The organism is Aeromonas crassostreae, from assembly GCF_054052445.1.
In genome coordinates, this window is the sequence record NZ_JBSTYM010000007.1 from 112,349 (window position 1) to 169,753 (window position 57,405).

Sequence of the window (57,405 nt, forward strand, 5' to 3'; positions counted from 1 at the left end):
CACCGGTAGCAGCAGCCAGTCACTCTCGAATGACAGCTATGAGTTGAGCTGGGCGGTCAGCGACCAGTATCTGGATGGCGGTGCCTGGACAACCACTAAGCCAGCCACTTATCTTTACGATTATCCTGAGCGTAAGCGGATCGGAGTGACAGTCACCTGGACTGATAATGATGGTTCAGCCCGTACGCTGCAGCTGGCTGGCGCTATTTCCCCCACAGGCTCCTTCACCAGCGAAGAAACTGGAGACGGTCTGGTCAAACCCCGTGAAAGTCCCAAAGTCGACTATACGCAGGGAAGTGTGCCGGATGTGGTTGCGGTTGCGCTGGGGAATGGCAGCAATAAAGAGACGAGCAAGCCTTTACCCCATATATCGGGAGGATCCAGTTCTAGCCGAACCATTCAATTTGATACGGCAACTTACCAGACAATAGGAACCAGCAGTCAGCGGCAATCGGTTCAGGATACTGCCACGGTTTACTGCAGCTGCACTTTTTCCGGTGGCACAGGAACGGCTTATTTGCCCGCACGTCCCTATTATATCGAGTCGGATGACCTGCAATATTGGAAGTCAGGTACACAGTTGAGCAAGTCTGTCGGGGTGCTGAAAGGCAATGCCAATCAGCAGGAAACACTCTGCTCGACCTGTTGCAATGAACATTACGATGTGAGCACCCAAGGATTTGCCGGCTATTACGCCCCACTGAACACGAGCAGGGGCAGATACCAAGCGAGCGGGAGCAGCCTGGTGGCGGCCAGCACAGGTGATTATCTGGATGCCTGCCGGTTTATCCGTATCGATGGTTTCTACCGCCCTGCGCCGGATTGGCGCCTTGCGAGCCTAACCAGTTTTTCCGCCAGCTTTCTTAACGATGCCACCAATCTGGCGAACTATCAGGCCTATGTGGTCTATGTGGTGACAGAGCATGCCAAATGGCAGAAAACGGCCTTTGCTGGCACAACGGACAACAGTTGGTCTGCCCCCAGCTCCTCTCCTGCGATCCAGTCATTCAATAGCTGGCTGGCGGCGAATCGGGCTGGTGACAGTACCACGGCACTGTCGACATCGATAGGTTCGAGGCAATTGATCAGCCGTGGCATCTACGTGGATATCATGCCCCCCAGCTATCTGAACGATGAGGTCTTTGAAGAGGGAGTGAGCGAACCGATTCTGGCCAAAATCCCGTTTCAGGATGTGAACATGACATTGCTGAGTGAATGGAGCAGCAGCGACACCAACAAGGGCACTGTGACCAGTCAGCCGATAGCCACTATCGTCGATCCGGACAACAACTACTACGGCACCTATAGCCGGGGGGTGCTGACGGCCAAGAGTACGACCTTCTCTGGCACTCCACCAGCCGATAGCCCCATCACCATCACGGTGAGCAGTTATCAGGGGAACTCGGGAGTCGTGGGATCGCCTGTATTGCCAGAGGATGTCAATGCCGCCATGACGTCTACCATACTGGTCACTATTCAAGATCAAGCGGTTGCCAGCATTCACGGGATCTTAGAATGCTTGCAACTGAAGTCGACTGGAAGTGGTAATGGTTTGAAAAACATATCGGATTCTTGTGATGCCACCTCCATTGGCCTGACCGTCGGAGTCAATAACGCCAATGTGACCTGTCAGGTGTTGGATCTGGGTAAACCGGCAAAACCAAACTACTCGTGCAGCGGGGTACCTGGCAGCAGCTTTACATTGACTCTCTCCAAGAGCGGTTACCAGATCACGCCGGCCTCCCAGACATTTACCCTGCCGGCCAGCGGCACCTCGGTGGGAGGCTGTGTGATGATGGTTGATAATGCCTTGCTAAACTCGGCACTGACTCCCCCTCCAACACCGACACCGACGACAACTTGCAGTACGGAACCCTAGTCTGGTGCGTCATCACATCGAGTCATTTACTGAAAGGGCTCTGTGTGGGTGAGTAACAAAGTCTGATATTTCCTGTGCTTCGGGCGCGGGCACAGCCAGCGCCTTTTCTTTATCATTCCCCATCATTTTCGAATTCAAGATGCATCGCCATGGCAAAAGCCCTCTCTCTGATGCTTGCCCAGTTGAACCTGACGGTAGGCGCCATCGAAGATAACTGTGACAAGGTACTGGCTGCCGCCGCCGAGGCGGAGCAGCAAGGCGCCGATCTGCTGGTTTGCTCCGAGCTGGCCCTGACCGGTTATCCGCCGGAAGACCTGTTGCTGCGCGCCGATCTCATGATCCGGGTCGACGCTGCCCTGGCCCGGATTGCGGCCTGGCGGGGGCGTTGCGCCATCCTGCTGGGTCACCCCTGGCGCCAGGATGGCAAACTCTACAACACCGCGTCCCTCTATGATAACGGTGCCCTGCTGGCCCGCTATTTCAAGCAGGACTTGCCCAACTACGGAGTGTTCGACGAGAAGCGCTACTTCAGCGCCGGCAAGGAGAGCTGCGTGGTGACGCTGCGCGGTCACCAGCTGGGCTTGCTTATCTGCGAAGACCTCTGGCAGCCGGGCCCGGCCCTGGCCGCCAAGGCGGCGGGCGCCGAGCTGCTGCTCACCATCAATGCCTCCCCCTATGACAAGGACAAGCCCTGGATCCGCCGCGAGCTGATGGCGGAGCGTTGCGGCCAGACCGGGTTGCCCCTGGTCTACCTCAATCAGGTGTGCGGTCAGGACGAGCTGGTGTTCGACGGCTGCTCCAAGGTGTTCAACGGCCAGGGCGAGCTGACCCACAGGCTGGCCCCCTTTGCCGAAGAGCTGGCGCTGGTGCGTTTTGTCGAGGGGCAACCCCGCAAGGAGCGCGAGCCTGCGCAGCCCCTCGCTCCCCTGGCCGAGGTCTATCAGGCCCTGGTGCTGGCGGTGCGTGACTATGTCACCAAGAACGGTTTCCAGGGGGCCGTGCTCGGCCTCTCCGGCGGGATCGATTCGGCCCTGACCCTGGCCATCGCCGGCGATGCCCTCGGCAACGACAAGGTGCAGGCGGTGATGATGCCGTTTCGCTACACCGCCCAGATGAGCGTGGAGGATGCCAAGGAACAGGCCGAGCGCATGGGGGTGGAGTTCAACATCATCTCCATCGAGCCCATGTTCGAGGGGTTCATGACCCAGCTGGCGCCGCTGTTCGAGGGAACCGCCCGCGATACCACCGAAGAGAATCTGCAGGCGCGCTGCCGCGGCGTGCTCTTGATGGCGCTCTCCAACAAGCGTCGCCGCATCGTGCTGACCACGGGCAACAAGAGCGAGATGGCCGTGGGCTACGCCACCCTGTATGGCGACATGGCCGGTGGCTTCGATGTGCTCAAGGATGTGCCCAAGACCCTGGTCTTCCAACTCTGCGAATATCGCAACAGCGTCGATTACGTGATCCCCCAGCGGGTCATCGACCGGCCGCCCTCGGCGGAGCTGGCCCCGGATCAGCTGGATCAGGACAGCCTGCCCCCCTACGTCATCCTGGACGACATCTTGCAGCGCTATGTGGAGCAGGATGCCTCCGTGGCCGACATGGTCGCCGCCGGTTTCGATGAGGCCACGGTACGCAAGGTGATCCGGCTGGTGGACATCAACGAATACAAGCGCCGTCAGGCGGCGGTGGGGCCCCGTATCTCGCCCCGCAACTTTGGTAAGGATCGCCGTTACCCCATCACGTCCGGGTTCGGTAAACAGAACTGGTAAGGAGTCACCATGAAGAAGATTGAAGCCATCATCAAGCCGTTCAAACTGGACGATGTGCGCGAAGCCCTGGCCGAGATCGGCATCAACGGCATGACGGTATCCGAGGTCAAGGGCTTCGGTCGCCAGAAGGGCCACACCGAGCTCTATCGTGGCGCCGAGTACATGGTGGATTTCCTGCCCAAGGTGAAGGTGGAGCTGGTGGTCCAGGATGAAGAGCTCGATGCCTGCATCGAGGTGATCCAGAACACGGCGCGCACCGGCAAGATAGGCGATGGCAAGATCTTCGTGTGTGACGTGGAGCGGGTGATCCGCATCCGGACCGGCGAAGAGAACGAAGACGCCATCTGATGCGCAAGCGCCTCGTGCTGGCAGGCCTCTCGCTGGGGCTTGCCGCCTGCAGCAGCTCGCCGCCGGCCCAGCCGGAAAACCTCTGTCAGATCTTTCGCGAAAAACCCGAGTGGCACGAGGCCGCGCTCGACATGACGGCGCGGTGGGGGACACCGGTGCAGGTGGTGATGGCCATGATGTACCAGGAGTCCTCCTTCGTGCACGATGCCCAGCCGCCCATGGGATACTTCCTGTTTATCCCGACCGGACGTGCCAGTTCGGCCTATGGCTATGCCCAGGTGAAAGACGAGACCTGGGCCGATTACCAGCGGGAAACCGGCAACGGTTGGAGCAGCCGGGACGACTTCGCCGACGCCATCGACTTCATGGGCTGGTACACTCACAAGGCCCAGAAGCTCAATGGCACCTCCAAGTGGGATGCCTACGGCCAGTACCTCAATTATCACGAAGGCTGGGGCGGCTATCGCCGTGGCAGCTACCGCAGCAAGGGGTGGCTGATGAAGGTCTCCCGCAAGGTGGAGGCCCGCGCCCAGCGCTATGGCGCCCAGTATCGACAATGCAAGGATCAGCTCTCCAGCGGGAGCTGGTTCTGGTAACCCAATCAGGAGTCAGAAATGCCGTTATTGGACAGTTTTACCGTTGACCACACCCGTATGGAAGCCCCTGCGGTGCGTGTCGCCAAAACCATGCAGACCCCGAGCAAGGACACCATTACCGTGTTCGATCTGCGTTTTTGCGTGCCGAATCAGGAGATCCTCTCCGAGCGCGGCATTCACACCCTTGAGCACCTGTTTGCCGGCTTCATGCGGGATCACCTGAACGGCAACGGGGTGGAGATCATCGACATCTCCCCCATGGGCTGCCGCACCGGCTTCTACATGAGCCTGATCGGCGCACCGGACGAGGCCCGGGTGGGTCAGGCCTGGCTGGCGGCGATGGAAGACGTGCTCAAGGTGCAGGATCAATCCCAGATCCCCGAGCTGAACCTCTATCAGTGCGGCACCTACGCCATGCACTCTCTGGATGAGGCCCAGGATATCGCCCGCAACGTCCTGGCCCGCGGGGTCGGTGTGAACCACAACGACGAGCTGGCGCTGCCGCAAGAGAAGCTCAACGGCCTCTAAGGCGCGGGCAGCAGAGGCAAAGAAGGCCGGTCAATGACCGGCCTTCTCTTTTTGTTGGTGACTCTGTGTCTTGCAAAGAGGTGCGCTCTGAACAGCAGGGCTTGCCGTGGCTAGCCGCCTCACCCTGGTCGCCGCTCGGCATCCTGGTGTCAGGAGGGGAGGGGCATCACCCGGTTGCGGCCGAGCTCCTTGGCCTTGTAGAGCAGCCTGTCGACACGCTCGACCAAGGGATCCGCCGCCTCTGTGCCATCGTGCTCGCCGACCCCGAAGGAGGAGGTGATGTGGTCGATGCGCCGACCTGACTTGCGATCCAGGATCGACATCTTCTCGATGGCCCGGCGCAGGCTCTCCGCCACCTGGCGGCTCAGGGCCAGGCTGCGGCCCGGCAGCAGCAGGGCAAACTCCTCGCCGCCGAGTCGGTAGGCGGTGACCCCCTCCTTGCAGCACTCCCGCAGCCGCTTGCTGAAGGCGCGCAGCACCTGATCGCCGAGCAGATGACCATATTCGTCATTGAAGTTCTTGAAGCGATCTATGTCGGTCAGGATCAGGGAGAAGGGGTGACGGCTGCGGATCAGGCTATCCATCTCCAGGCTGAAGGCGCGGCGGTTGAGCAGACCGGTCAGGGCATCCTCGTTGGCGAGTTTTCGAGTCTCGTTCAGGGCCTCCTTCAGCACCTTGATCTCCTTCTCGGCGCTGGTCAGCTGGCTGCGAAAGTGCATGGTCGACATCCGAACATCCCGCGACTCGCGCACCAGCTCCCGTAATATCCCCATGGTATCCTCGAGGCTGAGCCCCTCGTCGTCGATCCGGCTCAGCCGATCGAAGCTGCGATCCAGCATGGCCTGAAACGCCCCCGTGTCCGACAGGGCGTCTTGCATGGTGTGGCCCAGCTCGCTGGTCATGGCGGCGAGATTCAGCTTCATGGTCTCGAGCTGCTGGTCGCTCTGGGCCGCCAGATATTGGTGGAATAGCCGTTCACAGGTGGTGAGCGAGCAGGTGCCCTGCAACTTGATGGCCTGATCGATCGCCTGGTTGAGCTCGGGCATGCTGGCCGACACATAGCTGTACCAGAGGGTATAGTTGGCGGGCGTGGTGGGGATCTGATACTTGATCATCAGGGGAACCGCCTGTTTCAGGTAGGCGGCGGACTGGGCGAATGAATCCTTGCTCATGGGTTCCATGTACTATTGGGCGCGCAATTGCGCCCAGTATGACAGAGAGATGCTGGAAAAGGCAGCGGGTGGATGCCATTAGCTCCCCCCTCCGATATACTAGCCGAGTCATTACTTATTCTAAGGCCTGCTTATGTCTCAACAAGATCCTTTCCTCCAACGCGAGGCCGAGAAATATGAGAATCCCATCGCCAGCCGCGAGATGCTGCTGGAACTCATTCGAGGCCATGAAAAACCCATGTCCCGCGAAGAGTTGGCCACCGTCCTCAAGCTGACCGAGGAAGAGCCGCTGGAAGCCCTTCGCCGTCGTCTGCGCGCCATGGAGCGTGACGGACAGCTCGTGTTCACCAGGAACCAGTGTTATGCCCTGCCGGATCGCCTGAATCTGGTCAAAGGCTATGTGCTCGGCCACAAAGATGGATTCGGTTTCCTGCGCCCGGAAGGTGGTGGATCGGATCTGTTCCTGAACAACCGCGAGATGCAGAAGCTGATGCACGGCGACTACGTGCTGGTGCAACCGACCGAGATCGACCGCAAGGGTCGGCAGGAAGCGCGGGTCGTGCGCCTGCTCAAGGCCCGCGAGGCGGACATCGTCGGCCGCTACTTCGTCGAGAACGGCATGGGCTTCGTGGTGCCGGACGACAGCCGCATCGGCCAGGACATCATCATCCCGCAAGGGGAGAACAAGGGCGCCCGTCAGAGCCAGGTGGTGGTGGTGCGCGTCACCCAGCGCGCCACCGCACGGATCAACGCGGTCGGCACAGTGCTGGAAGTGCTGGGCGAGAACATGGCCCCCGGCATGGAGATCGAGATCGCCCTGCGCACCCACGGCATTCCCCACACCTGGCCTGAGGAGGTGACCAAGGAGGTCGCCGGCCTCGGCGAACAGGTACCGGAGCAGGCCAAGGAGGGGCGCATCGATCTGCGCTCCCTGCCGCTGGTCACCATCGACGGGGAAGATGCCCGCGACTTCGATGACGCCGTCTTCTGCCAGGCCAAGAAGAGCGGTGGCTGGCGCCTGTGGGTGGCCATCGCCGACGTCTCCTCCTATGTGCGGCCCGGCACGGCGCTGGATGCCGAGGCGTATCAGCGCGGCAACTCCGTCTACTTCCCCGAATACGTGGTGCCCATGCTGCCGGAGGTGCTCTCCAACGGCCTGTGCTCCCTGAACCCCCAGGTAGACCGCCTCTGCATGGTGTGCGAGATGACCATCTCCGCCGGTGGCCGCATGTCCGGCTACAAGTTCTACGAAGCCGTGATGAACTCCCATGCCCGCCTGACCTACAACAAGGTGGCGGCCATCCTGGACGGGGATGCCAGGCTGCGTCAGCAGTATGACCCTTTGGTGGGCCATATCGAGGAGCTGAACAACCTCTACAAGGCCCTCAAGCATGCCCGTCATCAGCGCGGCGCCGTGGAGTTCGAGAGCGAGGAGACCCGCTTCATCTTCAATGCCCAGCGCAAGATCGATCGCATCGTGCCCCTGGTGCGCAACGATGCCCACAAGATCATCGAAGAGTGCATGATACTGGCGAACGTGGCTGCCGCCCGTTACATCGAGAAGAACGAGGCCGCCGCCCTGTTCCGGGTGCACGACCGCCCGGGCGAGGAGCGTCTGACCGGTTTTCGTGACTTCCTGGCCGAACTGGGTCTGGAGCTCAAGGGGGGCCTCGAGCCCGAGCCGAAGGATTTCGCCGAGCTGGCCGCCAAGTTCGAGGGGCGCCCGGATGCCGAGCTGCTCTCCACCATGTTGCTGCGCTCCATGCGCCAGGCGGTCTACCAGGCCGACAACATAGGCCACTTCGGCCTGGCCCTGAAGTCCTACGCCCACTTCACCTCGCCGATCCGTCGCTATCCGGATCTCATCTTGCACCGCGCCATCAAGTATCAGGCGGCCAAGGAGCAGGCGGCCCAGCGCCACAAGTGGACCCCAAGCGGTGGCTACCACTACCAGCTGGAAGAGGTGGACCCCATGGGCGAGCACTGCTCCATGACGGAGCGCCGTGCCGATGATGCCACTCGCGATGTGGCGGACTGGCTCAAGTGCGAGTACATGCTGGATCACGTGGGTGACGAGTTCGACGGCGTCATCGCCAGCGTCACCGGCTTTGGCTTCTTCGTGCGTTTGGCGGAGATCCACATCGACGGCCTGGTCCACATCAGCTCGCTGGACAACGACTACTACCAGTTCGATCCCCTGCACCAGCAGCTGATCGGCGAGAACTTCCGCCGTCGCTATCGCCTCGGTGACAAGGTGCGGGTCAAGGTGATGGCCGTGAACCTGGACGATCGCAAGATCGACTTCACCATGGTGGAGGAGCCCCTCAAGGCCACCGGCAAGAATGCCAAGGAGATGGCGCGCAAGCAGGCCGAGATCAAGAAAGAGAAGGCCAAGAGCAGCCGTCGCCACGAGCGTCGTCAGGAGGGCAAGCCCCTCAAGACCACGGCCGCCAAACCCAACAACCGCCGTCCGAGCAAGAAGGCTCGTGACAAGGCGAAGGCGAAGGGGTAAGTCCCCCTGCCTATGGGGCTTGGGTCCAGTGACCCAGGCTGAGGTCAGGGTCTGATGACCCAGGGTTATCTCCTCTGGATCCTGATAGTCCCAGAGACGAAAAAATCCGAACCCTGTTACCGGGGTTCGGATTTTTTATGGTCATCGAGGTGAGGGGCTGGGCGGAGATCGGCCAAGCTCTGTGGCTATGGCTATGGCTATGGCTATGGCTAGGGGCACAATTTCTGCGGGATTGCCACTCTATTGGTCGCTATGCGTCGATCGGAGCTTGTATGGTGTCACCGTGTCAACGTAGGATCGATTAGCCGTCAGGCGTAATCGCTCGTTCCATGTGATGGGGGAGTGGTATGGCTTTGCCATGCAAGATGCGAGGGCCTTGCCCTCGAAGGGAGTTCTTCCGCCCTTCGGGCTGTGGCGAGTGACTTTTCTTTGCGTGGCCAAATAAAAGTCACCAATCGAGCGACCACTCCCGGTAAGTCGCCCGCTGTGCGGATACCCTCGGCTCAGTGTTAGGGCCGGACGTTTCGCCGCACACGGCACATCCCTGTGCCGCCTGCGGCTGCACCGTCATCCCTGACGGCGCTACTGATCCACTCAACTTGCCTCGGCGAGTTGCAGGGGGAGCCAATACCGTGCCTGCCTGCGACTGGGTGGGGCAATTGCCGCTCTATTGGCCGCTACGCGGCGCTCAGAAAGGTGGGTGTCCCCTTTTTCATCTTGAGCATTGCATCAATCAATGCTGTTTAAATTTAAAGCGCCAGTTCTGATGCACAGACTGGCCAAAAAAACAAAATGACTGGATCGATATCGATATGACTGATAGCAAGCAGACTGAAAAGCAAAAGAATAACGACATCATCATCGACTTGTTCGCCTCTAATCTTCCTGGCAGTACCAAAGACGGAGATCTGATTCAGAAAGCGTTGCGTGATCAGTTGGTTGAGAGCATTCGAGATTCGGTTATCCCGGCAGACGCTGATAAGCCTACTGATGTAACAAGGGTTATTGATGAGTCTGGCCGTAATGTGTTCTTTGTGGACGGTACTCGTGGTGCAGGTAAAACTACCTTTATCAATAGCGTGGTCAAATCCCTAAATGGTGACACAAGTGGTGCCAGCGTGAGCATCAAGTGTCTGCCGACTATCGATCCTACCAAGCTACCGCGTCATGAACCCATTCTGGTCACGGTGACAGCCCGCTTGAATAGGATGGTATCCGATAAGTTAAAAGAGAGTTGGTCATCTAATGACCATAAAGAGCATAAAGAGCGTTGGCAGAATCATCTGGGGCAACTGAAACGCGGCTTGCATTTGCTGACCGACAAGGAATACAAGCCAGAATATTTCAGTGATGCTTTAAAGCTGGATGCCCAGCTTGATTATTCCATCGGTGGCCAGGATTTGTCAGAGATCTTTGAGCAACTGGTTAAATATGCGTGTGAAATTCTCGGCTGCCAAGCGATTCTGATCTCGTTCGATGATATCGATACCCAGTTTGACACGGGTTGGGATGTGCTCGAATCCATTCGTAGATTTTTTAATAGCCAGAAATTAGTGGTGGTGGCGACCGGCGATTTGCGTCTGTATTCCCAGTTAATTCGCGGTAAGCAATACGAAAATTACAGTAAAACCTTGCTCGACCAAGAGAAAGAGAGCGCCCGTCTGGCCGAGCGGGGATATATGGTGGAGCACCTTGAACAGCAGTACTTGTTGAAATTTTTTCCGGTGCAGAAACGAATGCAGCTCAAAACCATGTTGCAACTGGTTGGCGAAAAAGGGCGAGAAAAAGGCTGCGAAAACATTAGCGTTATATATAGTAAAGATGCTGGCGGAGAAAAGGTTAATTCAGTTCGGAGTGCTTTGGAGAATATTGTTTCGAACGGTCTAAACATACGGATTGGTTCCGATCTTGATATGTATGTTGATGAGCTTTTGAAACAGCCGGTTAGATTGTTAATGCAAGTGATGCAGGATTATTACTCTCGTTTACAAGCTTCGGACATATCTGAAAGCAAGCTGCTGAAGGATTCGTTATATGGTGCCATGCTTAGCAGTATATATCGGGTGGGGTTGAACTACGAACAGCATCGCATTGGGATGGATTCGTTGTGTGATGATATCTTTAGATATTCTCATCAAGATCAGGATGTTAATACTGGGTTTTATCTTCGCCCTCAATCAAGTTCTGAAGCTCTTCGGAACTGCTCTGTTTATTTATCCTCTCAAGTCAGCGCATTGTGTGGCGGAAGTCTTTCAAGAATACTTCAGCTTATGCTGGTTGGATGCGGCAGCGTGAGTCTCTTTGAGCATGTAAAGCAGCGACTTGGAGGTGATGTAGAGAAAACTCGACCAAGTATAGATGCTGAGTTTAAGTCATATATGTCTATTGGTCGTCGAGAAAGCGTTACCAATTGGGCGAATAGAAGTTGTGCTGTTATCTCTGACGATGGGTTACCAACCCAGTCAGCTGGTGTATATCTTGGGATGATACAAGTAAACAAGAAAAATCGCGGTAATAAAGGAGTGTACAAAGCATTAAATATAAATTCAGAAAGTGGATTGGCTAAGCTTTCTGTTGCTGCATCCCTTAGCTCTGTATTAACGCCAGCACCATCAGATTTCCTGTCTATTTTTAACTTGATTGGTGCGATCGCCGATCTGGCAGATATTGATACGGGTAGCCAAGGAGAGGAAGGTGATGTTTCAAATACAGATGTAGGTGTGGAAGTATTCAATAAGGCACTACTCAAAGTCTTGGCGAAGCCCACTTGTGTTGCACCTATATGGTCTAAACATATGGATAAAGGCACAGTCGAGGCTGCGGAAGATCTGGACGTTGTTAATGAAAGTGAAATTAATGGTGCAATGACAGAGCTTCTTGATTGGAATCGTCTTGTTCGTCAAACGTCATCCAAAATTAAGCCTTCCTCTATTCTGATAGGTAAAATATGGACCCGGTTGTTTTTTAATTTATCCTCTATATCTGAAAAGCATAAGGCACTGCTTGGTGATGATGCCGATGCGCACCAAGGAAAATATGCAAAACATACCAATGCTGCAAAAATTATGCGATTTAACGTTTTAGCATTTCTTCATGCTGTGCTTGTTGAAGAGGATACTTATCATCGTGTTGATAAAAACTCATTATCCTGTATTTCTGTTAAATTTAAGCAAAATCCTGTTACATCTGTTGGCCAATTTGTCGCCAAGCTGGATTCAATAGGCGGGATAGATGGACTTATGCAAACTCATCCTATTTTTTGTCTTATTATAAAATGTCCATTAATACATCCGTTCCTTTTCCCTTTGGGTGGTATTAACTCAGCCGACAGCACGCTCCTTCTGCAAGAAAAATCACTTCTTGATAGTTTCAATAAAATAATTGGTGGAGAGTTTATTAAGAACGTTAATTTCGATAAGTTGGAAACCATAGATTCCTCATTTTCAGGTCTTGGATGTAAGAGCTTGCATGTCACAAGTATTGCTGCTGCGCCGTATGATTCAAAATCGGTAAAGAAAGATAAAATATCTTCGCAAGATGATGATGTAGATAAATAATGCTCGCGGCTGTTTAAGGATTAGATATGGAACGGTTTCTTCTTAATTCAACAGAATTGTTGCATCGACTCAGTAACGTCTCGTTGGATGAGGTATCACTTGATGACGGGGTGGAATCATCCGTGTTCCTTGCTCAATACGAGCAGACGCGTAGCTTGCCTGATCATGTAGCCAAATCGGCTTGGTCATACTTGGCACAACGACTCAAACAGCGGAATATGAAACTTGGCCCAATTGCGGCTTTGCGTTTTATTGCTGAAAAATTTGTTAAAAACGAGAAAGATGGCCCCAAAACCGATCTTGCTTTGTTCTCGGAATGGCAAACCTTGATGAGTAGGGTGTCGTGTCTGCCGATTCTGGCGTGCCATCATGTGTTTAATCCTGGTCCTGCCAGTCAGGATTACAACTTTCGCTGGCCTTTGTATCCCTATCATCCGGCGGTTGAGGATTACCTTACCCGTGAGCGGCTGAACGAAACTCATCAACATCTGAATGGCAGTACCAGTGCGGAAGAGTGTTGGCTGGATGCACTCAAACACCCAGAAGTGACAGTCAGAGATTTCGAGAAGGGCTGGGCGGTTCAAGAGATGAAACAACTCTGTGCCCAGATTGATCCCTCCCTGACGCCTGTCATCTTCAGGGATCGTTTGCAGATCGCCTGTAATATTCGCGAAATTCTTTGCCGGGTAGCTCAGGGCATGGTGTTGCCTGATTGGATGGTGTCATTGCAGCACCCGCAGCAGTTGGCGGACAGCACCATTCTGCATAATGACCAGGAGTACGGGTTTACGACGGTTTGGCCAACGGATGACAAATACAGTCAGGAGTCTGAATTTTGCTGGCTAACCGGGCTGTTGGAAAAATGGCGCTATGGTGCGCCAGAAGGATTGGAACGACTGCTTTGGATTTACCTGCTAATTCAGAATCAGTATCTGACCTTACTGGTTCAGCGAGACGATTTTTTCGGGTTTGATCAGTTCCAGAAATACACCATGACTGAGCTGAGGGAAGAGACCGAGAAATCTTATTTGTCTCGTTTCAAACATGCACATGGGGTGGGTGTGTATTCTCAGATCCGTTATCTGGAAGGGCGTTTTGCTCCGAAGAGCGACCCCGAAAAAATGCAAAAACTGATCTTCAGTGTTCTGCGTGGGTATTGGGAATACCTTAAAGGTCACATGACCGTAGACTGGGAACATCCCCAGCCACTCAATATCACCCAAGTGCTCGATAATCTTGAGCAGATTAAGCCTGACAGTATATGTGCCGAGCTAGCGCTGGTGCCGCACTTCATCAAGAAAAAGCCCCAAAAGGATGAAGTCTATCCCTACGCATTGCTGTTCAAGGATGTAAAAAATCAGGCAGCTATCCTGATGGAGATCCTGAATCATGAGCCACGTTTGACCCGCTGGATTCGAGGTGTGGATGCCGCTGCCAATGAGATGCACGCGCCACCGGAATTGTTTGGCCCCTTGTTTCGGGTGCTGGCAAAATCCGGTATTGCTCATTTTACCTATCATGTTGGCGAGGACTTCCCGCATCTGATCAGTGGTATTCGCTCCATTGATGATGCCTTGAGGTTTTTGCCGTTGCGTAATGGCGACCGTCTTGGTCACTGCACCGCCATTGGCATCACGCCTAACATCTGGAAACGCTCTTTGCCATCGTCTCTGTCCATGACCAAAGAGACACGATTGCTCGATTTGGTATTTATCTGGCGGGAACTTCGCAATCATCCACAGCTACTGCGTTACGCCAGTGATGCAGCGATTGAAGCGGTTCGTTTGGCTCACAAGGTGTTTTCGCTGGAAGACGAGATCTCGATTACCACCCTTGAGCAGGTGTTTGATTTGCGAGGCGTGTTGGCTGAATCGGAAGGTCTGCTGGGTGAACTGGATGGGCCATTAAAGCCCGAATCCCTCTGGTTGGAAGAGTACGAGCGCGCTAGAGAGTTGGCTAAAGTGGCTGGCATGAAAAGGCCGCTGAAGCTGTATCAGCAATGGTTGACAGATGACAACGTGCGAAAGCAGCGAAATGAATACATTGATGTGACCCTGGAATATTTGCCGGATGAGGCGTTAGTTTCGTTGCAACAAGCGGTGATGGCAAAAATGTCAGACCGAAACATCGCGATTGAGTGCCCTCCGACCAGCAATACCCGTATCAGCCAGTATCGAGATGTTAGCGAGCATCATATCTTTCGCTGGATGGGGTTGCCGGGTGAGGCAATTGAAGGTGATGTCCCTATGTCTATTTGTCTGGGATCTGATGATCCGGGGATCTTCGCCGCGGATTTGAAATCCGAGTTCTACCATCTGTTCGTTGTGTTAACCCGAAAGTTCGGTTTGTCGCCAGCGGAGGCTTTGAGAAAGGTGGAGGAGGTGAACGAGAATGGGCGGATTTATCGCTTTCACGATGTCAGGTAGTGAAGTTGGGACACCCATCGTTTCGAGCACCGCATAGCGGCTAACAGGTCATGGTTGGCTTACCGCCACGTGCCGCTGAAGGGCTCGAGATAGCTACAGACGTTTGGCCGAGCAGCTTCCTCCTCCCTCGATGCCGGTGTCTCTGGTATGATGCGCCATCATTTAGCGACCGGTGACGACGCCAGCATCATGGTGGTCAGGCTGCCGGTACGGCCATTTTTCTTCGGGGCGCATTCATGCGACCCGACACCACGGATCTTGAACATGAGTACTGAATTGATCTACGGCATCCATGCCGTCAGCGCCCAGCTGGAGCGCACCCCGGAGCGTTTCATCGAGGTGTGGGCCCTGAAGGGTCGCGACGACGAGCGGCTGCTGCCGCTCCTCGCCGAGCTGGAGTCCCTCGGTATCCGGGTGCAGAGCGTCAACCGCAAGGCGCTCGATGACAAGGCCGAGGGCAACAATCACCAGGGCATATTGGCCCGGGTGAAGGAGTCCCCCAAGCTGGCCGAGCACGATCTGGCCAGCCTGCTGGACAACCTGGCCTCACAAGAGGCACAGCCCTTCCTGCTGGTGCTGGACGGCGTGACGGATCCCCACAACCTCGGCGCCTGCCTGCGCAGTGCCGATGCGGCCGGGGTGCACGCCGTCATAGTGCCGCGGGACAAGGCCACCGGCCTGACCCCTGTGGTGCGCAAGGTCGCCTGTGGCGCCGCCGAGGTGGTGCCGCTCATTCAGGTCACCAACCTGGCCCGCAGCCTGCGCGAGCTGCAGGAGCGGGGTGTCTGGATCGTCGGCACCGCCGGCGAGGCGGATCACGACCTCTATCAGGCCAAACTGACCGGCCCCATGGCACTGGTGATGGGCGCCGAGGGCAAGGGGATGCGCCGCCTGACCCGCGAACATTGCGACGAACTGGTGAGCATCCCCATGGCGGGGGCGGTATCCAGCCTCAACGTCTCGGTGGCGACCGGCGTCTGCCTGTTCGAAGTGGTGCGTCAGCGCCGTGGTTGAATGAGCGTGATGGAGCGACCCCCGTTTTGCCGGGATCCCCACATCGATGAGCAGGAGGCCAAGGGCCTCCTCTCTTTTGCCCGGCCCCTCTCGCTGGCGCCGAGGGCGCCATTGTGGCGGGCGGGCGATCACCCGGATCTGCTGGTGCGGGTCGAGCGGGGTCTGCTGCGGGCCCGGGTCGCCCTCGAAGATGGCCGCGAATACATCAAGGAGTTCTACTGGGAGGGGGACGAGTTTCTCGACTTCCACCATCAGCTCAGCGGCCAGCCGGCCCGCTACAGCGTAGAGGCTCTGGAGCCCTGCCACCTGCTGGTGTTTCCCCTCGCCAGCCTGCGCGGGCACCGGCTCTGGCCCGCCTGGTACCAGCATCTGGTCGCGGTCCAGCTGCGCATCAAGGAGGAGAAGGAGCTGCTGCTGCTCACCGGCACGCCCCAGGCTCGCTATCAGCACTTCTTGAGCCATTTCCCCGACCTGGATGCCCGCCTGCCCGACCATCAGGTGGCGGCCTACCTCGGCATCACCCCCATCAGCCTGAGCCGGATCCGCAAGCGCCTGGCCGGACGTTAACGCCCGGCAAGGCGCCACTGCCGCGCGTCGCCTGATTAACCAAGGTTAATGCGAGGCGCCGGTCGCGGCGCTATGCTGGCGGCTTCTTCCCAAGGAGTCAGCTATGGATTGGACCCTCAAGGGCTTCGATGCCCTCTCGTTACATGAACTCTATGATCTGCTGGCCCTGCGCTCCCGGGTGTTCGTGGTGGAGCAGAGCTGCCCCTTCCTCGATCTGGACGGGCTGGACAAACACGGCGAGGTGCTGCACCTGCTGGGATGGCAGGAGGGCGAACTGGTCGCCTATGCCCGCCTGCTGGCGCCGGATCTGGTGAAGCCGGGCTTTGCGGTGATAGGCCGGGTGGTCACGGCGCCAGAGGCCCGCGGCGGCGGCCTGGGCCATCGCTTGATGGAGAGGGCAGGCGCCGAGTGTGCACTGCTCTGGCCCCAGGCTCCCGTTTATCTGGGGGCCCAGGCCCATCTGCAGGATTTTTACGCCCGCCACGGTTTTCGACCCGAGGGGGAAGCCTACCTCGAGGACGAAATACTGCATATCGGCATGGTGCGTCCCTGAGGGCGGGCACAGGGCCATCTAATGCCTTTTAGGCATAACAATGAAATTATTATGTCTTGAGGTAGTAAAAAAATCGGATGCCCAGGGTGGAGTTAGTCCGTATCCTTTGCATGATTAACCGCCAATATCCGATAGAGGCAGTCTAAAGTGGCAAATTTCGCATTGAATGCTGAACAAGATCCGAAAGTCTTGCCGCCAAGCCGAGCCATGGCTGTCCTCTGTCCGGACGGGGAGGGGCGATGGAGCTGATCCGCAAGCGCTTCGCCCTCGACCTGCAAACCTTCGCCATCATCACCCTGATCCTGGGGAACCTGGCCCAGGCCTTCTCCGACGTGCTGGTCAAGCTGATCGGCCCCGGTTTCAGCCCGCTGCAATACATGTTGCTGCGTCAGCTGTTCACCCTGCTACTGCTGCTGCCGCTGATGGCAAGGGTGCCGAGGTCGGCCTGGGGGCTGGGTGCCTGGAAGTGGCACCTGCTGCGGGGCCATCTCTGTCTGCTGGGGGGCGGTGGCATGATGCTGGCTCTGACCCAGTTGCCGCTGGCCACGGCCAATGCCATCTTCTATGTCTCGCCTCTGCTGACGCTGCCGCTGGCGGCCTGGCTGCTGGGGGAGAAGATCCACTCCCGCATCTGGCTGCTGGGGGGGCTTGGGCTGCTGGGGGTGTTGCTGGTGCTCAATCCCGGGGACTTTCATCTGGCCGGGCTCGGCGCCCTGCTCACCGCTTTCACCCTGGCGCTGTTCAACATCACGGGACGCAAGCTGCCGGCGGGCATGTCGGTGGTGGCGGCCCTGTTCTGGGCCAACCTGATGGCGATGCCCCTCACCGCCGGTCTGGCGATCGGTCACTGGCAGCCCCTCGACTGGCGACTGCTGGCCCTGATCGGGGGCAGCGGCCTGATGCAGCTGCTCTATCATGCCAGTTGCTTCTATGCCTATCGCCAGGTGGAGGCGAGCCGCATCGCCGCCACCGAATACTCGGGCCTGATGTTCGTGATGCTGCTGGGGGTCTGGCTGTTTGCCGAGATCCCCAGCTGGAACCTATGGCTCGGGGTGGCGCTGATCCTGCTCGCGATCCACTGGCAGCGTCGGCTGGGTTAGTCGCAGAGGTTCTGCCCGTGGGGGTCAGGGTTCGGCCCGGGTGTGCAGGCTGAACCCCTCTTCGCCGCCGGCAAGGGTCACACTGACCCGACCCAGGGCCGCCAGATGGGTGACATGGGTGCCGCCGCAGGGAATGGTCACCTCTTTACCTTCAAGGGTGCAGTGCCAGTAGCGCGAATCTATGATGGCCTCGCCGTCCCAGGAACGGCGGATCTCGCCGCCCGCCGCCAGCCAGTCGGCAAGTTGCTGGTTGACCCTATCTTCTATCTGCGCCAGCTCCGCCAGCAGGGGCTCGCCGTTGATCCCCTTCTTGCGCAGGCTCTTGCCGATGCGGTACTGCTCCCGTGAACCATGGGGCTCGACCCGCGAGCCCTGGATGGCGAGGCGATCGAAGTCGGGCTGACCGAGGGCGTCGCGCTCGCTCACCGCCTTGCGCCAGTAAGGGATCAGGGCTCGGTTGAGGGCCAGAGCCGCCAGATGGCAGGCGCTGTGCCCCAGGCTGAAGGCATGGCGGGCGGCGGCGTCCACCTCGAGCTCAACCTGGGTGCCGACGGGCAGGGGGTGGGTACCCGCCAGGGGATGCACCACCACGAAGGCCCAGCCTTCTGCTCCCCGCTTGACCGGGATCTCCCTGTCCACGAACAGCTCGCCAGCCGGACTGATGGCCCCCATGCGGCAGGGGCCCACGGCCGCCTCGCCGCCGTTCCAGCGCACGGTGCCCACATCCCCGGGTTGGTCTGGCCAGAGGTGGCTCTGGGGGTGGAAGGGGGTGAGGTCGGTCACCAGCAGGGTCGGCTCGCCCCCCTGGCAATGGCGCACGCTGGCCTGCTCCTGATGATGGCCCAGCACGAAGCTGGCGCGGGTATGTTGCATGGGGCACTCCTGTGAGAGAACAGGAGGGCAGCATAGCGCAAAGGGAGCCCTGGCTCATTAACCCGGGATAATGAGCCAGGGGCGATCAGAGGAGGGAGACCAGCAGATAGGCATTGAGGCCGATCACCAGAGCGACGATGAGGCGCCCCACCGCCTGGGTGAGCGGATGGTTGCGATACTCCCCCATCAGGGCGCCGTCGCCGGTCAGGATCAGCAGGGGGATCAGTGCGAGGGCTATGCCAAAGCTCAGGATCACCTGGCTCAGCACCAGGATCTCCGTGGTGTTGAGCCCCATGGCGATCACCACGAAGGCCGGGAGCATGGTGATGAGCCGCCGCAGCCAGAGGGGGATGGTGAAGCGCACGAATCCCTGCATCACCACCTGGCCCGCCAGGGTGCCGACCACGGTTGAGGAGATGCCCGAGGCGACCAGAGAGAGCCCGAACAGGGTGGCGGCGGCCGGGCCCAGCAAGGGGGTGAGCGTCTGATAGGCGGACTCCAGCTCGGCCACGTCATGATGGCCCGAGGCATGGAAGGCGGCCGCCGCCATGGCGACCATGGCGAGATTGACGAAGCCGGCGATGGTCATGGCGATGGCCACATCGACCCGGGTGGCATGCAGGCGCTGGCGGATCGGCTCCTGCCCCTCGCCATGCTGGGTCAGGGCCGAATGGAGATAGATCACATGGGGCATCACTGTGGCCCCCAGCATGCCGGCGGCAAGGTAGATAGCCTGGTTATTGGGCAGGCCGGGGAAGAGGGCGCCCTCCAGCAGGCTTGGCAGATGGGGGCGGGAGAACACCAGCTCGACGATATAGGCCGCCGCCACGAACAGCAGCAGGCCGCCCACCACGAACTCCAACGGCTTCTGACCCCGGCTCTGCAGCATGAGAATGCCCCAGGTCGCCACGGCCGTGATGCAGGCCCCTTCCAGCAGGGTGACCCCGAGCAGCAGCTTGAAGCCCACGGCGGCGCCGATGAACTCGGCGAGATCCGTGGCCATGGCGATGATCTCCGCCTGTACCCAGTAGGCCCAGACCGCCGGCCTGGGCAGACGGTCGCGGATGTGCTGCGCCAGATTCTTGCCGGTGACGATGCCGAGCTTGGCAGAGAGCGTCTGGACCAGCATGGCCATCAGGTTGGCCCAGACCACCACCCACAGCAGCTGGTAGCCGAAGGTGGATCCGGCTTGGATATTGGTGGCGAAGTTGCCCGGATCGATATAACCGATGGCGGCGATGAAGGCGGGACCCAGCAGGCTGGCTTTGAGTTTGCGTGGGGCCAGCGCGAGGGTGGCAGCGGGTTGCATAACGGCATCCTCCATAGGGATATGGCGTTAGCATAGCTATAAATGATAACTATTATCAATTGTGATTTTAGATGGTGGTCATAGAGAAATCGGGATGGCGGACCGGGTAAATATTTCGCCGCGACAGGGGCAGGTGCCGGTTGCAGTCGGTGTGTCGATTTCGTACAATACGCCGCCCTAGAAAGCAGCGTCTAAACACACCATACGTTCCTTGCCTCCGAGGTCTGGCTGCACCTGGGCGGAGGCTGAATTAATCCGTAAGGAGCTAAAATGCGTCATTACGAAATCGTCTTCATGGTTCATCCGGACCAGAGCGAGCAAGTTCCCGGCATGATCGAGCGTTACACCGGCGCGATCACCGCTGCCGGCGGTACCATTCACCGCCTGGAAGATTGGGGCCGCCGTCAACTGGCTTACCCGATCGACAAACTGCACAAAGCCCACTACGTTCTGCTGAACGTGGAAGCAGAGCAAGCCGTTATCGATGAGCTGGAAACCAACTTCCGCTTCAACGATGCCGTTATCCGCAACATGATCATGCGCACCAAGCACGCCGTGACCGAAGTTTCTCCGATGGCCAAGGCCAAAGAAGAGCGCTTCCCCCGTCGTGACGACGAGCGCCGCGAAGAAGCGACTGAAGCTTCCTCCGAAGAGTAATTCTTAGATCACTGACATAGAGGATAAAGGCCATGGCACGTTATTTCCGTCGTCGTAAGTTCTGCCGCTTCACCGCCGAGAACGTTACCGAGATCGACTACAAAGATATCGTTACTCTGAAAAACTACGTCACTGAATCTGGCAAGATCGTACCGAGCCGTATCACCGGTACCCGCGCCAAGTATCAGCGTCAGCTGGCACGCGCCATCAAGCGTGCTCGTTACCTGGCTCTGCTGCCGTACACCGATCTGCACAACAAGTAAGCATCGGTCCGGCACTTAAGCCTAACTCAACATCATTAGAGGAAAGGTAATGCAAGTTATCCTGCTCGACAAAATCGCCAAACTGGGCGGTCTGGGTGATCAAGTCGCTGTTAAAGCTGGCTACGCCCGTAACTATCTGATCCCGCAAGGCAAAGCCGTCATGGCTACCAAGGCCAACATCGAGACCTTCGATGCTCGCCGTGCTGAACTGGAAGCCAAGCTGGCTGCCGGTAAAGCTGCCGCTGAAGAGCGCGCTGCCAAGCTGGGTGAACTGGCTGCCGTTGTCATCGCCTCCAAGTCTGGCGACGAAGGCAAGCTGTTCGGTTCCATCGGTACCCGTGACGTGGCTGAAGCCATCACTGCTGCCGGCGTCGCCGTTGCCAAGAGCGAGGTCCGCATGGGCAACGTTCTGCGCAACACCGGCGAGTACGAAGTTGTTGTTCAGCTGCACGCTGACGTCAAGGCAACCGTACAGATCCAGGTTGTTGCCCTGTAATAGCGACTCGCTGTTGCAGAAAAACCCGCGCCAAGGCGCGGGTTTTTTATTTTGGGCCGCCAAGTTACAGTAATAGACTGTTTTTGCGCGGGAGGTGCTCATGGCGGCCTGGGTTGAAGGACGTGTCATCGAACGTATCCGCTGGACGGATACCCTGTTTTCCCTGCGGGTGGAGGCGGATCTGGCCCCCTACCAGGCGGGACAATTCACCAAGCTGGCCCTCGAGCAGGGCGATCGCCGCATCCAGCGCGCCTACTCCTTCGTCAATCCGCCATCGACCCCCTATCACGAGTTCTATCTGGTGGAGATCCCGGGCGGTGAACTCACCCCCAGCCTGGGTTCCCTGCAGCCGGGGGATGGCCTGCTGGTGCAATCCCAGGCCACGGGGTTCCTGACCCTGAGCGAGATCCCCCCCGGCCGGGATCTCTGGCTGCTCTCCACCGGCACCGCCATCGGCCCCTTTCTCTCCATCCTGGCGGCGGGGGAGGCGGAGCAAGGCTTCGACAACCTGATCCTGGTGCATGGGGTAAGAAAGGGGGAGGAGCTCAGTTATCAGCCCCTGATCGCCGAGCTTCAGGCCCGGCTGGGCCGCCGGCTGCACTATGTTCCCTTCGTCAGTCGCGAGCCCTGGCCCGGCGCCATGGCGGGCCGGATCCCGGCGGCCATCGACGCAGGCACCCTGCAGGCGCGGGTCGGTCTGACCTTCAGCCCGAAGCACAGCCAGGTGATGATCTGCGGCAATCCCGAGATGGTGAAGGCGACCCAGCAGGCACTCATCGCCCAGGGCCTGGCCAAGAACCTGAGGCGAACCCCGGGCCAGATCAGTTCGGAGAATTATTGGTAGTGCAATGAACGCAGGGGCCCAGGGCCCCTGCGTCATGATGGCGCCTTGCCGGTCATGGCGGATATCAGGGTTTCTTGCCGTTGCCGTGGTTCTTTTGTTTGTTGTGGCCCTGGCCCGGGTTGTTGCCGCTGTGGATGCTGCGGTTGTAGTGATCCCGATACTTGCCATCCACCTGGTCGCAGTTGAACTGTACCCGGCTGTCGCCTATGCCGAGATCCAGACAGTTGTTCTGCCACCAGCGGTACTCCTGCTGATCCCAGTCGATGTCCAGCTTCATGTCACCGCTGGAGAACGTGAAGCCATCGTCGTGCTTGGAGGGCGGCTCAGCAAAGGCCGCGCCATGGGCCAGGAGGAGGGAGAGCAGCAGGCTAGTCTTGTTCATGATGACCTCGAATTCAGGGGAATAACTCTCAGTCTAGAAGGTGGAAGCTTAACCTGAACGGAACCGGTCACCACCCCGACATGCATCGCTCCCATAACAGCCTGTCCCGGTGGAGCGTACCGCTCGCCAGATCGGTCTACCCTGGCTGTGCTGGCAATTTGTCCGATCTGGTCGCGCCCTGTCCAGCCAGGACGGTATCTGATTGAATTCAAGCGATTGGCCTTCATTCTGCCGAGGGGGGGACTATAATCGGCAGCCAACTTTTCCTGCACAGCACACCTCTTCATCATGACCACACAGGCTCCTGCCGTACTGCGCTACCCCAAGGGGTGGTTTGCCCTGACCACGGTATACAGTTTTACCGGGCTGGCTATTCTGGCCTCCATCGTCTTCTCCCTGTTGCTGTTTCTCTCCATCGACGACAACCCTGTGATGAAGTGGTTGTTCGGCGGTCTGGCCATCATCTTCGAACTGGGCAAGTTCTACGTCTGGTACGAATATGGCGAGTGCAAGGCGCGGCGCGATCTCGGCGGCGCCTTCTGGTCCCTGCTGTTTTACAGCGTGCTGGCGGCCATCTCCATCGGCGGCAGCATCGGCGGCATCAACAGCGCCACCAATACGGTGCTGAGCCAGCAGGCGCACCATGAGCGGGAGATAGCCCGCTTCGACGAGCAGATCGCCAGCATAGAGCGCCAGATCCAGCTCAACGAGGAGGCGGCGCGCAAGTACATAGAGATGGCGCGCATCTCCAGCGGGGTCAGCGGCCTGCAGCAGGCCAACACCCGACTCAGGTTGAAGCAGGATGAGCTGCGTCAGGAGCGCGATGCCAAGCCGGTCAACGAGCAATCCTCCATGCTGGGGCTGATGAGCAGCCTGGCGGACGGCATGGGCATCAGCATAGGTCAGGTGCAGTTCCTGCTGGTCTGCTTCCTCTCCATACTGCTCGATGCGTTCGGGGCCTTCTTCGTCAGCCTGATCGGCGAGGAGAACCGCTTCCGTCGCCAATGGTTGTGGCAACAGGCGCGAGAGCAGGCCGAGGCTCGCCAAACCGAATCAGCCGCCGCCGCGCCCATGGTGGCGAGCAGACCCGAGCCAGCACCGGCCGTGGTGGCCCAGGTCCGCTCAGGTCTGGAGAGCGGCGAGCTCAAGTGCAGCAAGCGGGGGGTGGCAGAGGCGCTGTCGCTCTCCCTGGAAGAGGTGGACAGAATATTCCAACATCTGTTGGCAGAGGGGGTGCTGGGGCAGGGCAGCAATCGTCACTACCACCTCAGTGCGCAGGCGGGTTGAGATCCGGGCCACCTCAGGGTGGCCTTTTTGTTGCCGCAGGCGGCGTCAGTGGGTGAGCAGCATCATCAGGCTGAGGAAGGCGGCAAGCCCGCCACCGATGCCGATGATCCAGTAAAACCCCTTGGCCCCCTGCTTGATGGGAATGCGAAAGTAGAGCAGGAAGGCCCACCAGGCCAGCGCCAGCAGCAGGGGGATAAGAAACATTCGAGCCATGGTGTCCTCGCTGTTATTCTGTTGACCCTTGATCAATCAACAGGATGGATTGTGCAATGACGCAGTTACAGATTACCGCATTCGGCGACCCCTCGGTACTCAGCCTCACCCCTTCCCAGGACAAGGTGCCCGCAGAGGGTGAGGTTCGGGTGCGCATCTGTTACGCCGGGGTGAACCCCATCGACGCCAAGACCCGGGCCGGTCTCGGCTGGGCGGCGGCCCAGAACAAGGACAAGCTGCCCTGGACCCCGGGCTATGACATGGCCGGTGTGGTGGCGGCGCTGGGCCCAGGGGTGGATAGCCTCAAGGTGGGGGACAAGGTGTGCGGCATGGTCGGCTTCCCCCTGGAGGGAGGGGCCTACGCCGAGTCCATCCTGGCGCAGGCGGCGCTGCTGGTGCCCCTGGAGGAGGTGAGCCTCAAGCAGGGGGCGGCCTTGCCGCTGGCCGGTCTCACCGCCTGGCAGGGGCTGTTCGAACACGGTGAGCTCAAGCAGGGGCAGCGGGTGCTGATCCTGGCCGGCGCCGGTGGCGTGGGCCACCTGGCGGTGCAGTGGGCCCGCGCCAGTGGCGCACGGGTGACGGCGCTGGCGAGCCCGGACAATCACGGCTTCCTGCACGGCCTGGGTGCAGAGCAGTTGGTGGATTACCACGACCCCGATTGGGTCGCTCAGGTCGGCCGGGTGGCGCTGGTGCTGGATCTGGTGGGTGGCGACAGCGGCAAGGCGGCGCTCGATTGCGTGGCCGAGGGAGGCCGCCTCGTCACAGTGCCCACCATCACGGCGGAGGCGATCAAGCAGGCGGGCAGCGGGCGCGGCATCGAGGTGCGCGGCATGCTGGTGCAGCCCAATCCTGGGCAGCTGGCCCAGATGCTGACCCTGCTGCGCCTCGGCGAGGCGCAGATCTGCATCAACCGCGAGTTCGAGCTGGCCGATGGCGCCCTGGCCCATGCCGCCATCGAGGGGGGGCATACCCGCGGCAAGTTGCTGCTGCGCATGCCGGGCGCGAGCTTGGATGAGTAACGGCCTGGCCCCCGTGCCTGCTCCCCCGGCGCACGCCCCATGGAGATGAGCCTCGGTTGGCTGTTTCTGAGCGCCTTCACCTCCGCCACCCTGCTGCCCGGCAGCTCCGAGGTGCTGCTGGGGGCCATGGCCGCCCAGGGGCAGTGGGGCATGGCCAGCCTGCTCTTCTGGGCGACCCTGGGCAACACCCTGGGCTCCATGACCAGCTGGTGGCTCGGCTGGCTCGCCACCTACAAGAAGAAACCGGAAGATTTTCAAGGTCGTGGGGAACAAAAGGCGCTCGCCTGGCTCAAACATCATGGCCACTGGTGCCTGCTGCTCGCCTGGACGCCCGTGCTCGGCGATGGCCTCTGCCTGCTGGCCGGCTGGCTGCGTCTCTCCTTCTGGCGCTCTCTCATCCTGATCGGGCTCGGCAAATTGCTGCGTTATGCCCTGGTGTTTCTGTTGGCCAGCCAGATTTTCTAGCCCTTTTGTCACTCACGAGGTAAGCGTGAACAAACTCATTCCATTCAGCATTCTCCTGGGGCTCTCCCTGCCGGTACTGGCGGCGCCCACCCTGGTGTCGGAGCAGGTCAGGCAGGAAGGCAAGCTCGGCATTCCCTATCAGCTGTACAGGCTCGACAACGGCCTGACGGTGATCCTGGCGCCGGACAAGTCCGATCCTCTGGTGCACCTGGATGTCACCTACCATGTGGGGTCGTCGCGCGAGACCGTGGGCAAGTCGGGCTTCGCCCACTTCTTCGAGCACATGATGTTCCAGGGCTCCAAGCACGTTGGCGATCAGGAGCACATGCGGATCATCAACGAGGCCGGTGGCGACATGAACGGCACCACCAACAAGGACAGGACCAACTACTACGAGACGGTCCCGGCCAACCAGCTGGAGAAGGTGCTCTGGCTGGAGGCGGATCGCATGGGCTTCCTGCTCGATGCGGTGAGCCAGAAGAAGTTCGAGATCCAGCGCGCCACCGTGAAGAACGAGCGGGGCCAGCGGGTCGACAACCAGCCCTATGGCCTGGTGAGCGAACGGGTCGGCGAGGCGCTCTATCCGCGCAACCACCCCTACTCCTGGCAGCCCATCGGCTATGTGGAGGATCTCGACCGGGTCGACGTGAACGACCTCAAGCAGTTCTTCCTGCGCTGGTATGGCCCGAATAACGCCACCCTGACCCTGGGGGGCGATTTTGACAGCAAGCAGGCCCTTGCCTGGATTGAGCAGTACTTCGGCCCCATCCCCCGCGGCCCCGACGTGGCGGAGCCGACCCCCATGCCGGTCACCCTGCCCGAGACCCGCTACATCACCCTGGAAGACAAGGTGCACCTGCCCCTGCTCTACATCAGCTACCCGACGGTGTCCCTCGGCGATCCCCAGGAGCCGGCGCTGGACATGTTCGCCGACGTGCTCGGCGGTTCGGCCAGCTCCATGCTCTATCAGTCCCTGGTCAAGAGCGGCAAGGCGCTGGACGTGGGCGCCTCCCACTACTGCGAGGAGCTGGCCTGCACCCTGACCGTCTACGCCTACCCGAACCCGGCGGTGGACGGCAGCCTCAAGACCCTCAAGGGGGAGGTGGACAAGGTGATAGGCGAGTTCGCCGGTCGCGGCCTCAAGCCCGAGGATCTGGAGAAGGCCATCAGCAAGTACCGCGCGTCCACCATCTGGGGACTGGACAGCGTTTCGGGCAAGGTGAGCCAGCTCGCCATGGGTCAGGTGCTGGCCCGGGATCCCGATTATGTGTTCAAGAGTCTGGATGCCATCGGCCAGGTGACACCTGAGCAGGTCAAGGCGGCCTACGACAGGTTCATCCTGGGCAAGCCGGCGGTGGTGCTGAGCGTGGTGCCCAGGGGCAAGACGGATTGGCAGGTGACCAAGCCCAACTTCACCCCAGCCAAGCGGGAGCTGCCCGACTATAGCCAGCATGACGCGGCGCTGGCCGAGCGCCCGGTCAAGGACAGCTTCGATCGCAGCGTGCAGCCCAGGACGGCGGACGCGGTGAGCGTCAAGGTGCCCGCCATCTGGCACGGCAAGCTGGGCAAGAACATCGAGATCATCGGCACCAGGAGTGACGAGATCCCGGCTGTCTCCATCATGATCGCCCTGCCGGGTGGCATACGTGCCGAAGGCAAGGGCGAGCTGGGACTGGCCAATCTGACCGCCGCCATGATGGGGCAGGGCACGGTGCGCCTGACCGAGGCCCAGCTCAGCGACGAGCTGCAAAAGCTCGGCTCGGACATCAGTGTCTCCAGCGCCCAGTACAACAACCTCATCACCATCAGCACCCTGGCGGACAAGCTGCCCCAGACCCTGGCGCTGGTGCGCGAGGTGCTGGAGCGTCCCGGCCTGCGGGAGGCGGACTTCGAACGGGTCAAGGCCCAGCTGCTGCAAGGGATGAAGCAGAGCGAGCAGCAGCCGGAATGGCTGGCGGGTCAGGCGTTTCGCGAGCTGGTCTACGGCAAGCAGAGCCGCCTCGGCCAGCCGAGCGATGGAGTGCTGGCGGATGTGGAGAAGCTGACCCTGGCGGACGTGAAGCGTTTCTACCAGCACTACTACAACCCGACCGGTGCCAAGGTGGTGGTGGCCGGTGATGTCAGCCAGCAGCAGGTGGAGGAGCAGCTCGGCTTCCTGACCCAGTGGCAGGGGACGGCGCCCGTGCTGGGCGATCTCAAACCCAGGGGGGAGCAGGCCAGGCCCGGCATCTATCTGGTGGACAAGCCGGGGGCGCCCCAATCGGTGATCCGCATCGGTCGGCGCGCCATGGCGTTCGATACCCTGGGGGATTACTTCACCGCCGGGCTGATGAACTTCAACCTGGGGGGCAACTTCAATAGCCGGATCAACCTCAACCTGCGGGAAGACAAGGGTTACACCTATGGCGCCAGCTCGGGTTTCTCCGCCAATCGGGACGTGGGCGTCTTCGCCACCGGTGCCAATGTGCGCGCCGACGCCACCGTGGATGCCATTCGCCAGTTCCTTAAGGAGATGGATGGCTACCGCGGGAGCGGCCCGACCCCGGTGGAGCTGGCCTATATGCGCAGCGCCGTCTCCCAGCAGGATGCCCTCTCCTACGAGACCCTGGATCAGAAGGCCGGATTCCTGCTGCAGATGATCATGTATGACCTGAAGTCCGACTTCGTGCAGGCCCAGAGCGCGCTTATCAAAACGGTGTCGCCTGAGGTACTGAAAGCCAGTGCGGCCCGCTGGCTCGACCCGGCCGACATGGTGATAGTGGTGGTGGGTGACAAGCAAAAGCTTGAAAAACCCCTGGCCGAGCTTCATCTTCCCATCTATCCGCTGCAACTTCCCTGAGGGAAGCGTGCGGCATGCCTGAGCGCCGCCCCGGCTGGGGCGGCCAACAATGAGCCTTGAATATGACTACATCTAGCTTGTCACTGCGTGAGTTGCTGGCGGCTCTGGGAACCCCGGAGCGTCTGCCTGCCCTCAAGGGGATCCGTCGTGGCCTGGAGCGCGAGACCCTGCGCATCACCCCGGATGGCGGCCTGGCCCAGGGGGATCACCCCCGCAGCCTGGGCTCGGCCCTGACCCATGCCAACATCACCACAGACTACTCGGAGAGCCTGCTGGAGTTCATCACCCCGGCCACCGACTCCATCGAGAGCCTGATGGAGCAGCTCGGTGACATCCATCATCACGTCAGCCAGCACATCGGCGAGGAGCGGCTCTGGCCGCTCTCCATGCCCTGCTTCGTCGGCGACGAGGAGAGCATACGCCTGGCCCAGTACGGCAGCTCCAACATAGGCAAGATGAAGACGCTGTACCGCCAGGGTCTCAAGAATCGCTACGGCAGCCTGATGCAGGTGATCGCCGGCATCCACTTCAACTTCTCCATGCCGGACAGCTTCTGGTGCGAGTGGCAGGATCTGGCGGGGGAGCCCTGCTGCAGCCAGCGTTTCATCTCCGAGAAGTACATGGGGCTCATTCGCAACGTCTACCGCTTCGGCTGGCTGGTGCCCTACCTGTTCGGTGCCTCCCCGGCCATCTGCAGCTCCTTCCTCAAGGGGCGGACCAGTGCGCTGCCGTTCGAGAAACTCGGCAAGGGCACCCTCTACCTGCCCTATGCCACCTCGTTGCGGCTGTCGGATCTCGGCTACACCAGCAGCGCCCAGAGCCGGCTCGACATCAGCCACGACAACCTGCCCGCCTACGTGGCCTCCCTGCGCCGCGCCATCAACACCCATGACCCCGAGTTCGCCAAGATAGGGGTCAAGGTGAACGGCGAGTATCGCCAGCTCAACGACAACGTGTTGCAGCTGGAGAACGAGCTGTACGCCCCGATCCGCCCCAAGCGCACCCCTCGCAGCGGCGAGAAGCCCTCGGACGCACTGGAGCAGCGCGGCATCGAGTACATCGAGCTGCGCACCGTGGATGTGAACCCCTTCACCCCCCTCGGCATAGAGGCGGAGCAGGTGCGCTTCTTCGACGTCTTCCTGGTCTGGTGCCTGCTGCGCCCCTCCGCCCAGCTGACGGAGCAGGAGATAGCCCGCAACCGTCGCAACCAGACCAAGGTGGTGCTGGAGGGACGCCGTCCCGGCCTGGCGCTGGAAGACGAGCAGGGGGCCGCCATCGGCCTCAAGGAGTATGGTCTCCAGCTGTTTGACGAACTGGCGCTGGTGGCGGATCTGCTGGATCGCTGCTGCGGCCGCAATCGCTATCGCGAGACATTGGCCATGCACAGGGAGAAGCTGCTGGATCCCGAGCTCACCTATTCGGCACGCCTGCTCAGGCGCTTGCAGGAGGCTGGCCTGGACAACGGCTGCTTCGGCGACGCCCTGGCGAGCCAATACCGGGAGCAGCTGCTGGCCGGTGAGCTGCAGTACTGGGATGAAGCCTACTTCGCCGGCGAGGCGCGGGACTCCCTGCTCAAGCAGCGGGAGCGGGAGCGGGGGGACAGCCTGTCGTTCGACGACTTCCTGGCGGACTACTTCGGGACTCGCCAGACCACGACCTGACCCCTTGCCCGCCCATGGCAAGGTCGAGAGCCGCTCATTGAGCGGCTCTTTTCATTGGCCGCGGCCCGTCCCCGGCACCGGAAAACGAAGTGTGAGTCAGCCTTCACTTCAGCAAGCCGATCGACGCTTTTATTGTCAAACGGCTCACATTTCCCCCTCTTGTCCCTTGAGTCTGGTGCGTCAGACGCCTAGTTTTCGATCACTGAAACGATTCAGCTTTCACGAAAACCATTCACACGCACAAGAGACACGAGGATAACGCCATGTTGAAGAGACTCTCCATTGCCGTGCTGCTCGCCCTGGGGGCCAGTTCGGGCCAGGCCGCCGAATTCCTGCTGACCGACTCCCAGCAGGGGCTGGATGTGAGGGACTGGAAGATCACCAGCGACAAGCTGGGGATCAAGAGCCCGGTGCCCTTCTCCATCGAGAAGAAGCGCCTGCACGGCGGCCGCCAGGAGGGGGTGGATCTGCTCATCGTCGACAACGGGGTGATGAAGATCACCCTGGTGCCGACCCGTGGCATGGGGATCAAGGAGGTCAAGGGGGCCGATGTGCGCCTCGGCTGGGATTCCCCGGTCAAGGAGGTGGTCAACCCGGCCTTCATCGATCTGGAGAGCCGCGCCGGCCTCGGCTGGCTCGATGGCTTCAACGAGATGCTGGTGCGCTGCGGCTACGAGTGGACCGGTCACCCCGGGGTGGATGACGACGGCCGCCTCAAGAGCCTGCACGGCCGTGTGCAGAACATTCCCGCTTCCGTGGTCAGCGTGACAGTGGACGAGGAGCCGCCCTACGCCATCCATGTGCGGGGCCGGGTGGACGAGCGCACCTTCAAGATGAGCGAACTGGTCACCTGGACCCAGCTGAGCGTAGTGCCCGGTGAGGCGGAATTTGCCCTGCAGGACAAGCTGACCAACCATGCCGACTACGAGAACGAGTACCAGATCATCTATCACGGCAACTTCGGGGCGCCCATCCTGGAGGAGGGGGCCAAAGTCAGCACCCCGGTCAAGCAGATCTCCCCGTTCAACGACTACGCCAAGGCGGGTCTCAAGGGCTGGCAAACCTACCTGGGGCCCACCAAGGGCTTCGACGAGATGGTGTTCAACCTGGTGCCCTACGGCGACGCCGACGGCAATACCCTGGCGGTGCTGAACAACAAGGCAGGCAGTGCCGGGGTGGCGGTGGGCTACAACACCCGCCAGCTGCCGGTGCTGACCCTGTGGAAGAACACAGACACCCTGGCCCAGGGCTATGTGACCGGCATCGAGCCCGGCACCAGCTATGCCTACAGCACCAAGTACCAGCGCCCGCTGGGGCTGGTACCCAAGATCCAGCCCGGCGAAACCAAGACCTTCGATCTGAGCTATCGCCTGCTGCAGAGCGCCGACGAGGTGAAGCAGGCCCTGGCCCAGGTGGACAAGATCCAGGCCGGCCGCCCCACAGAGCTGCGGGAGCAGCCCCTGGTCAAGCTGCCCTGAGTGGCAGGCAGATAGCAACAAGCCGCTCCATGAGCGGCTTGTTGCTTCTTCAGATCGGGGCGCCTCAGCAGCGCCCCTTCTTGGCCTGTCCCGGCGGGCAGAAGGTGCCATAGCCGCCACGATCGCCATCACTGACCCGGATCCGGGTATCGTCCACGCTCACGTCGGCGCCATGCACCCGCACAGGCCCATGGCTACAGCCCGCGAGCAGGGCCCCCAGCAAGATCATCAAGACTCGTTTACCCATATTGCCTCCTGTTCTTTTCCTTATTATGAGGCATGGTGACCCTGTGCCCTATGGCCTCAGGAAAGGATGCGTCACTCGGTGGCGCAAACATGAGAAGGGGCGCCATGGCGCCCCCTCTCATCGAGATGTATTCCCATCACGGCCTGACGTCGTCTGTCGGTCTCACAGCCGGAAGTTGCCCACCAGCTGATCCAGCTCGCCGGAGAGCTGCTGCAGGCTGCGGCTCGAGGCGGTGAGCTGGTGGGCGATGTCCGCCGTCTCCATGGTGAGCTGGTTGATGTCTTCCACGTTGCGGTTGATCTCGCCCACCACGCTGGACTGCTCCTCGGTGGCGGTGGCCACCTGGATGTTCATGTCGCTGATCTGGGTGATGTGGGCGGTGATCTGGCCGAGCGCCCCGTTGGCCTCGTCGGCCTGGCCCACCACGGTCAGGCTCTGGTTGCGGCTCTGGGTCATGGCGCTCACCGCGCGGGCAGACTGGGCCTGGAGGCCGTCGATCATCTTCTGGATCTCCTCGGTGGAGGCGGCGGAGCGGCTGGCGAGGTTGCGTACTTCGTCGGCCACCACGGCGAAGCCGCGCCCCTGCTCGCCGGCCCGGGCCGCCTCGATGGCGGCGTTGAGGGCCAGCAGGTTGGTCTGCTCCGAGATGCTGCGGATGGTGTCGAGTATGCTGCCGATGGCATCGGTCTGACCGGCCAGGGAGCCGATGACCCCGGAGACCGATTCCAGCTCGTCGGAGAGGCCGACGATGCCGTGGCGGGCCTGGGCCACCACGTCGGCCCCGGCGTCGGCCTGGGTGTTGGCCTGGCGGGCGACGTCGGCGGCCAGGGAGGCATTGCCGGCGATCTCGCTGACGGTGGCGCCCATCTCGTGGATGGCGGTGGCGACCTGGACGGTGCGATCCCGCTGGGCGGTGCAGTTGTGCTGGGTGAGCTGGGCCTGCTCGGCGACCTGGGCGGCGGTGCTGGCCAGCTGGCGGGAGTTGCTGGCCACCTGCTCGATGGAGCCATGAATTTTGGCGACGAAGTTGTTGAAGCCTCTGGCGACCTCGCTCAGCTCGTCCCGCCCGTCCACCTTGAGGCGCTGGGTCAGATCGCCGTCACCGCTGCCCAGTGCCCGGAACAGGCGGGCCAGCTCGTTGAGGGGACGGCTGACGGAGCCTGCCAGCACCATGCCGAGCAGACCCATGCCCACGGCGATGGCCAGGCTGACCAGCAGGATATGGAGGCGGGCCTGGTCGAGCTCGGCATAGATCTCGGCCTCGGGCACCTGGACCACCAGGTACCAGTCGAGCAAGGGGATATAGCTGGTGGCCAGGATCACCGACTGACCCTCTACTTCGGCCCGGCTGGCGGCGAACTCCTGCTTGGTGAGCAGGGCGGCGGCGTCCGGTCCCGCCAGCTGGCTCAGGCTGTCGCGGTCGATGCGGGCGGCGTCGGGGTGCAGCTTCACCTTGCCGCTGCCATCCGTCATGAAGACGAAGCCGCTGTCACCGACCCGGAAGTTGGAGAGGGTGGCGACCATGGTATCCAGGGACTTGGCGAGCCCCGCCAGGCCGCGGCCACCCAGCTGCTGGAAGTTGACGAACAGCTTCATCTCGCCGTTGCTCTCGCGAAAGATGCTGAGCATCAGATCCTGGGGGCGCTTGGTGTAGTCGTAGAACCAGGCGTCCTGCTGCGGGGTCAGGTTGCGCAGGAAACCGTCCTGGTTGTAGTAGGCCGCGCTCTGGCGGTCGGCGAAGGAGGCGGTCACCAGGCCATATTGCGCCGTGAGATCCTTGAGCTGGCCGATGAGGATGCCTTCCTGCTCCTTGGGCATGCCCCGCTCGACCCAGTCGAGGGCGAAGCGGTCGCTGGCCAGCTGTCTGGCCGCGTTGGCGACCGAGTTGAGATCCTTCTCTATGTCCTTGCCGATGCGCTGGGTCAGGTTCGGCAGCTCCTGCTCGAACATGCGGCTCTCGATCAGCTGCTGGGCCGAGCGCTGGCTGAAGTAGCCCACCAGCAGACAAGAGAGCACCACGGCCAGGGTGACGGTGGCGAGTATTTTCTGTTTGAGGGTCAGGCTTGCGAGCATGGTGTTGACTCAAGATCCGGTTGCAAGAGGGTCATCATGGTAGCGGCCATCGGGATGAATTCTTGAGTGCCGGGCCGGGTTTTATTCAGGGTTTGCGTTTGCGCTCACGGCGCAATGGGGAGATGGGCATCATCTGGGTTCGATCCCGTGACCCTCCGCGCTCACGGCGGTTCACGGGACGGTTGCGGTTCCCCGTTCGCCCCTTATAGTAGGCTGCAATCATCGCAATGCGCCTGACCCATGGACACTCATATGCACGCTTCTCGCCGGGAATGGACCCGACCCCTTCTTCTGCTGCTCGGCTGCCTGTCGCTGGCCCTGCTCTGCTCCCAGGCCATGGCGGCGGAGCGCCCCAAGGTCGCCCTGGTGCTCAGTGGCGGTGGCGCCAAGGGAGCGGCCCATATCGGCATCCTCAAGGTGCTGGAGCAAAAGCGCATCCCGGTCGATATCGTGGTCGGCACCAGCATGGGATCCTATGTGGCGGGCATGTACGCCATGGGGCTCAGCGCCGAGGAGGTGGAGCGCACGACGCTGGCCATCGACTGGAACCAGGGGTATCAGGACAAGGTGGGACGCAACGAGCTCTCCCTGCGCAAGAAGCAGCAGAACGAGCAGTATCAGTTGCGCACCGACATCGGCGTCAATGGCAATACCACCCAGCTGCCGGACGGTTTCTTCCAGGGCCAATCCATGGCCAGCCTGCTGCGCCACGCCACCTCCAACCTGCCGGTGCAAAAGAGCTTCGACGACCTGCCCATTCCCTATCGCGCCGTGGCCACCGACATGGAGACGGTGACCCCCTATGTGTTGGCGAACGGCAGCCTGGCCAAGGCGATGCAGGCCTCCATGTCGATCCCGGGTGCCCTCAAGCCGGTGGAGTGGGAGGGGCGCATCCTCTCCGATGGCGGTTCGGTCAACAACATGCCGGTGGACGTGGCCAAGGCCATGGGGGCGGACGTGGTGATCGCGGTGGACATCGGCGCCAGGCTGCGCACCCGTGAGGAGCTCAAGTCCGGGCTGGCCATGATAGATCAGCTCACCACCTACATGACCCAGGTCGGGACCGAGAAGCAGAAGGCCCTGCTGGGCCCTAAGGACATTCTGCTGACCCCCGAGTTTGGCAACATGGGCATCGCCGACTTTGCCCTGATGCCGGAGGGGATCAAGCGTGGCGAGCGGGTGGCCGAGGCGGCCTCGCGCCAGCTCGACGCCCTCTCCCTCTCCGAGGCGGACTACGCCGCCTATCGCAACCAGAAGCTGAGCCGCCGTGCCGAGCGCAGCGGCCAGCCCGCCTACTTCATCGACAAGGTGGAGCTGGTCAACAAGTCGCGTCTCTCCGACGAGACCATGATAGCCACCCTCAAGGTGCGTCCCGACAAGGTGCAGACCAACGAGAGCCTGGAGGCGGGGATCCGTCGCCTCTATGCCCTGGAGTCGTTCGACCGCATCACCTATCAGGTCGAGGAGCGGGGTGGCGAGAACGTGCTGGTGGTCGACGCCAGCGAGAAGAACTGGGGCCCGGGCTATCTCAACTTCCAGCTGGGTTTCTCCGACGATTTCCAGAGCGATTCCAACTACAACGTCGGCATGTCCTACACCCTGACCAATGTCAACGAGCTGGGGGCCGAGTGGCTGACCGAAGCGTCGCTGGGCACGGCCAAGCACATCAAGACCGACTTCTACACCCCGCTGGAGGCGTCGCAGACCTTCTATGGCGAGGCGAGCCTGGGCTATGACAAGACCCAGCGCCGCATCTTCTTCTCCACCAGCGATGAGCCCAGCCTGCCGGTCGACTATGTGGAGTCCGAGTACAGCTTCTTCAGCGCGGATCTCTCCCTGGGCTGGAACCAGCAGCCCTGGAGCCGCCTCTCCCTGGGGCTGAACGGCAAGGTGGGCACCATAGATCTGCAGGTGTTCAAGGACGCCTCCGTGGATGCCACCGCCTGGGGCCCCTATGTGCGCTTCGAGCACGATACCCTCGACAGCCGCTACTTCCCCTACGCCGGGGTCTACTGGGACGCCAAGGCGGGCTATACCCGGGTCACCATGGACGATGGGGCCGAGCTCGACAGCCATGAGCGTTCCGCCGGCATCAGCTATCACCTGAGCCTGGTCAAGCCCTGGTCCTGGGACAGGCACAGCGTCAACCTGCTGCTGGAGGGGGGCGGGCTGGACACCGACGAGGCGGTTCCTCTCGACATCCAGGATCTCGGCGGCCTGTTCCGCCTCTCCGGCTTCCAGCGCTATCAGCTCTCCGGGCGCTACACCCTGTTTGGCGGCCTGCGCTACATCTACCGGGTGGCGGACAACGACTTCGGCGCCCTGCGGGCCCCCCTCTACCTTGGTGGCTCAATCGAACGGGGCGGGGTCTGGAACAAGGGGGCGGACATCGATTTCCAGAGCGCCCTCACCGCGGGATCCGTCTACGTGGGGATCGAGAGCTTCCTCGGCCCCGTCTTCCTCGGCTATGGCATGGCCGAGGGGGGCAACGATGTGTTCTACCTGCAGCTCGGCAGCACCTTCGAATAGCATGAAAATGCTGACAACTTGTTAAGTTGAATTTCCTGTTATTTCTGTTAACAGGCAAAACATCAGCAAGTTTAATTGGTTAGCTGTGGCAGATGAATATGTGTGCAGGGATTGGATTTTAATTACTCGTTAAAACTTATATAGTGGGGAGCACCCTAAGGGTGTCCCGCAAGGACGATCGCCGCCAGCCTGGGCGAGCCCCAAAAAAGACCAAAGAGGAATTAGTCGTGCTTGAAACCTACCGTAAACACGTCGAAGAACGTGCCGCCGAGGGCGTGGTTGCCAAACCTCTGGACGCAGAGCAAGTCGCCGCACTGGTTGAACTGTTCAAGAACCCCCCCGCCGGTGAAGAAGACTTTCTGAAAGAGCTGTTGTCCTCCCGCGTCCCGCCGGGCGTCGATGAGGCCGCCTACGTCAAGGCCGGCTTCCTCACCGCCGTCGCCAAGGGCGAAACCCACTCTCCCATCCTGACTGCCGCGCAAGCCGTCGAGCTGCTCGGCACCATGCAGGGGGGCTACAACATCCAGCCGCTGATCGATCTGCTGGACCATGCCGAGCTGGCGCCCCTTGCCGCCAAGGGCCTCTCCCACACTCTGCTGATGTTCGACTCCTTCCACGATGTGCAGGAGAAAGCCGAGGCGGGCAACGCCTTCGCCCAGCAGGTGCTGCAATCCTGGGCCGACGCCGAGTGGTTCCTCTCCCGTCCGGCCCTGGCCGAGAAGATCACCGTCACAGTGTTCAAGGTGACCGGCGAGACCAACACAGACGATCTGTCCCCGGCGCCGGACGCCTGGTCCCGTCCCGACATTCCGCTCCATGCCCTGGCCATGCTGAAAAACGCCCGCCCTGGCATCACCCCGGATCAGGATGGCACCGTCGGCCCCATCAAGACCATCGACTCCCTGAAAGAGCAGGGCTTCCCCCTGGCCTACGTCGGTGACGTGGTCGGCACCGGCTCTTCCCGCAAGTCCGCCACCAACTCGGTGCTCTGGTTCATGGGGGACGACATTCCCTTCGTGCCGAACAAGCGCGCCGGTGGTGTCTGCCTGGGCGGCAAGATAGCCCCCATCTTCTTCAACACCATGGAAGATGCCGGCGCCCTGCCCATCGAGGTGGACGTCGCCAAGCTGAACATGGGCGATGTCATCGACATCTTCCCCTATGAGGGCAAGATCTGCCGCCACGGCACCGACGAGGTGCTGGCACAGTTTGAACTGAAAACCGAGGTGCTGATCGACGAGGTGCGCGCCGGTGGCCGCATTCCGCTCATCATCGGCCGCGGCCTGACCGACAAGGCCCGCGAGGCCCTGGGGCTGCCGTTCTCCACCGTGTTCCGTCGCCCGCAGCCCGTGGCCGACACCGGCAAGGGCTACACCCTGGCCCAGAAGATGGTGGGCAAGGCGTGCGGCGTGCAGGGCATACGCCCGGGCACCTACTGCGAGCCCAAGATGACCACGGTCGGCTCCCAGGACACCACGGGGCCCATGACCCGCGACGAGCTCAAGGATCTCGCCTGCCTCGGCTTCTCCGCCGATCTGACCATGCAGTCCTTCTGCCACACCGCGGCCTATCCCAAGCCCATCGACGTGCAGACCCACCACACCCTGCCGGACTTCATCATGAACCGCGGCGGCGTTTCCCTGCGCCCGGGTGACGGCGTCATCCACTCCTGGCTCAACCGCATGCTGCTGCCCGATACCGTGGGCACGGGCGGTGACTCCCACACCCGCTTCCCCATCGGCATCTCCTTCCCGGCGGGCTCTGGCCTGGTGGCCTTCGCCGCCGCCACCGGCGTCATGCCGCTGGACATGCCTGAATCCGTGCTGGTGCGCTTCAAGGGCGAGCTGCAGCCGGGCATCACATTGCGTGACCTGGTCCATGCCATCCCCTACGCCGCCATCCAGAAGGGGCTGCTGACCGTCGAGAAGGCGGGCAAGAAGAACATCTTCTCCGGCCGCATCCTCGAGATCGAGGGGCTGCCGACCCTGAAGGTGGAGCAGGCGTTCGAGCTGGCGGACGCCAGCGCCGAGCGCAGTGCCGCCGGTTGCACCATCAAGCTGGATCAGGCTCCCATCGCCGAGTACCTGAAGTCCAACATCGTCATGCTCAAATGGATGCTGTCCGAGGGCTATGGCGACGTGCGCACCATCACCCGCCGCATCAAGGGGATGGAGGAGTGGCTGGCCAATCCGGTGCTGATGGAAGCGGACAAGGACGCCGAGTACGCCGAAATCATCGAGATCGATCTCGCCACCATCAAGGAGCCCATCCTGTGCGCGCCGAACGATCCGGACGATGCCCGCCTGCTGAGCGACGTGGCCGGTGACAAGATCGACGAGGTGTTCATCGGTTCCTGCATGACCAACATCGGCCACTTCCGCGCCGCCGGCAAGCTGCTGGACAAGTTCCAGGGCTCCCTGCCGACCCGGATGTGGATAGCGCCCCCCACCAAGATGGACAAGGATCAGCTGACCGAAGAGGGCTACTACGGCATCTTCGGCCGGGTCGGTGCCCGCATCGAAATACCCGGCTGTTCCCTGTGCATGGGCAACCAGGCGCGCGTGGCGGAAGGGGCCTCCGTGGTCTCCACCTCCACCCGCAACTTCCCGAACCGTCTGGGCAAGGGCGCCAACGTCTATCTGGCTTCCGCCGAGCTGGCCGCCGTTGCCGCCATCCTTGGCAAGATCCCGACCGTTGCCGAGTATCTGCAGTACGCCAAGACCCTGGATGCCACTGCGGCGGACACCTATCGCTACCTGAACTTCAACGAGATCGCCTCCTACACCCAGAAGGCCGATGCGGTGATCCTGCAGCAAGCGGTATAAGGCTGGGCGCCAATATGGCGCACTCAGCATGAAGACGAGCCCCGGCCCTGTGCCGGGGCTTTTCGTTCATGGGGCCCGCGGTCGGTCTGGTCAGACCTTATTGAGTAAAAGGTGATCTAGGTCGCAAAAGCAGCAGAAACACCACAGTATCATGTCGCCCCTCCGGGCTGTGGCTATGGATGTTCGCCATTTTCCGTTCGGGTGAAGGCGGAGCCATGGTGGCCACTGCCCTCTCAGTCCCATGGGTATGTTTATCTTATGTTTCTATTTGGTCTCGATATTTCTAGACCCGTCTGGCGTTTGCTGAGTGCAGCCCTGGTCTTTGCCTTGCCCGTGTTGGTGGGGGTGTGGGAGCTGCATGCCAGCTATCTGCGCGCCCTGGACACGCAGTCCGAGCTGGCGGCGGCCCAGGCGGTGCAGCTGATGGAGAAGATCCTGGACCATGTCGAGGGCGCCAACCTGAGGGTCATGTCGCAGCTCAACCGCCCCTGCCAATCCAGTCTCTTCACCCTGCGCAGGCAGGCGGCGCTGGTTCCCTTCGTGCGAACCATCAACCTGATCGATGACCAGGGGGTCTATTGCAACTCTGTGGTGGGCAAGGTGCGCTGGCAGGATGAGCCGGAGGCGTACAGCGAGGGGGTGCTGCGTCTGTTGCCGGGCTCCCCCGAGCTGAGCCATCAGCCCATGCTGTCGCTGCGCTCGGATAGCCAGCATGGCAGCGTGGGCAGCACCATAGACAGCACCTATCTGAAGATACTGCTGGCCCTGAGTGCCCCTCCCGGCGGCGAGGTCCTGCTCCAGGTGGGTGAGGAGTGGCTGGACCATCAGGGTCAGCTGGTGAGCGGCCACCCCAGCTTGCCCACCCTGGCCGCCCATAGCGCCCGATCGACGCGCTATCCCCTCTCCATCTATGCCGGGATGGATCTGCCTTCCATCTGGCTCTCGCTCTGGCAGGGCAGGCAGTTGACCCTCTTGACCCTGCTGGGCTTCTCCCTGTCCATCTCACTGCTGGTGTGGTGGCTGCTGGGGCGCCCCGGTTCCATGGAGGGGGAGCTGAAGCGGGCGCTGCGGGCCCGGGAGTTCATCCCCTATCTGCAGCCTCTGGTGACCAGCGACAGTGGCACAGTGATGGGGGCCGAGGTGCTGATGCGCTGGCAGCACCCCTCATCCGGGCTTATCCGCCCCGATCTCTTCATTCCTCAGGCGGAGGAGTGCGGCGTGATAGTGCCCATGACCGACCTGCTGATGCAGGCAGTAGCCAGGCAGCTGGGGAGAGCGCAGGAGATGCTGCCGAACGGTTTTCATATCGGCTTCAACATCAGCGCCGCCCACTGCCGGGACTTCTCCCTGCTGGAAGAGTGTCGCGCCTTTCTCGCTCACTTCACCCCGGGCCGAGTCGTCCTGGTGCTGGAGCTGACCGAACGGGAACTGCTGGTGGCCGATCCCCGCACCCTGGCCCTGTTTCACCAGCTCGATGAGATAGGCGTCAGGCTGGCCATCGATGACTTCGGTACCGGCCACTCCAGCCTCTCCTATCTGCAACAGTTCCACGTGGATTACCTCAAGATCGACCGATCCTTCATCGGTCGCATCGGCACCGAGTCCCTCTCCGAGCACATAGTCGACAACGTGATCGATCTCGGCCGCCGTCTCGGCATGCACCTGATCGCCGAAGGGGTCGAGACCCGGGAGCAGGCCGATTACCTCAAGGGCAAGGTGACCTACCTGCAGGGGTATCTGCTCGGTCGTCCCATGCCGCTACGCCAGTTCTGCGACGAGCTGCTGACCGAGGTGCGGGCTGCCGGGCCCGTCATCTAGCTGGGCGAGTTCGCCTGAGGGGACGCCCTTAGCACCTCAGGCCGTGCAACCCGCTCGCCAGCGTCTCGTGGGCGCGGCCGGGCTCGTCTGCTGGCGGTGCGCCACCGGATCGATCGGATCGTCGGCGCTCTGCTGGTGGGATTCGGCCTGCTGCTGGCGCTGACCCAGCCGTCGCGCTGAGGGGAAGAGGAGCGGCTCTCCTTATCCACCCTCGACGGTAGGGGCTTGTTTTTCATGCCTTGGCGCTCGCTTTTCGGTAGAATCGCCGCTCATTTTGAAGGCAGATGAGGCGCGGTATGACGGTTCAGTTCCAGGCATTTCACAGCATCAAGGCGATCGACAATCGGGAGGTGCTGTTCAACTGGTCGCGAACCAACCCCCTCGGCGCCCTGGATCAGGTGTGGCGCCCGACGAGTCGTGACGAGTTGCAACAGCTGCTGCGCGCATACCCCGAGCGCAAGCTGCGGCTGATCGGCTCCGGCCTTTCGTTTGAACCCATCCACAGCGTCTATGACGAGGGCAGCCAGGCGCTGTTGGTGGACTTGCACCACCTGCGCGGTCAGCTGGCGAAAACCGTCGATACGGTGACCTATCAGGCGGGCACCCCCCTCGATACCGTCTATGCCGATCTCATCGCCATGGATAGGATGCTGCCCGCGTCCCCCGGCGTCATCGGCATCCAGACCCTGGGGGGGGCGCTCAGCACAGGCACCCACGGCCAGGGGCTGCACCAGTCCGCCCTGTGTGATGCGGTGGAGGCCCTCACCATCATGCTGGCCAATGGCGACATCATCAGTGTGGATCGCACCGATCCGCGCTTCGGCGCCTTCGTGATGGGCATGGGCATGCTCGGCGTGCTGCTCGACGTGCGCCTGCGCACCGTACCGAACCGCATCATGCGCTGCACCAAGTTCACCACCGACTACCCCTTCCTGCTGGCCCACAACGAGCGCCTCAACCGTGAACACAGTTTCGTGAAGAGCTGGTGGTTCGCCTGGACCGGTGAGAGTCACCTCTGGCTGGTGGATCCCGCCTCCGATGACGAGGTGGCCCGCTACCGCGCCGGGGGCAGCGAACCCCTGTTGCTGGAGGGCGCAGACGGCGCCATGAACGCCGGCCTCAATAGCACCATAGATGCCACCCTGCAGAAGATGGCGCGGGACACCAAGGACGAGGCGCGGGCCGGGGAGCATTTCGAGACGGTGCGCCGCTTCAAGGATGCCTCGGATCTCGTGGGCAACGTCTACCAGATCCTCTGCAAGGGGATACCGGCTCCCCAGATCAACTGCGAGGTGGCGGTGCCCCTGGATCGTATGCAGGAGGCCCTCGAGATCCTGCAGCATTGGCAGGAGCGCAACCCGGGGGCGCTGCATTACCCCTTCATATTGCGCTGCACCGGCGCCTCCGAGGCCTGGCTCAGCGCCGCCTATGGCAAGTCGGTGTGCTGGATAGGGTTCCTGGTCTATCTGGCGGCGGACGGCACCTTCGTCGGCGGCTCCATGGAGCAGATGCGCGAGCTGCAGCAGCTGCTGGTGCCCCTCGGCGGCACGCCGCATTTTGGCAAGCACCTGGCTATGGATCTCTACGACTTCCCGGCCCTGTTGCCGCGCTGGCACGACTTCCTGGCCTTGAGGCGCGAGCTCGATCCCCACGGCCGCTTCGAGAACCGCTGGCTTGGCGAGCTGTTCGCCAACCGCTGAGCATTGAACATGACCCATAGGCCAGACACCCGCGCGCATCACACTGCCGGGCGGGGGGAGTAACCGTTATGACAGACAGGCAAGACACTCGAATTCCCGTGACCCTGCTGACCGGGTTTCTCGGCAGCGGCAAGACCACCTTGCTCAACCACTGGGTCAAGCAGCCGGAGCTCGGCGAGTGCGCCGTGCTCATCAACGAGTTCGGCTCCGTGGGGCTGGACCATCACCTGGTACAGCAGGTGGACGAGCAGGTGATGTTGCTCGATTCCGGCTGCATCTGCTGCTCGGTGCAGGGCTCCCTGGTGGAGGCGCTGCAGGGGCTCTTTATGAAGGCGATTCAGCGCAAGATAAAACCCTTCAAGCGGCTGATCATAGAGACCACGGGCCTGGCGGATCCCGCCCCTGTGCTCTTTACCCTGAAGGAAGAGGGCTTTATCGCCCAGCGCTACCGCTTCGACGGCACCGTCACCGTGGTGGATGCCGGTCATATCGAGCAGCAGCTGGCGGCCCAGTACGAGGCGGTCAAACAGGTGGCCCTGGCGGATCTGCTGGTGCTGAGCAAGGGGGATCTGGTGGACGAGGAGACGCTGGCTCGGGTGGAGGCCCGGCTGGCGACCCTCAACCCGGCGGCCCCCGTCGAGCGGGTCAGCAACGGCGTGCTCTCCCCTGTGGTGCTGGAGAAGCTCGGCGCCTACAACGAGGCGACCGGTCGGGACGTGCGCCAGCTGCTGGCCTGGCTGCGCACCGAGTCCCCGAAACAGGGGCTGGCATCGCCAATGCAGCAGATAATGCAACCCAAGATGCAGCCGTTCGCCGCCAAGGTGGGGGCCGCCGCCCCCACGCATTTTGACCATGGCAACATAGAGAGCTTCTCCCTGCGCATCGGCGAGCCCCTCAAGCCGTCCCGCCTGCTGGCCGCCATCGATGCGGTGCAGGCGCAGTTTGGCGACGCCCTGCTGCGGCTCAAGGGCATATTGCAGTTGGAAGGGGAGAGCCAGCCCGTGGTGATCCACGGGGTACATGGCCAGCTCTATCCGTTGCAGACCCTGGGGGACTGGCCGGAGGGGCGTGCCCAGTCCCGGCTGGTGTTTATCGTCAGGCGCGCCGACAAGGCCGCTATCGAGGCTCTGTTCCTCTCGACCCTCAAGGCCCCGGAGCCGAGCCTGGAGCAGCGGCTGAAGGCGATGCTGGGTTCGCCGGACGCCTGAGCCTGAGGGCGGCATGACGAGCCGCCCCGGGCCTGCGCGTCAGCCAGTCTGTCCCAGGGGCGGCCTCTGCTGGCGGTCCGCCGCCTGGCGGGCTCCCTGGCCGCGCAGCAGCAGGAAGGCGGCCGGCGCGAAGTAGAAGGAGAGCAGGGTCGCCAGGGCCGTGCCCCCGGCGATGGCGATGGCGAAGGGGGGCCAGAAGCCGCCGCCCCCCAGCAGCAGCGGCAGGAAGCCGCCGACCGTGGTAATGGTGGTGGAGACGATGTGGCGGCTGCAACCGGCCACCAGGGTGCGGATCTGCGCCCTGTCCCCCCCCATGGCCAGGGGGTCCGCCTTGAGCTCCGCCAGTATGACGATGGCGGCGTTGATGGCGAGCCCCATCAGGCCGAGCAGGGCGATGATGACGGTGAACCCGAAGGGGTAGCCGAGCAGCCAGACCCAGAGCAGCCCCAGCCCGCACGATTGCAGTGCCACCAGCATGATGACCCCCGCCATGCGAAACGAGTTGAAGCTGAGCACCAGCACCGCCAGCAGCAGCACGGCGATGAGGCCCACATGGGCCATCAGATTGCCCACGGACTCGTCCCGCTTGGCCGACTCGCCCCCTATCTCCAGCCGATAACCCGCCGGCAGCGCCAGTTGCCCCTCATCCAGCCGCTGGCGCACCTGGTTGAGCACCGTCTGGGGCAGCACCCCCATCCTCAGGTAGGCCTCCAGCACATTGACCCGTTCGCCGTCCCGGCGGCTGATCTCCCCCCAGCTCGGGCTCAATGTGGCGCTGGCCAGGTTGCGCAGGGTCAGCCCAGTGCCCCCCTCGCCATCCCTCAGGGGCTGGTTGAGCAGATCCTGGATATCCTGGCGTTCGCTCGCCGCCAGCCGCACCCGGACAGGGATAGACTCGGTGCCCTCCAGCACGGCGCCGCCGACGCGGCCATCCAGGGCCGCCTCCAGCCGGGTCGCGAGCTGACCCAGGTTCATGCCCGCCAGCAGGCTGGCCTCCTCGTCCACCGTCAGCCACAGCTTGGGCACCCCCGCCTGCAGGGTGGCCCGGGTCTGGATCACATCCGGGGTATCGGCGAGCAGGGCGCGCACCTCTTCCCCGAGGCGGTGGAGCTGGTGCAGGTCCGGGCCGAACAGGCGCAGCTCCACCGGGGCGTTGAAGGGGGGGCCTTGTTCGAGCTTGCGCACCAGGATCTGGGCCTGGGGGAAGGCCGTGTCCAGCTCTTGCTGCAGCTGGGGGATCAGGCGGTTGGCGCTGGCGAGATCCCGAAACCGTATCATGCCCTGGGCATAGTCGACCCGGCCCTGCTGACGGGGCACCAGGTTGTAATAGAAGCTGGGGGCGTTGTCACCTATGACCCAGTCCTGGCGCACCAGCTCGGGGTGGCGGGCCAGGGTCTGCTCCATGGCCGCCACCAGGGCGCGGGTGTGACCCAGGCTGGCCTGGGGGGAGAGGCTCACCTCTATGTGGATCATGTCCCTGTCCGCCGGCGGGAAGAACTGTTCGGTCAGGCGGCCGGCGGCCCAGAAACCGGCGAGGGGCAGCAGGCAGACCAGCAGCAGGCTGGTGCGTGGGCGGGCCAGGGCCCACTCCAGGCTGCGCTCGAAACGGGCGGCCAGGGCGGGCAGGTGCAGGCCATCTCTATACCAGGCGCTGCCTCCCTGAGGGGCGACCCAGCGCGCCGACAGGCCGGCCACCAGGGTGTGGGAGATGAGGTAGGAGCCGATCAGGGAGAAGATCACCGCCCAGGCGATGCCGCCGACGAACTCACCGGCCGGGCCCGGCATCAGTATGATGGGCAGGAAGGCGAGCAGGGTGGTGAGGGTGGATCCCAGCAGCGGCAGCCAGAGGTGGCGGATGGCCTCCATGGCAGCGGCGGTCACCCCCATGCCGTGGCGACGCTGATACTGCACCCGATCCGCCATGACGATGGCGTTGTCCACCATGATGCCGAGGGCCACCACCAGGCCGGTGACCGACATCTGGTGGATGGGCAGGCCGATGAGGTTCATGCAGGCGAAGGTGAAGGCCACCGTCAGGGGCAGGGAGAGGCTGACGATGAGGGCGGCCCGCATCCCCAGGGTCAGCAGCAGCACCCCCATGATGATGGCGAACCCCTGGCCTATGTTGATCAGCAGGTCCGAGAGGCGGCGCTCGGTATATTGGCGCTGATCGAAGCTGGTGGTCAGGGCTATGTTGTCCGGCAGGCTGGCGGCAAGGTCGGCCAGCATGGCATCGAGCTGGGCCGACCAGAGATCGATGCGCCTGTCTTGGGCCATGCGGATGCCGACCACTATGGCCCGCTCCCCGTTGGCGAAGGCGAGCTGGCTCTCGGGCTGGCGGATGCCGCGCCTCACCTCGGCGATGTCGCCAAGGCGCAGGGTCCGGCCCAGGTCGTCGGTGCGCAGCGGGATCTGGCGGATGCGCTCCAGGGTATCGAGGGAGCCTCGCAACTCGATCTGCAGCCGGTTGTTGCGCCCCTGCAACTCCCCGGCGCTCACCTTGGCATCGGCCCCGCGCAGGGCCTGGGCCAGGGTGGGGCCGTCGAGCCCGGCGGCGCCCAGAGCCAGGGGATCGAAGATGACCTCTATCTCCTCCTCGGGGGCGCCGGTGCGCTCCACGTACTGGGTGCCGGGCAGCATGCGTGCCCGCCGCTCCAGCTCGGCGCTGTAGCGGGCCAGGCGATCCAGCTGGATGGGGCCGGGGCCGCGCCAGCTGAGGTTGACCAGCCGGGTGAAGGGGTAGCCCTTCTCGTCATTGAGCTGGGGAGCGCCGGCTCCGTCGGGCAGCTGGGGGGCGAGATCGCTTAGCCGGTCCCGGATCCGGGACCAGACGGGCACCACCTCGATCACCTCGTCCCTGAGCTCGACCTGGATGATGGAGAGGCCGGGGCGGGAGTGGGACTCGATGAGCTTGACCTCGCTCTGGGCCCTAAGCCGGTTCTCTATGGGCTCGCTCACCAGGGCCTCGACCCGCTCGGCGCTGGCGCCGGGCAGGGGGGTGACCACGCTGGCGAAGCGGCTGATGATCTGGGGATCCTCGGTGCGGGGCAGGCTCTGGAGGGCGGCCAGCCCGGCGGCGATCAGCAGGGCCACCGCCAGCAGGGCCAGCCGGCCGTTGTCGATGAAGGCGCGGATCATGGGGTCGCCTCCTGCACCGTCACCCGCTGACCCGGCACCAGCTTGTGCAGGCCGTCCATGACGATGCGCTCATCCCCTTGCAGGGCCCCCTCTATCCAGGCGCGTGCTCCGTCCTGCTGCAACAGGCGCACATCCCGGCTGACGATGGTGGGCTCGGGAGTACGGGTGGCCACATAGAGGGTCCAGCCGCCCCGGATCCCCTGGGTCAGGGCGGTCAGGGGCACCACATAGGCGTCGATGGCGTTGGGGGTCTGGTGCAGCAGGCTGATCAGCTGGCCCTCGGCCAGCATGGCGGCGTCCTCTCCCAGGGCGAAGCGGGCACTGCGGGTGTGGGTGCGGCCATCGACCCGGATCCCCAGGTTGACCAGGCTGGCGGTGAAGGTGCGATCCGCCGCCTGCAGCGGGTAGCTTTGTCCCGGGCTCAGGGTGGCGGCCAGCTCGGCGGGAATGCCGATGTCCGCCTCCCAGTGACCGGTGCGGATCAGGGTGAACAGGGGCTGGCCCGCATTGACCACGGCCCCCAGGGGCTGCTCCCGGCTCACGACGGTGCCGCTGAAGGGCGCCAGCAGGCGGGACTTGTCGATACGGACCTGATTGGCCTCTTGCGCCGCCGCTATCTGACTGGCGCTCTCCTCCAGCATGCGGGTCTTGCCCTGCCACTCGTCAATCTCCTGATCCGAGCTGAACTGGCGCTGGCGCAGGGTGGCGAGGCGGGTGAGCGTCTGGCGGGCCAGGGTCAGCTCGGCCCGGTTCTGGCCGAGGCGAGCGGCCAGCTCGCGGGCTTCCACCTCCAGCAGCCGGGTATCTTGGGTGGCGAGCAGCTCCCCGGCGGCGAAGGTATCGCCCCGCGCCTTGTGCAGGGAGGCTATCCGCCCCGCCAGCTCGAAGCCGACGGCCCCCTCCTGGGGCGCCACGACCCGGCCGGTGTAACGGCGCAGCTCCGGATAGTGATCGCTCGTTTGCAGGGGGAGGGCGGTGACCCGGGTCGGGGTGGGGGTCGCCAGTTCCTGACTGGCCGGGCCGCAGCCGGTGAGCAGCAAGAGCGCGAGTAGCAGAAGCGCCATGACATCATCCTTGTGTTGATTTAGTATTCAGACCATACCGTACAGTCTAGTTTTATCTGTACTAGACTGTCCAGTTTGATTTGGAGGCAAAATGAACAAGTCACCGCGCAGTCAGAAGAAGCGGGCAGCCATATTGGAAGCGGCGGGGCAGCTGTTTTGCGAGCTGGGCCCCCATCAGGTCAGCATGGACATGGTGGCCAGCGCCGCCGGCGTCTCCAAGCAGACGGTCTACAGCCACTTCACCAGCAAGGAGCTGCTGTTCGCCGAGGCGGTGGGGGCCAAGTGTCACAATGACGAGCTCTCTGCGGCCCTGCTGGAGCAGGGCGGCTCGGTGCGCGAGAGCCTGCTGCTGTTCGGGCGCGGCTTTCGCCGCCTGGTGCTGAGCGAGCAGGCGATCAACATCTTTCGCACCTGCGTTGGCAGCAACGATGAACAGTTGTCCGCGCTCTTCTTCGAGGCGGGGCCGGTGCAAGTGCTCGGGATCCTGGCACAGTGGCTGGAGCGCCAGAAACGGCTGGGCCTGCTTCACCATCCCGACAGCCAGGATGCCGCCCTGCAACTGCTGCTGATGTGGCAGGGCAAGGACAGGATCCGCCGCGAACTGGGCCTGCCCCTGATGGAGAGCCCGGCCCAGCAGGAGGCCTGGCTGAACAGCTGCATCGACCTGTTTCTGAGCGCCTCGCCCCCCCAATCCTGACGGAGAGACCATGATGCAGCCACACCCGGAACTCTCAGCGGCCCAACTCAAGTGGCTGCCCTGGCTGACCGCGGTCGGCTTCTTCATGCAGACGCTCGATGGCACCATCCTCAACACGGCGCTGCCGAGCATGGCGAAGACCCTGGGGGAGAGCCCGCTGCAGATGCAGTCCGTGGTCATCGCCTACATGCTGACGGTGGCGCTGCTCATTCCCGCCTCCGGCTGGCTGGCGGACAGATTCGGCACCCGCCGCGTCTATCTGTGGGCCATCGCCCTGTTCAGCCTGGGCTCTCTGGCCTGCGCCCTGGCCAATACCCTGCCGCTGCTGGTGGCGGCCAGGGTGCTGCAAGGGGTGGGCGGCGCCCTGCTGATGCCGGTGGGCCGGCTCGCCGTGTTGCGGGCCTTCAGCAAGGGGGAGCTGCTGAGGGTGATGTCGTTTGTCACCATCCCCGGGCTGGTGGGGCCCCTCATAGGCCCGGCCCTGGGGGGCTGGCTGGTGGAGGTGGCGAGCTGGCACTGGGTGTTTCTCATCAACCTGCCGGTGGGGCTGCTCGGTTTCATCGCCAGCTGGTACTACATGCCGGAGATGCGGCGCGAGACCCCCAGGTTCGACTGGCGCGGCTTCGTGATGTTCAGCGCCGGCATGGTGCTGGTGTCGGTGGGCTTGCAGGGGCTGGGGGAGCACAGCCTCTCCACCGGCTGGTCCCTGCTGCTGCTCATCACCGGCCTGGCGGCCATGGCGAGCTACTGGCTCTACGCCGCGAACGCCGAGCGGCCCCTGTTCAGCCTGGCGCTGTTTCAGACCAAGACCTTCGCCATCGGGGTCTGGGGCAACCTCTTTGCCCGCCTGGGTAGCGGCGCCATGCCGTTTCTCACCCCGCTGTTTCTGCAACTGGGACTGGGCTATTCGCCGAGTGCGGCCGGCATGACCATGATACCGACCGTGCTCGGCGCCATGCTGACCAAGACCCTGGTCAACAGGCTGATCCCCCGCATCGGGTATCGCCGCATCCTGGTGGGCAATACCCTGCTGCTGGGGGCCCTGATCGCCAGCTTCGCCCTGATCGACAACGATCTGCCCTATTGGGCGCTGCTCGGCTGGCTCGGGGTGTTCGGCGCCATCAACTCGCTGCAGTTCTCCGCCATGAACACCCTCACCCTGCAGGATCTGAGTGCCGAGCACGCCAGCAGCGGCAACGGTCTGCTCTCGGTGGTGATGCAGCTCTCCATGAGCCTGGGGGTCGCCATCGCCGCCAGCCTGCTCGGGCTCTTTGCCGCCTCCAGCAGCGAGCAGTGGCTCCATGGCTTCCACCTCACCTATTTCTGCATCGGCCTGATGGCCATGCTGGCGGCGATGATCTTCGCCCAGCTTGCCAAAGACGATTCGAAGGCGCGTCGGCGCGAAGACTTGGCCTGATGGTGAGGGTGATGCAGGCCGCGATGATCGTCGCCCGGCTTGCCAAAGACGATACGAAGGCGCGTCGGCGCGAAGACCCGGCCTGATGGTGAGGGTGATGCAGGCCGCGATGATCGTCGCCCAGCTTGCCAAAGACGATACGAAGGCGCGTCGGCGCGAAGATTTGGCCTGAGGGTGAGGGTGGCGGTGATAGTGAGGGTGATGGAAGGCGAACAGAGAGGGCGGCCCTGGCCGCCCTCTCTTTATTTGGGGTCTGGGGATCAGACCCTGAACTGATCGACCGCCCGATGGAGCAGGCTCGCCTGCTCGGCCACGTTCTGGCTGGCGCGGCTGTTCTGCTCGGCCTGGGTCAGGGCGTCGTTGGCGATGTCGCGGATCACCACGGCGTTGCGATTGATCTCGCTCGCCACCGAGCTCTGCTCCTCGACCGCGGTCGCTATCTGGGTGCTCATGTCCATCATCTGGTCCATCTGACGGGTGATGTTGGCGAGCTGGGTGCTGGCCTCCCCGGCGGCCTCGACGCTGCGCTCCCCCTGGGTGCGGCACTCGCCGATCAGGGTGACCACGCTCTGGGTGCGGGCCTGCAAGCCGGAGACTATGGCGGCGATCTCGCTGGTGCTCTGCTGGGTGCGCATGGCCAGGTTGCGCACCTCGTCGGCGACCACGGCGAAGCCGCGTCCCTGCTCGCCGGCTCTGGCGGCCTCGATGGCGGCGTTGAGGGCCAGCAGGTTGGTCTGCTCGGCGATGGCCTGGATCACCTCCAGCACATTGCCCACCTGACGGCTCTCCTCGGCCAGGGCGATCACCTCCTGGCCCGAGGCCTCCAGCTTGGCGGAGAGGGAGTGGATCACCGCCATGGTGGTCTCTACGCTCTCGCGGCCCTGCTGGGCGCTCAGGTTGGTGGTGCGGGCGCTCTCGGCGGCGCTCTCGGTGTTGCTGGCGATCTCCTGCACCGTGCTCTCCATCTCGGTGGCGGCGGTGGCGACGAGATCGCTCTCCTGCAACTGCTGCTGGGTACCCTCCTGGGCGGCGTTGGCGTTGCGCTGCAACTGGGCGGTAAGGCGTTCCAGATCCGTGACCGAGGCGACGACCTGGCCTATGACCTGATTGAAGTGCTCCAGCATGGTGTCGAAGTCGCGGCCCATGGCGCCAAATTCGTCCCTGGAGCCGATGCGGGCGCGCAGGGTGAGATCGCTGCTGGCGGTGACCCGGCGCATGGTGTCCGCCAGCCGTTGCAGCCCTGTCATGACGTCGCGGCCGATCAGCAGGTTGAGGCCGAGGGCGGCCAGTATGCCGAGGATGCAGAGCAGCACCATGACCCTGAGGGTACGATCATGGGTGGCGTCGGCCTCCTGGGTCAGGGCCTGGGTCAGGGTGATGCCCGCCTGGCGCATCTGCTCGGCGCTGCGATTGAGCTCGGCCCTCAGCCCCTCGCTGGCACTCAGGCCCAGGCGCTGCTCCTCTGTGACCAGGGCGAGGAAGTTCTGGCGGTAGCGTTCCAGCAGGGCGGCGAGGGCCGGTTCACCGGCGAGCGCCTCGGCCAGGGGGGCCAGGTTCTGTTCGAACTTGGCACGATAGCCGATGTCGCGGCGCAGCATGAAGTCCTTCTCGTCCCGGCGCAGTTGCAGCATCAGCAGGCTCTCCTGCTGCTGGCCCCGGGCCTTGAGCTCCTGCTCCAGTGCGTGGATGGCCTGACGCAGGGCGCCGTAATGGCCACTGGTCGGGGTGAGGCCTATCTTCTCCTGCTGGGCGCGCAGGGTCTCGAACTGGCGGCTGTACTCCTTGAGCTGGCTGGCAAAGGTCAGGATGTTCGCTTGCTGGGCGCCGCCGTGGTGTTGGCCCATCTCGGCGAGCAGGCGGTTGGCCTGGTCACTCTGGGTGGTGAAGGCGGTGGCGGCGGCGGGATCCCGGCTCAGCAGAAACTCCCTCTCCTGCAGGGTGAGGGCGATGAGGTTGGCCTCCACCTGCTTGGCCTGCAGCATCTCGGCGTTGCTGCGCGACTCCTGTCCGGAGAAGTAGAACATGGCCCCCATGACGGTGGCCTGGATCCCGGCCACCAGGATGGCGGACAACACGAGTTTCTGTTTGACGTTCACGACGACCTCAAGGGACAAAGGAGATGGTCAGCGTATCGGCGCTGAAGGTGGATCCTGAAGGGTGCTTTGGCCTTTTCTTCTGCCAGTGACGGGGTTGGGATTCGAAGGATTCTGCCATCCCGCCGTCATGCAGGGAAATAGTCTGCCGCTCTCCCGATCGGGGCGGGATCGGGAGCGCGGCGGCCATGGTGCGGGGATCAGGCCCGGAGATCGGCCAGGGCGCCGCTCGGCGTCCAGTCGAAGGGGATGGGGGTGAGGCGCTGGGAGGCCTTGTCATAGCCGGCCCAGAGCGCGGCCATGGTCTCGCCGCTCTCGGGGTGGCGCAGGGTCGGCGCCAGCTCGGCCAGGGGCCAGAGCACGAAGGCGTTGGTCACTATCTCGCCGCGGGGCAACACCAGGGGGGCGTCGCAGACCAGATCGCCGTAGAGCAGCAGATCGAGATCCAGGGTGCGGGGGGCAAACTTCTTGGCGTCGGGCTCGCGGCCGTGGGCAAACTCCATGGCCCGCAGCCGCTGGCAGAGCTCGCTCAGGGCCAGCCCTGTGTCGGCGCCGACCACCAGGTTGTAGAAGGGGCGGCCATTGAAGCCCACCGCCTCGCTCTCGAATACCCGGGAGACCTGGAGCGGCCCCAGCAGCCGATGCAGGGCATCGAGTCCGGCACGGATATGGCGCTCCCGCTCGATATTGGAACCCAGGCTGATATAGATCCTTGTCATCAGCACTCGCTCGCGGCCGGGGTGCGATGGCGCAGGATCTCGACTCCCACGCCGGCGGCGTTGGGCACGGCGCCCGGCTTGGTCAGGGTCACCTTGACCCAGTGCACCCGAAAGTCGCTGAGGATGAGGTGTGCGACCTGTTCGGCCATGGTCTCCACCAGTTCCACCACCCTGGTGCTGGCGTATTCCGATACTTTCTGGGAGAGGGTGGCGTAATCCAGCGCCAGATTGATGTCGTCGCCAGCGGCGGCGGGGCGGTTGTCGAAGCCCATCTCGAGGTCGAAGCAGAGTTTCTGGCGGATGCCCTTCTCCCACTCATACACCCCGATAGTGCTCAAAACCTCGAGTCCACGAATAAACACCTTGTCCATGACAGTACTTCTTCTTTACTCTTGATGGGCTGTGAAACAGCGCAGGGATGCTGGCCTGGCAGATCACGTGCCATTGGCGAACGGCCCGGGTAGCCCGAGCCGGAGAATGTGGCCCGCATCATACCCCATTCATATCGTGGTAAAAACGACCAAGATGACGGCCCTGACGATTTTGATGATTATTCTGGCCTATCTGGGCGGATCCCTGTCCAGTGCCGTGCTGGTGTCGCGCACCACGGGCCTGCCGGATCCCCGGGATCATGGTTCCCATAATCCGGGGGCGACCAATGTGTTGCGCCTCGGCGGTCGCGGCGCCGCCCTGGCTGTGCTGCTGCTCGACATGCTCAAGGGCACGGCCCCCGTCTATCTCTCCTGGTTCCTCGGCATCAAGCCCGTCTATCTCGGCTTCATCGGGGTGGCCGCCTGTCTGGGTCACATCTATCCGCTGTTTTTCCATTTTCGCGGCGGCAAGGGCGTGGCGACGGCACTCGGCACCATGCTGCCCATCGGGCTGGACATGGGGGCCCTGGTGGTGGCGAGCTGGCTGCTGGTGGCCCTGATCAGCGGCTACTCCTCCCTGGCCTCCATAGTGACAGTGCTGCTGGCGCCCCTGTTTGCCTACCTGCTCAAGCCGGAATACACCCTGCCGGTCTCCCTGCTCTCCTGCCTCATCCTGATCCGCCATCACGAGAATATTTCCCGCCTGCTCAAGGGGGAAGAGCCCAGGTTGTGGCGCAGGGACGGGGCCGACGGGAGGTGAGTCTGCCGGGGAATTGCACAAAAAGGGGTTTGCTGTGCAAAAAAGAGACGAACGAGACAAAAAGTAAAATTTCCCGTTGACCCCCAAGGGCAAAATCCGTTTAATAGCGGCCACGCCCAGATAGCTCAGTCGGTAGAGCAGGGGATTGAAAATCCCCGTGTCGGCGGTTCGATTCCGTCTCTGGGCACCAAGTTTTGGTGCCATGAAATAAAAATATGTTCATGCACAATGGTTTGAGTGTGCCGGCTTAGCTCAGTAGGCAGAGCAACTGACTTGTAATCAGTAGGTCACCAGTTCGATTCCGGTAGCCGGCACCATTTAGCCCAGATAGCTCAGTCGGTAGAGCAGGGGATTGAAAATCCCCGTGTCGGCGGTTCGATTCCGTCTCTGGGCACCAAACAAAGGACGTCGGGATAGCGATATCCCGTATCCGAAGTACAATTCCTCCTTAGTTCAGTCGGTAGAACGGCGGACTGTTAATCCGTATGTCACTGGTTCAAGTCCAGTAGGAGGAGCCAACACAAAAGCCCAGCAGCCATGCTGGGCTTTTTCTTTGGCGTTTTGCCTGCCCGGCCGGGTGACAGGGGGGAACTCAGGGCGGCGGGGGAACCCTGAGGCTCTCGCGCAGAAAATTGTCGCATCGCTCAAAATATATCTTTCCTGTCAGTGACTTGTCTTCCATTTCTCGCCTAGTATGACCGCGCGGCGGGCCCTGGTTACGCCGCCCCTGGTTTGGGTCAGCCCCGGCGGTCGGCGGGGGCAATGGCCTGATGCCCGGTACGCCGCGCTCTGGAGAGTGGCGCAGCCCGCCATCCGGAGATGAGCGGCGGAACCTAGCCGTTATCGAGGTAATGTATGAATGCAACCGAGCTCTGGCAGTTGTCACCCGAACAGTTCAACGAGTGGCGCCGGGAGAATGACTACCCCATGATCTGGGATTTCCTGGTGGCCTCCCTGCCCCATTTCAACGACTGGATGCTGGAGCAGCGGATCGACAAGGGGGTGATCTTTCAGATAGGCATTGCCAGATTCATCAGCTCGCGCTGCGTGCTGAGCCTCTGCGTCTACATGAGCGATGACAGGACTCGCCTCTATGAGACCGCCTCGAGCGCGCTGGAGTCCCTGCGCAAGAGTGGTCTGATTCGTTCGGAGACGCGCTTCGAGCCCTATGCCATGTGGCTGGCCGGCAAGCACGGCAAGGAGGAGATGAAGCGGGTGCAGAGCCTGCTCTCCGTCTCCGAGAACAACAAGGGGGAGGCCCAGGTGCTGGGCGGGCATCGCCTGCTCAACATCGGCGGCATCGCCCTCAAGAGCCCCATCATCTCCGGCCGCCTGCTCGACTTCACCTGCCTCGACGAGCTCTCCCTGGACAGTGCCGTCAACAACTCCAAGGTCTATCTGTGGCACTGCTCCGCCAAGGGGGTGCGCATCAACGGCGGTGTGATAGGGCTGGATCTGTTCGATTCCCTGTTGTGGGACCACAGGGCCTGGGCCAAGAAGCGGGAACTGGCCCTGGAGGAGGGGGTGTTTCAGGACTTCACCATAGAGTGTGAAGAGATGCGGTTTCACTCCTCCCGGGCTGTGCTGAAAAACTTCACCATTCGCGCCAAGCACTTCGATGCCACCATGGAGCACACCAACCTGGACAAGGTGCAGGTGAGCTACAACGAGAATGGCCGGATCGATCACAGCGAAGCCAGCAAGCTGTACCGCAATGCCAAGCGCCTCTTCTCCAGCGTGGGGGACACGGTCGATGCCGGTGAATGTTATTACCAAGAGAAGCTGCATGAGATGAAGTCCCTGGCCCGGCCAAAAGAGCTGTTCAAGGAGCGCTGGCTGCGCAGCGGCCTGCGCCAGCGGGGAGGGTTCTCCCTGCGCTGCTATCTGAAGTGCGCCGCCAAGTTCGTCAGCTTCATCACCTGGGGTTTTGGCGAGCGGCCCATCCGCAGTCTGCTCATGTCCATGGGGGTCATATTGCTGGCGGCACTGACCTATTTTCTGGCGCCCGCCTCCGTCACCCATCATGAGCTGGGGCGCTCCCTCTACTTCAGCATCGTCACCTTCGTGACCCTGGGTTACGGCGATATCTCCCAGACCGCCTCCCCCTTGCAGCTGCTCTCCGCCATAGAGGCATTTTGCGGCATGTTTCTGACCGGTCTCTTCCTCGCCGGCTTCGCGTCAAAAACCAAGCAGTACTGAATACCCCTGACCGGATCCTGCCGGATCCGGTGCATCTTCCCGCTGACGTTTCCCTCGAAAAAGGCAGTATAGTGAGCGGCGCCGCCAGCGAGGCGGCGAGCCCAGCCTTTATCGAGGAGCCATCATGAATCGTGAATTTACCGCCCAGTTTATCAAGATGCTCGCCAACCTGGACCGGCTGCTGGTCAAGGCGGCGGCCCATGCCGAGGCCAAGGGATACGATGTCGACAACTTCTTCGGCGATCGCCTGATCGTCGACATGTTCCCCCTGAGCAAGCAGGTGCTGATCTGCTGCGAGTCGGCCAAGGCCTGTGTGGCGACCGCCAGCCACGGCGACAATCCCGGCTTTGCCGACGAGCCTCGTACCATGGCGGATCTGCGCGGGCGCATCCAGGCCACCATCGACTTTCTCACCAGCAAGCTGGATGCCGACTACAGCGAGTTCGAGAGTGGCAAATACGCCCCCTACTGGGCCCATGGCAAGTGGATGGATGGCAAGACCTGCTTCTACGAGTACGCGCTGCCCAACTTCTACTTCCACCTCACCATGACCTATGCCCTGCTGCGCCGGGCCGGGGTCGAGCTGGGCAAGGGGGACTATCTGGGGGCCCTGGCGTTCCATCAGCCCGAGTAAGGTCGCATCGGCTTGACGGTCTCTGCGCAGAAGAGGGGGGGCGGGGGGGGGGGGCGGGGGGGAGTGGGGGGGGGGGGGGGGGGGGGGGGGGGGGGAGGGGTTT

The 57,405-nt window shown here is 62.2% G+C and carries 43 protein-coding genes, 4 tRNA genes and 2 pseudogenes (1 of these 49 running past the window's edge); 37 read left to right on the forward strand and 12 right to left on the reverse strand.

What is annotated here, in order from left to right; translation table 11 throughout:
* The 5 genes from ACW5W4_RS07770 to luxS form a co-directional block, all read left to right on the forward strand.
* Positions 1-1,879, forward strand: the 3' portion of a protein-coding gene (locus ACW5W4_RS07770) for a type IV pilus modification PilV family protein (RefSeq protein WP_456688983.1). 230 nt of this gene lie to the left of the window's left edge; only the last 1,879 of its 2,109 coding nucleotides appear in the window; the start codon falls outside the window, past its left edge; the stop codon is at positions 1,877-1,879.
* Between the two features lie 149 nt (positions 1,880-2,028).
* Positions 2,029-3,651: an NAD+ synthase gene (locus ACW5W4_RS07775; RefSeq protein WP_456688984.1), complete on the forward strand. Its 1,623-nt coding sequence runs from the start codon at positions 2,029-2,031 to the stop codon at positions 3,649-3,651.
* Between the two features lie 9 nt (positions 3,652-3,660).
* The gene (glnB, locus tag ACW5W4_RS07780; RefSeq protein ID WP_041995101.1) at positions 3,661-3,999 is read left to right on the forward strand and encodes a nitrogen regulatory protein P-II; all 339 of its coding nucleotides are present in this window, start codon (positions 3,661-3,663) and stop codon (positions 3,997-3,999) included.
* A complete protein-coding gene (locus ACW5W4_RS07785; protein ID WP_456688985.1) occupies positions 3,999-4,595 on the forward strand; it encodes a transglycosylase SLT domain-containing protein in 597 nt (198 codons plus the stop codon). Before glnB ends, ACW5W4_RS07785 begins: the two co-directional genes overlap by 1 nt.
* Before the next feature lie 18 nt (positions 4,596-4,613).
* Positions 4,614-5,123: an S-ribosylhomocysteine lyase gene (luxS, locus tag ACW5W4_RS07790; RefSeq protein WP_427262101.1), complete on the forward strand. Its 510-nt coding sequence runs from the start codon at positions 4,614-4,616 to the stop codon at positions 5,121-5,123.
* A gap of 149 nt (positions 5,124-5,272) precedes the next feature.
* Here the strand turns inward: luxS and ACW5W4_RS07795 are convergent, their stop codons facing one another.
* Positions 5,273-6,295, reverse strand: a complete 1,023-nt coding sequence (locus tag ACW5W4_RS07795) for a GGDEF domain-containing protein (protein ID WP_427262102.1) — start codon at positions 6,293-6,295, stop codon at positions 5,273-5,275.
* A gap of 133 nt (positions 6,296-6,428) precedes the next feature.
* Here ACW5W4_RS07795 and rnr point away from each other — a divergent pair, with 133 nt between their 5' ends.
* The 7 genes from rnr to ACW5W4_RS07830 all read left to right on the forward strand — a co-directional run bounded on the left by rnr (position 6,429) and on the right by ACW5W4_RS07830 (position 18,024).
* Complete coding sequence (gene rnr, locus ACW5W4_RS07800) at positions 6,429-8,807, forward strand: ribonuclease R (protein ID WP_456688986.1); 2,379 nt, start codon at positions 6,429-6,431, stop codon at positions 8,805-8,807.
* A gap of 812 nt (positions 8,808-9,619) precedes the next feature.
* The gene (locus tag ACW5W4_RS07805; RefSeq protein WP_456688987.1) at positions 9,620-12,364 is read left to right on the forward strand and encodes a hypothetical protein; all 2,745 of its coding nucleotides are present in this window, start codon (positions 9,620-9,622) and stop codon (positions 12,362-12,364) included.
* A gap of 26 nt (positions 12,365-12,390) precedes the next feature.
* The gene (locus ACW5W4_RS07810) at positions 12,391-14,790 is read left to right on the forward strand and encodes a hypothetical protein (protein WP_456688988.1); all 2,400 of its coding nucleotides are present in this window, start codon (positions 12,391-12,393) and stop codon (positions 14,788-14,790) included.
* Positions 14,791-15,054: 264 nt separating this feature from the next.
* A complete protein-coding gene (gene rlmB, locus ACW5W4_RS07815) occupies positions 15,055-15,804 on the forward strand; it encodes a 23S rRNA (guanosine(2251)-2'-O)-methyltransferase RlmB (protein ID WP_408793711.1) in 750 nt (249 codons plus the stop codon).
* 9 nt (positions 15,805-15,813) lie between these two features.
* Positions 15,814-16,371 (forward strand): Crp/Fnr family transcriptional regulator, encoded by a 558-nt coding sequence (locus ACW5W4_RS07820; protein ID WP_456688989.1) that lies wholly within the window; start codon positions 15,814-15,816, stop codon positions 16,369-16,371.
* A gap of 103 nt (positions 16,372-16,474) precedes the next feature.
* Positions 16,475-16,924 (forward strand): GNAT family N-acetyltransferase, encoded by a 450-nt coding sequence (locus ACW5W4_RS07825; RefSeq protein WP_456688990.1) that lies wholly within the window; start codon positions 16,475-16,477, stop codon positions 16,922-16,924.
* Between the two features lie 239 nt (positions 16,925-17,163).
* On the forward strand, positions 17,164-18,024 hold the full coding sequence (locus ACW5W4_RS07830; protein WP_427262106.1) for a DMT family transporter: 861 nt from the start codon (positions 17,164-17,166) through the stop codon (positions 18,022-18,024).
* Positions 18,025-18,048: 24 nt separating this feature from the next.
* Here the strand turns inward: ACW5W4_RS07830 and ACW5W4_RS07835 are convergent, their stop codons facing one another.
* The gene (locus ACW5W4_RS07835; RefSeq protein ID WP_456688991.1) at positions 18,049-18,897 is read right to left on the reverse strand and encodes a hypothetical protein; all 849 of its coding nucleotides are present in this window, start codon (positions 18,895-18,897) and stop codon (positions 18,049-18,051) included.
* A gap of 85 nt (positions 18,898-18,982) precedes the next feature.
* The gene (locus ACW5W4_RS07840; RefSeq protein ID WP_456688992.1) at positions 18,983-20,206 is read right to left on the reverse strand and encodes an Nramp family divalent metal transporter; all 1,224 of its coding nucleotides are present in this window, start codon (positions 20,204-20,206) and stop codon (positions 18,983-18,985) included.
* A gap of 270 nt (positions 20,207-20,476) precedes the next feature.
* On the opposite strand from ACW5W4_RS07840, the gene rpsF reads away from it, so the two are divergent.
* The 4 genes from rpsF to ACW5W4_RS07860 all read left to right on the forward strand — a co-directional run bounded on the left by rpsF (position 20,477) and on the right by ACW5W4_RS07860 (position 22,466).
* Complete coding sequence (gene rpsF / locus ACW5W4_RS07845; protein WP_041995081.1) at positions 20,477-20,863, forward strand: 30S ribosomal protein S6; 387 nt, start codon at positions 20,477-20,479, stop codon at positions 20,861-20,863.
* Positions 20,864-20,895: 32 nt separating this feature from the next.
* On the forward strand, positions 20,896-21,126 hold the full coding sequence (gene rpsR, locus ACW5W4_RS07850; RefSeq protein ID WP_005313392.1) for a 30S ribosomal protein S18: 231 nt from the start codon (positions 20,896-20,898) through the stop codon (positions 21,124-21,126).
* A gap of 49 nt (positions 21,127-21,175) precedes the next feature.
* Entirely contained in the window at positions 21,176-21,622 is a 447-nt protein-coding gene (gene rplI, locus ACW5W4_RS07855) for a 50S ribosomal protein L9 (RefSeq protein WP_005331773.1), read from the forward strand.
* 100 nt (positions 21,623-21,722) lie between these two features.
* Positions 21,723-22,466, forward strand: coding sequence for a ferredoxin--NADP reductase (locus tag ACW5W4_RS07860; RefSeq protein WP_456688993.1), 744 nt, complete (start codon positions 21,723-21,725; stop codon positions 22,464-22,466).
* A 64-nt stretch (positions 22,467-22,530) separates the two neighbouring features.
* Here ACW5W4_RS07860 and ACW5W4_RS07865 read toward each other — a convergent pair whose 3' ends face one another.
* Positions 22,531-22,848, reverse strand: coding sequence for a hypothetical protein (locus ACW5W4_RS07865; protein WP_456688994.1), 318 nt, complete (start codon positions 22,846-22,848; stop codon positions 22,531-22,533).
* Positions 22,849-23,136: 288 nt separating this feature from the next.
* On the opposite strand from ACW5W4_RS07865, the gene ACW5W4_RS07870 reads away from it, so the two are divergent.
* Positions 23,137-24,135, forward strand: a complete 999-nt coding sequence (locus ACW5W4_RS07870) for a Preprotein translocase subunit SecY (protein ID WP_456688995.1) — start codon at positions 23,137-23,139, stop codon at positions 24,133-24,135.
* Positions 24,136-24,180: 45 nt separating this feature from the next.
* Here the strand turns inward: ACW5W4_RS07870 and ACW5W4_RS07875 are convergent, their stop codons facing one another.
* On the reverse strand, positions 24,181-24,348 hold the full coding sequence (locus tag ACW5W4_RS07875; protein WP_427262150.1) for a hypothetical protein: 168 nt from the start codon (positions 24,346-24,348) through the stop codon (positions 24,181-24,183).
* Positions 24,349-24,392: 44 nt separating this feature from the next.
* On the opposite strand from ACW5W4_RS07875, the gene ACW5W4_RS07880 reads away from it, so the two are divergent.
* From ACW5W4_RS07880 to ACW5W4_RS07900, 5 genes are all read left to right on the forward strand, one after another.
* The gene (locus ACW5W4_RS07880) at positions 24,393-25,367 is read left to right on the forward strand and encodes an NADP-dependent oxidoreductase (protein ID WP_456688996.1); all 975 of its coding nucleotides are present in this window, start codon (positions 24,393-24,395) and stop codon (positions 25,365-25,367) included.
* A gap of 39 nt (positions 25,368-25,406) precedes the next feature.
* Positions 25,407-25,832, forward strand: a complete 426-nt coding sequence (locus ACW5W4_RS07885) for a YqaA family protein (RefSeq protein ID WP_456688997.1) — start codon at positions 25,407-25,409, stop codon at positions 25,830-25,832.
* Positions 25,833-25,857: 25 nt separating this feature from the next.
* Positions 25,858-28,671, forward strand: a complete 2,814-nt coding sequence (locus ACW5W4_RS07890; protein ID WP_456688998.1) for a M16 family metallopeptidase — start codon at positions 25,858-25,860, stop codon at positions 28,669-28,671.
* Positions 28,672-28,733: 62 nt separating this feature from the next.
* Positions 28,734-30,332, forward strand: a complete 1,599-nt coding sequence (gene gshA, locus ACW5W4_RS07895; RefSeq protein WP_456688999.1) for a glutamate--cysteine ligase — start codon at positions 28,734-28,736, stop codon at positions 30,330-30,332.
* 263 nt (positions 30,333-30,595) lie between these two features.
* On the forward strand, positions 30,596-31,810 hold the full coding sequence (locus ACW5W4_RS07900) for an aldose 1-epimerase family protein (RefSeq protein ID WP_456689000.1): 1,215 nt from the start codon (positions 30,596-30,598) through the stop codon (positions 31,808-31,810).
* Between the two features lie 64 nt (positions 31,811-31,874).
* On the opposite strand, the gene ACW5W4_RS07905 is transcribed toward ACW5W4_RS07900, so the two are convergent.
* Entirely contained in the window at positions 31,875-32,057 is a 183-nt protein-coding gene (locus tag ACW5W4_RS07905; RefSeq protein WP_427262117.1) for a hypothetical protein, read from the reverse strand.
* A gap of 162 nt (positions 32,058-32,219) precedes the next feature.
* Positions 32,220-34,130 (reverse strand): methyl-accepting chemotaxis protein, encoded by a 1,911-nt coding sequence (locus tag ACW5W4_RS07910; protein ID WP_456689001.1) that lies wholly within the window; start codon positions 34,128-34,130, stop codon positions 32,220-32,222.
* Between the two features lie 252 nt (positions 34,131-34,382).
* Between ACW5W4_RS07910 and ACW5W4_RS07915 the strand changes: the two genes are divergently transcribed.
* The 6 genes and pseudogenes from ACW5W4_RS07915 (at position 34,383) to ACW5W4_RS07940 (ending at position 44,210) form a co-directional block, all read left to right on the forward strand.
* Positions 34,383-36,659 (forward strand): patatin-like phospholipase family protein, encoded by a 2,277-nt coding sequence (locus ACW5W4_RS07915; protein WP_456689002.1) that lies wholly within the window; start codon positions 34,383-34,385, stop codon positions 36,657-36,659.
* A gap of 227 nt (positions 36,660-36,886) precedes the next feature.
* On the forward strand, positions 36,887-39,484 hold the full coding sequence (acnB, locus tag ACW5W4_RS07920; RefSeq protein WP_427262120.1) for a bifunctional aconitate hydratase 2/2-methylisocitrate dehydratase: 2,598 nt from the start codon (positions 36,887-36,889) through the stop codon (positions 39,482-39,484).
* A gap of 258 nt (positions 39,485-39,742) precedes the next feature.
* Complete coding sequence (locus ACW5W4_RS07925) at positions 39,743-41,302, forward strand: EAL domain-containing protein (RefSeq protein WP_456689003.1); 1,560 nt, start codon at positions 39,743-39,745, stop codon at positions 41,300-41,302.
* A 78-nt stretch (positions 41,303-41,380) separates the two neighbouring features.
* Positions 41,381-41,482, forward strand: a pseudogene (locus ACW5W4_RS07930) (LysE family translocator); the annotation flags it as partial.
* A 116-nt stretch (positions 41,483-41,598) separates the two neighbouring features.
* On the forward strand, positions 41,599-43,002 hold the full coding sequence (locus ACW5W4_RS07935; RefSeq protein WP_456689004.1) for a D-arabinono-1,4-lactone oxidase: 1,404 nt from the start codon (positions 41,599-41,601) through the stop codon (positions 43,000-43,002).
* A 68-nt stretch (positions 43,003-43,070) separates the two neighbouring features.
* Complete coding sequence (locus tag ACW5W4_RS07940) at positions 43,071-44,210, forward strand: CobW family GTP-binding protein (protein ID WP_456689005.1); 1,140 nt, start codon at positions 43,071-43,073, stop codon at positions 44,208-44,210.
* A gap of 39 nt (positions 44,211-44,249) precedes the next feature.
* Here ACW5W4_RS07940 and ACW5W4_RS07945 read toward each other — a convergent pair whose 3' ends face one another.
* Both ACW5W4_RS07945 and ACW5W4_RS07950 read right to left on the reverse strand, forming a co-directional pair.
* Positions 44,250-47,348: an efflux RND transporter permease subunit gene (locus ACW5W4_RS07945; RefSeq protein WP_456689006.1), complete on the reverse strand. Its 3,099-nt coding sequence runs from the start codon at positions 47,346-47,348 to the stop codon at positions 44,250-44,252.
* Positions 47,345-48,412: an efflux RND transporter periplasmic adaptor subunit gene (locus ACW5W4_RS07950; RefSeq protein ID WP_456689007.1), complete on the reverse strand. Its 1,068-nt coding sequence runs from the start codon at positions 48,410-48,412 to the stop codon at positions 47,345-47,347. The genes ACW5W4_RS07945 and ACW5W4_RS07950 overlap by 4 nt, the downstream gene beginning before the upstream one ends.
* Before the next feature lie 91 nt (positions 48,413-48,503).
* Between ACW5W4_RS07950 and ACW5W4_RS07955 the strand changes: the two genes are divergently transcribed.
* Positions 48,504-49,109 carry a TetR/AcrR family transcriptional regulator gene (locus ACW5W4_RS07955; protein WP_456689008.1) on the forward strand — a complete coding sequence of 202 codons (606 nt, stop codon included), beginning with the start codon at positions 48,504-48,506 and terminating at the stop codon, positions 49,107-49,109.
* A 10-nt stretch (positions 49,110-49,119) separates the two neighbouring features.
* Positions 49,120-50,526 carry a multidrug transporter subunit MdtD gene (gene mdtD / locus ACW5W4_RS07960; protein ID WP_456689009.1) on the forward strand — a complete coding sequence of 469 codons (1,407 nt, stop codon included), beginning with the start codon at positions 49,120-49,122 and terminating at the stop codon, positions 50,524-50,526.
* Between the two features lie 260 nt (positions 50,527-50,786).
* Here mdtD and ACW5W4_RS07965 read toward each other — a convergent pair whose 3' ends face one another.
* The 3 genes from ACW5W4_RS07965 to folB all read right to left on the reverse strand — a co-directional run bounded on the left by ACW5W4_RS07965 (position 50,787) and on the right by folB (position 53,709).
* On the reverse strand, positions 50,787-52,622 hold the full coding sequence (locus ACW5W4_RS07965; RefSeq protein ID WP_456689010.1) for a methyl-accepting chemotaxis protein: 1,836 nt from the start codon (positions 52,620-52,622) through the stop codon (positions 50,787-50,789).
* A gap of 197 nt (positions 52,623-52,819) precedes the next feature.
* On the reverse strand, positions 52,820-53,338 hold the full coding sequence (gene folK / locus ACW5W4_RS07970) for a 2-amino-4-hydroxy-6-hydroxymethyldihydropteridine diphosphokinase (RefSeq protein ID WP_456689011.1): 519 nt from the start codon (positions 53,336-53,338) through the stop codon (positions 52,820-52,822).
* Entirely contained in the window at positions 53,338-53,709 is a 372-nt protein-coding gene (gene folB / locus ACW5W4_RS07975) for a dihydroneopterin aldolase (protein ID WP_427262129.1), read from the reverse strand. Before folB ends, folK begins: the two co-directional genes overlap by 1 nt.
* 154 nt (positions 53,710-53,863) lie before the next feature.
* Here folB and plsY point away from each other — a divergent pair.
* The 7 genes and pseudogenes from plsY (at position 53,864) to ACW5W4_RS08010 (ending at position 57,302) form a co-directional block, all read left to right on the forward strand.
* Positions 53,864-54,536: pseudogene (plsY, locus tag ACW5W4_RS07980) on the forward strand (glycerol-3-phosphate 1-O-acyltransferase PlsY).
* 47 nt (positions 54,537-54,583) lie between these two features.
* A tRNA-Phe gene (locus ACW5W4_RS07985) sits at positions 54,584-54,659 on the forward strand.
* 51 nt (positions 54,660-54,710) lie between these two features.
* Positions 54,711-54,786, forward strand: a tRNA-Thr gene (locus ACW5W4_RS07990).
* Between the two features lie 4 nt (positions 54,787-54,790).
* Positions 54,791-54,866: transfer RNA gene (locus tag ACW5W4_RS07995), tRNA-Phe, on the forward strand.
* Positions 54,867-54,911: 45 nt separating this feature from the next.
* Positions 54,912-54,987 (forward strand) — tRNA-Asn (locus tag ACW5W4_RS08000).
* 337 nt (positions 54,988-55,324) lie between these two features.
* Positions 55,325-56,668 carry a potassium channel family protein gene (locus ACW5W4_RS08005; protein WP_456689012.1) on the forward strand — a complete coding sequence of 448 codons (1,344 nt, stop codon included), beginning with the start codon at positions 55,325-55,327 and terminating at the stop codon, positions 56,666-56,668.
* A 124-nt stretch (positions 56,669-56,792) separates the two neighbouring features.
* On the forward strand, positions 56,793-57,302 hold the full coding sequence (locus ACW5W4_RS08010; protein WP_456689013.1) for a DUF1993 domain-containing protein: 510 nt from the start codon (positions 56,793-56,795) through the stop codon (positions 57,300-57,302).
* The last annotated feature ends 103 nt before the right edge of the window (positions 57,303-57,405 follow it).

Coding starts and splice junctions, on each gene's coding strand:
- ACW5W4_RS07900 (WP_456689000.1), top strand. CDS start 30,596: ATGTTGAAGAGACTCTCCATTGCCGTGCTGCTCGCCCTGGGGGCCAGT.
- rpsF (WP_041995081.1), top strand. CDS start 20,477: ATGCGTCATTACGAAATCGTCTTCATGGTTCATCCGGACCAGAGCGAG.
- ACW5W4_RS07865 (WP_456688994.1), bottom strand. CDS start 22,848: ATGAACAAGACTAGCCTGCTGCTCTCCCTCCTCCTGGCCCATGGCGCG.
- ACW5W4_RS07910 (WP_456689001.1), bottom strand. CDS start 34,130: ATGCTCGCAAGCCTGACCCTCAAACAGAAAATACTCGCCACCGTCACC.
- ACW5W4_RS08010 (WP_456689013.1), top strand. CDS start 56,793: ATGAATCGTGAATTTACCGCCCAGTTTATCAAGATGCTCGCCAACCTG.
- ACW5W4_RS07820 (WP_456688989.1), top strand. CDS start 15,814: ATGGAGCGACCCCCGTTTTGCCGGGATCCCCACATCGATGAGCAGGAG.
- ACW5W4_RS07915 (WP_456689002.1), top strand. CDS start 34,383: ATGCACGCTTCTCGCCGGGAATGGACCCGACCCCTTCTTCTGCTGCTC.
- ACW5W4_RS07880 (WP_456688996.1), top strand. CDS start 24,393: ATGGATTGTGCAATGACGCAGTTACAGATTACCGCATTCGGCGACCCC.
- glnB (WP_041995101.1), top strand. CDS start 3,661: ATGAAGAAGATTGAAGCCATCATCAAGCCGTTCAAACTGGACGATGTG.
- ACW5W4_RS07825 (WP_456688990.1), top strand. CDS start 16,475: ATGGATTGGACCCTCAAGGGCTTCGATGCCCTCTCGTTACATGAACTC.
- folB (WP_427262129.1), bottom strand. CDS start 53,709: ATGGACAAGGTGTTTATTCGTGGACTCGAGGTTTTGAGCACTATCGGG.
- mdtD (WP_456689009.1), top strand. CDS start 49,120: ATGATGCAGCCACACCCGGAACTCTCAGCGGCCCAACTCAAGTGGCTG.
- rplI (WP_005331773.1), top strand. CDS start 21,176: ATGCAAGTTATCCTGCTCGACAAAATCGCCAAACTGGGCGGTCTGGGT.
- rnr (WP_456688986.1), top strand. CDS start 6,429: ATGTCTCAACAAGATCCTTTCCTCCAACGCGAGGCCGAGAAATATGAG.
- ACW5W4_RS07955 (WP_456689008.1), top strand. CDS start 48,504: ATGAACAAGTCACCGCGCAGTCAGAAGAAGCGGGCAGCCATATTGGAA.
- ACW5W4_RS07795 (WP_427262102.1), bottom strand. CDS start 6,295: ATGAGCAAGGATTCATTCGCCCAGTCCGCCGCCTACCTGAAACAGGCG.
- ACW5W4_RS07810 (WP_456688988.1), top strand. CDS start 12,391: ATGGAACGGTTTCTTCTTAATTCAACAGAATTGTTGCATCGACTCAGT.
- ACW5W4_RS08005 (WP_456689012.1), top strand. CDS start 55,325: ATGAATGCAACCGAGCTCTGGCAGTTGTCACCCGAACAGTTCAACGAG.
- ACW5W4_RS07935 (WP_456689004.1), top strand. CDS start 41,599: ATGACGGTTCAGTTCCAGGCATTTCACAGCATCAAGGCGATCGACAAT.
- gshA (WP_456688999.1), top strand. CDS start 28,734: ATGACTACATCTAGCTTGTCACTGCGTGAGTTGCTGGCGGCTCTGGGA.
- ACW5W4_RS07940 (WP_456689005.1), top strand. CDS start 43,071: ATGACAGACAGGCAAGACACTCGAATTCCCGTGACCCTGCTGACCGGG.
- ACW5W4_RS07775 (WP_456688984.1), top strand. CDS start 2,029: ATGGCAAAAGCCCTCTCTCTGATGCTTGCCCAGTTGAACCTGACGGTA.
- luxS (WP_427262101.1), top strand. CDS start 4,614: ATGCCGTTATTGGACAGTTTTACCGTTGACCACACCCGTATGGAAGCC.
- rpsR (WP_005313392.1), top strand. CDS start 20,896: ATGGCACGTTATTTCCGTCGTCGTAAGTTCTGCCGCTTCACCGCCGAG.
- ACW5W4_RS07885 (WP_456688997.1), top strand. CDS start 25,407: ATGGAGATGAGCCTCGGTTGGCTGTTTCTGAGCGCCTTCACCTCCGCC.
- ACW5W4_RS07830 (WP_427262106.1), top strand. CDS start 17,164: ATGGAGCTGATCCGCAAGCGCTTCGCCCTCGACCTGCAAACCTTCGCC.
- ACW5W4_RS07945 (WP_456689006.1), bottom strand. CDS start 47,348: ATGATCCGCGCCTTCATCGACAACGGCCGGCTGGCCCTGCTGGCGGTG.
- folK (WP_456689011.1), bottom strand. CDS start 53,338: ATGACAAGGATCTATATCAGCCTGGGTTCCAATATCGAGCGGGAGCGC.
- ACW5W4_RS07840 (WP_456688992.1), bottom strand. CDS start 20,206: ATGCAACCCGCTGCCACCCTCGCGCTGGCCCCACGCAAACTCAAAGCC.
- ACW5W4_RS07950 (WP_456689007.1), bottom strand. CDS start 48,412: ATGGCGCTTCTGCTACTCGCGCTCTTGCTGCTCACCGGCTGCGGCCCG.
- ACW5W4_RS07860 (WP_456688993.1), top strand. CDS start 21,723: ATGGCGGCCTGGGTTGAAGGACGTGTCATCGAACGTATCCGCTGGACG.
- ACW5W4_RS07805 (WP_456688987.1), top strand. CDS start 9,620: ATGACTGATAGCAAGCAGACTGAAAAGCAAAAGAATAACGACATCATC.
- ACW5W4_RS07870 (WP_456688995.1), top strand. CDS start 23,137: ATGACCACACAGGCTCCTGCCGTACTGCGCTACCCCAAGGGGTGGTTT.
- ACW5W4_RS07925 (WP_456689003.1), top strand. CDS start 39,743: ATGTTTCTATTTGGTCTCGATATTTCTAGACCCGTCTGGCGTTTGCTG.
- ACW5W4_RS07905 (WP_427262117.1), bottom strand. CDS start 32,057: ATGGGTAAACGAGTCTTGATGATCTTGCTGGGGGCCCTGCTCGCGGGC.
- ACW5W4_RS07785 (WP_456688985.1), top strand. CDS start 3,999: ATGCGCAAGCGCCTCGTGCTGGCAGGCCTCTCGCTGGGGCTTGCCGCC.
- ACW5W4_RS07835 (WP_456688991.1), bottom strand. CDS start 18,897: ATGCAACATACCCGCGCCAGCTTCGTGCTGGGCCATCATCAGGAGCAG.
- rlmB (WP_408793711.1), top strand. CDS start 15,055: ATGAGTACTGAATTGATCTACGGCATCCATGCCGTCAGCGCCCAGCTG.
- ACW5W4_RS07875 (WP_427262150.1), bottom strand. CDS start 24,348: ATGGCTCGAATGTTTCTTATCCCCCTGCTGCTGGCGCTGGCCTGGTGG.